Source organism: Pelistega indica (assembly GCF_000506865.1).
Classification (GTDB): domain Bacteria; phylum Pseudomonadota; class Gammaproteobacteria; order Burkholderiales; family Burkholderiaceae_B; genus Taylorella; species Taylorella indica.
In genome coordinates, this window is the sequence record NZ_AYSV01000066.1 from 1 (window position 1) to 57,671 (window position 57,671).

At 38.1% G+C, this 57,671-nt stretch carries 50 protein-coding genes and 6 pseudogenes (1 of these 56 running past the window's edge); 23 read left to right on the forward strand and 33 right to left on the reverse strand.

The features are described from left to right. From hglS to V757_RS19135, 6 genes and pseudogenes are all read left to right on the forward strand, one after another. The coding region (gene hglS, locus V757_RS19115; RefSeq protein ID WP_023950130.1) for a 2-oxoadipate dioxygenase/decarboxylase HglS at positions 1-1,166 on the forward strand (1,166 nt) is incomplete at its 5' end. 547 nt (positions 1,167-1,713) lie between these two features. Further along, positions 1,714-2,094, forward strand: a complete 381-nt coding sequence (trxA, locus tag V757_RS19120) for a thioredoxin (RefSeq protein ID WP_023950131.1) — start codon at positions 1,714-1,716, stop codon at positions 2,092-2,094. 519 nt (positions 2,095-2,613) lie between these two features. Continuing rightward, entirely contained in the window at positions 2,614-2,796 is a 183-nt protein-coding gene (locus V757_RS19125; RefSeq protein ID WP_023950132.1) for a YgaP family membrane protein, read from the forward strand. Between the two features lie 25 nt (positions 2,797-2,821). Further along, a pseudogene (locus V757_RS29150) lies at positions 2,822-3,061 on the forward strand (rhodanese-like domain-containing protein); the annotation flags it as partial. A gap of 169 nt (positions 3,062-3,230) precedes the next feature. After that, entirely contained in the window at positions 3,231-3,359 is a 129-nt protein-coding gene (locus V757_RS29155) for a YgaP-like transmembrane domain (RefSeq protein ID WP_245586965.1), read from the forward strand. A gap of 110 nt (positions 3,360-3,469) precedes the next feature. After that, complete coding sequence (locus V757_RS19135) at positions 3,470-3,712, forward strand: ArsR family transcriptional regulator (RefSeq protein ID WP_218184484.1); 243 nt, start codon at positions 3,470-3,472, stop codon at positions 3,710-3,712. A gap of 113 nt (positions 3,713-3,825) precedes the next feature. Here the strand turns inward: V757_RS19135 and V757_RS19140 are convergent, their stop codons facing one another. From V757_RS19140 to V757_RS19175, 8 genes and pseudogenes are all read right to left on the reverse strand, one after another. Continuing rightward, on the reverse strand, positions 3,826-4,404 hold the full coding sequence (locus tag V757_RS19140; RefSeq protein ID WP_023950135.1) for an IMPACT family protein: 579 nt from the start codon (positions 4,402-4,404) through the stop codon (positions 3,826-3,828). A 59-nt stretch (positions 4,405-4,463) separates the two neighbouring features. Continuing rightward, complete coding sequence (locus V757_RS19145; protein WP_023950137.1) at positions 4,464-6,065, reverse strand: ABC-F family ATPase; 1,602 nt, start codon at positions 6,063-6,065, stop codon at positions 4,464-4,466. A gap of 127 nt (positions 6,066-6,192) precedes the next feature. Beyond that, positions 6,193-6,825, reverse strand: a complete 633-nt coding sequence (locus tag V757_RS19150) for a GTP-binding protein (RefSeq protein WP_023950139.1) — start codon at positions 6,823-6,825, stop codon at positions 6,193-6,195. 5 nt (positions 6,826-6,830) lie between these two features. Continuing rightward, on the reverse strand, positions 6,831-7,379 hold the full coding sequence (gene phaR, locus V757_RS19155) for a polyhydroxyalkanoate synthesis repressor PhaR (protein WP_023950140.1): 549 nt from the start codon (positions 7,377-7,379) through the stop codon (positions 6,831-6,833). A gap of 17 nt (positions 7,380-7,396) precedes the next feature. Continuing rightward, a complete protein-coding gene (phbB, locus tag V757_RS19160; RefSeq protein ID WP_023950141.1) occupies positions 7,397-8,134 on the reverse strand; it encodes an acetoacetyl-CoA reductase in 738 nt (245 codons plus the stop codon). Between the two features lie 63 nt (positions 8,135-8,197). Then, positions 8,198-9,839: pseudogene (locus V757_RS19165) on the reverse strand (PHA/PHB synthase family protein). Between the two features lie 61 nt (positions 9,840-9,900). Beyond that, on the reverse strand, positions 9,901-10,638 hold the full coding sequence (pgeF, locus tag V757_RS19170) for a peptidoglycan editing factor PgeF (protein ID WP_245586963.1): 738 nt from the start codon (positions 10,636-10,638) through the stop codon (positions 9,901-9,903). Beyond that, positions 10,632-11,618 (reverse strand): RluA family pseudouridine synthase, encoded by a 987-nt coding sequence (locus V757_RS19175; protein WP_023950143.1) that lies wholly within the window; start codon positions 11,616-11,618, stop codon positions 10,632-10,634. Before V757_RS19175 ends, pgeF begins: the two co-directional genes overlap by 7 nt. A gap of 146 nt (positions 11,619-11,764) precedes the next feature. Here V757_RS19175 and bamD point away from each other — a divergent pair, with 146 nt between their 5' ends. Continuing rightward, positions 11,765-12,025, forward strand: coding sequence for an outer membrane protein assembly factor BamD (gene bamD / locus V757_RS29895; protein ID WP_390621556.1), 261 nt, complete (start codon positions 11,765-11,767; stop codon positions 12,023-12,025). Beyond that, on the forward strand, positions 12,003-12,584 hold the full coding sequence (locus V757_RS19180; RefSeq protein WP_390621557.1) for an outer membrane protein assembly factor BamD: 582 nt from the start codon (positions 12,003-12,005) through the stop codon (positions 12,582-12,584). The genes bamD and V757_RS19180 overlap by 23 nt, the downstream gene beginning before the upstream one ends. Positions 12,585-12,716: 132 nt before the next feature. On the opposite strand, the gene yoaA is transcribed toward V757_RS19180, so the two are convergent. Next, positions 12,717-14,666 carry a DNA repair helicase YoaA gene (yoaA, locus tag V757_RS19185; protein ID WP_023950144.1) on the reverse strand — a complete coding sequence of 650 codons (1,950 nt, stop codon included), beginning with the start codon at positions 14,664-14,666 and terminating at the stop codon, positions 12,717-12,719. Between the two features lie 232 nt (positions 14,667-14,898). On the opposite strand from yoaA, the gene V757_RS19190 reads away from it, so the two are divergent. Further along, positions 14,899-17,271, forward strand: coding sequence for a Tex family protein (locus tag V757_RS19190; RefSeq protein WP_023950146.1), 2,373 nt, complete (start codon positions 14,899-14,901; stop codon positions 17,269-17,271). 120 nt (positions 17,272-17,391) lie between these two features. Here V757_RS19190 and tnaA read toward each other — a convergent pair whose 3' ends face one another. The 8 genes and pseudogenes from tnaA to purN all read right to left on the reverse strand — a co-directional run bounded on the left by tnaA (position 17,392) and on the right by purN (position 26,274). Next, positions 17,392-18,810 (reverse strand): tryptophanase, encoded by a 1,419-nt coding sequence (tnaA, locus tag V757_RS19195; RefSeq protein WP_023950148.1) that lies wholly within the window; start codon positions 18,808-18,810, stop codon positions 17,392-17,394. 53 nt (positions 18,811-18,863) lie between these two features. Next, positions 18,864-18,926: a tryptophanase leader peptide gene (gene tnaC, locus V757_RS29900; protein WP_081710650.1), complete on the reverse strand. Its 63-nt coding sequence runs from the start codon at positions 18,924-18,926 to the stop codon at positions 18,864-18,866. Positions 18,927-19,187: 261 nt separating this feature from the next. After that, on the reverse strand, positions 19,188-19,433 hold the full coding sequence (locus V757_RS19200; RefSeq protein ID WP_143000552.1) for a hypothetical protein: 246 nt from the start codon (positions 19,431-19,433) through the stop codon (positions 19,188-19,190). A 102-nt stretch (positions 19,434-19,535) separates the two neighbouring features. Continuing rightward, positions 19,536-21,800 carry a UvrD-helicase domain-containing protein gene (locus V757_RS19205; RefSeq protein WP_031274304.1) on the reverse strand — a complete coding sequence of 755 codons (2,265 nt, stop codon included), beginning with the start codon at positions 21,798-21,800 and terminating at the stop codon, positions 19,536-19,538. After that, entirely contained in the window at positions 21,800-23,002 is a 1,203-nt protein-coding gene (locus tag V757_RS19210) for a DesA family fatty acid desaturase (RefSeq protein ID WP_023950151.1), read from the reverse strand. The genes V757_RS19205 and V757_RS19210 overlap by 1 nt, the downstream gene beginning before the upstream one ends. Positions 23,003-23,336: 334 nt before the next feature. Then, positions 23,337-24,092: an SDR family oxidoreductase gene (locus V757_RS19215; RefSeq protein ID WP_023950152.1), complete on the reverse strand. Its 756-nt coding sequence runs from the start codon at positions 24,090-24,092 to the stop codon at positions 23,337-23,339. A 42-nt stretch (positions 24,093-24,134) separates the two neighbouring features. Next, positions 24,135-25,371 (reverse strand): annotated as a pseudogene (locus tag V757_RS29905) (RsmB/NOP family class I SAM-dependent RNA methyltransferase). 234 nt (positions 25,372-25,605) lie between these two features. Beyond that, positions 25,606-26,274: a phosphoribosylglycinamide formyltransferase gene (purN, locus tag V757_RS19225; RefSeq protein ID WP_023950153.1), complete on the reverse strand. Its 669-nt coding sequence runs from the start codon at positions 26,272-26,274 to the stop codon at positions 25,606-25,608. Positions 26,275-26,319: 45 nt separating this feature from the next. Between purN and V757_RS19230 the strand changes: the two genes are divergently transcribed. The 9 genes and pseudogenes from V757_RS19230 to V757_RS29910 all read left to right on the forward strand — a co-directional run. Next, positions 26,320-27,276 (forward strand): bifunctional riboflavin kinase/FAD synthetase, encoded by a 957-nt coding sequence (locus V757_RS19230; RefSeq protein ID WP_023950155.1) that lies wholly within the window; start codon positions 26,320-26,322, stop codon positions 27,274-27,276. Next, on the forward strand, positions 27,266-30,133 hold the full coding sequence (gene ileS, locus V757_RS19235; RefSeq protein WP_023950156.1) for an isoleucine--tRNA ligase: 2,868 nt from the start codon (positions 27,266-27,268) through the stop codon (positions 30,131-30,133). Before V757_RS19230 ends, ileS begins: the two co-directional genes overlap by 11 nt. Continuing rightward, complete coding sequence (gene lspA / locus V757_RS19240; RefSeq protein WP_023950157.1) at positions 30,126-30,629, forward strand: signal peptidase II; 504 nt, start codon at positions 30,126-30,128, stop codon at positions 30,627-30,629. The genes ileS and lspA overlap by 8 nt, the downstream gene beginning before the upstream one ends. Then, positions 30,626-31,822 (forward strand): bifunctional phosphopantothenoylcysteine decarboxylase/phosphopantothenate--cysteine ligase CoaBC, encoded by a 1,197-nt coding sequence (gene coaBC, locus V757_RS19245; protein ID WP_023950158.1) that lies wholly within the window; start codon positions 30,626-30,628, stop codon positions 31,820-31,822. Before lspA ends, coaBC begins: the two co-directional genes overlap by 4 nt. A 14-nt stretch (positions 31,823-31,836) precedes the next feature. Next, on the forward strand, positions 31,837-32,520 hold the full coding sequence (locus V757_RS19250) for a DedA family protein (protein ID WP_023950159.1): 684 nt from the start codon (positions 31,837-31,839) through the stop codon (positions 32,518-32,520). Further along, positions 32,510-32,956, forward strand: a complete 447-nt coding sequence (gene dut, locus V757_RS19255; RefSeq protein WP_023950160.1) for a dUTP diphosphatase — start codon at positions 32,510-32,512, stop codon at positions 32,954-32,956. The genes V757_RS19250 and dut overlap by 11 nt, the downstream gene beginning before the upstream one ends. 24 nt (positions 32,957-32,980) lie before the next feature. After that, positions 32,981-33,964, forward strand: coding sequence for a Bug family tripartite tricarboxylate transporter substrate binding protein (locus V757_RS19260; RefSeq protein WP_023950161.1), 984 nt, complete (start codon positions 32,981-32,983; stop codon positions 33,962-33,964). Positions 33,965-34,147: 183 nt separating this feature from the next. Further along, positions 34,148-35,539: pseudogene (locus V757_RS19265) on the forward strand (potassium transporter Kup); the annotation flags it as partial. Between the two features lie 195 nt (positions 35,540-35,734). After that, positions 35,735-36,196, forward strand: a pseudogene (locus V757_RS29910) (KUP/HAK/KT family potassium transporter); the annotation flags it as partial. 225 nt (positions 36,197-36,421) lie between these two features. On the opposite strand, the gene V757_RS19270 reads toward V757_RS29910, so the two are convergent. The 3 genes and pseudogenes from V757_RS19270 to clpS form a co-directional block, all read right to left on the reverse strand. After that, entirely contained in the window at positions 36,422-37,576 is a 1,155-nt protein-coding gene (locus V757_RS19270; protein WP_023950163.1) for an ABC transporter substrate-binding protein, read from the reverse strand. A 259-nt stretch (positions 37,577-37,835) separates the two neighbouring features. Further along, a pseudogene (clpA, locus tag V757_RS19275) lies at positions 37,836-40,140 on the reverse strand (ATP-dependent Clp protease ATP-binding subunit ClpA). A gap of 28 nt (positions 40,141-40,168) precedes the next feature. Beyond that, on the reverse strand, positions 40,169-40,462 hold the full coding sequence (gene clpS, locus V757_RS19280) for an ATP-dependent Clp protease adapter ClpS (RefSeq protein ID WP_023950164.1): 294 nt from the start codon (positions 40,460-40,462) through the stop codon (positions 40,169-40,171). Positions 40,463-40,632: 170 nt separating this feature from the next. Here clpS and V757_RS19285 point away from each other — a divergent pair, with 170 nt between their 5' ends. The 3 genes from V757_RS19285 to V757_RS19290 all read left to right on the forward strand — a co-directional run bounded on the left by V757_RS19285 (position 40,633) and on the right by V757_RS19290 (position 41,941). Continuing rightward, the gene (locus V757_RS19285; RefSeq protein WP_023950165.1) at positions 40,633-40,872 is read left to right on the forward strand and encodes a cold-shock protein; all 240 of its coding nucleotides are present in this window, start codon (positions 40,633-40,635) and stop codon (positions 40,870-40,872) included. 127 nt (positions 40,873-40,999) lie between these two features. Further along, positions 41,000-41,497: a DUF192 domain-containing protein gene (locus V757_RS28880; RefSeq protein WP_023950166.1), complete on the forward strand. Its 498-nt coding sequence runs from the start codon at positions 41,000-41,002 to the stop codon at positions 41,495-41,497. A gap of 60 nt (positions 41,498-41,557) precedes the next feature. After that, entirely contained in the window at positions 41,558-41,941 is a 384-nt protein-coding gene (locus V757_RS19290; protein WP_143000553.1) for a hypothetical protein, read from the forward strand. Positions 41,942-41,972: 31 nt separating this feature from the next. Here the strand turns inward: V757_RS19290 and V757_RS19295 are convergent, their stop codons facing one another. The 3 genes from V757_RS19295 to V757_RS19305 all read right to left on the reverse strand — a co-directional run bounded on the left by V757_RS19295 (position 41,973) and on the right by V757_RS19305 (position 45,519). Beyond that, positions 41,973-42,902, reverse strand: coding sequence for a LysR substrate-binding domain-containing protein (locus V757_RS19295; protein ID WP_023950168.1), 930 nt, complete (start codon positions 42,900-42,902; stop codon positions 41,973-41,975). Positions 42,903-43,028: 126 nt separating this feature from the next. Further along, positions 43,029-45,065, reverse strand: coding sequence for an ATP-dependent DNA helicase RecG (gene recG, locus V757_RS19300; RefSeq protein ID WP_023950169.1), 2,037 nt, complete (start codon positions 45,063-45,065; stop codon positions 43,029-43,031). A 64-nt stretch (positions 45,066-45,129) separates the two neighbouring features. Beyond that, on the reverse strand, positions 45,130-45,519 hold the full coding sequence (locus tag V757_RS19305; RefSeq protein WP_023950170.1) for a Rid family detoxifying hydrolase: 390 nt from the start codon (positions 45,517-45,519) through the stop codon (positions 45,130-45,132). Positions 45,520-45,740: 221 nt separating this feature from the next. On the opposite strand from V757_RS19305, the gene V757_RS19310 reads away from it, so the two are divergent. Then, positions 45,741-46,487 carry a sulfite exporter TauE/SafE family protein gene (locus V757_RS19310; protein WP_023950171.1) on the forward strand — a complete coding sequence of 249 codons (747 nt, stop codon included), beginning with the start codon at positions 45,741-45,743 and terminating at the stop codon, positions 46,485-46,487. A gap of 1 nt (position 46,488) precedes the next feature. Here the strand turns inward: V757_RS19310 and ntrC are convergent, their stop codons facing one another. The 6 genes from ntrC to rph form a co-directional block, all read right to left on the reverse strand. Further along, entirely contained in the window at positions 46,489-48,060 is a 1,572-nt protein-coding gene (ntrC, locus tag V757_RS19315) for a nitrogen regulation protein NR(I) (protein ID WP_023950172.1), read from the reverse strand. Further along, a complete protein-coding gene (gene glnL, locus V757_RS19320; RefSeq protein WP_023950173.1) occupies positions 48,053-49,135 on the reverse strand; it encodes a nitrogen regulation protein NR(II) in 1,083 nt (360 codons plus the stop codon). The genes ntrC and glnL overlap by 8 nt, the downstream gene beginning before the upstream one ends. Before the next feature lie 46 nt (positions 49,136-49,181). Further along, positions 49,182-50,597 carry a type I glutamate--ammonia ligase gene (gene glnA / locus V757_RS19325; protein WP_023950174.1) on the reverse strand — a complete coding sequence of 472 codons (1,416 nt, stop codon included), beginning with the start codon at positions 50,595-50,597 and terminating at the stop codon, positions 49,182-49,184. A 320-nt stretch (positions 50,598-50,917) separates the two neighbouring features. Beyond that, a complete protein-coding gene (gene hemW / locus V757_RS19330; protein WP_023950175.1) occupies positions 50,918-52,093 on the reverse strand; it encodes a radical SAM family heme chaperone HemW in 1,176 nt (391 codons plus the stop codon). Positions 52,094-52,199: 106 nt separating this feature from the next. After that, positions 52,200-52,799 (reverse strand): RdgB/HAM1 family non-canonical purine NTP pyrophosphatase, encoded by a 600-nt coding sequence (rdgB, locus tag V757_RS19335; protein WP_023950176.1) that lies wholly within the window; start codon positions 52,797-52,799, stop codon positions 52,200-52,202. A 17-nt stretch (positions 52,800-52,816) separates the two neighbouring features. Then, positions 52,817-53,554, reverse strand: coding sequence for a ribonuclease PH (gene rph, locus V757_RS19340; protein ID WP_023950177.1), 738 nt, complete (start codon positions 53,552-53,554; stop codon positions 52,817-52,819). Positions 53,555-53,638: 84 nt separating this feature from the next. Between rph and V757_RS19345 the strand changes: the two genes are divergently transcribed. After that, positions 53,639-54,586 (forward strand): YicC/YloC family endoribonuclease, encoded by a 948-nt coding sequence (locus V757_RS19345; RefSeq protein WP_023950178.1) that lies wholly within the window; start codon positions 53,639-53,641, stop codon positions 54,584-54,586. Positions 54,587-54,695: 109 nt separating this feature from the next. Here V757_RS19345 and V757_RS19350 read toward each other — a convergent pair whose 3' ends face one another. The 4 genes in view from V757_RS19350 to V757_RS19365 are tightly spaced (at most 19 nt apart) and all read right to left on the reverse strand, a layout consistent with a single transcriptional unit that may run on beyond the window. Next, positions 54,696-56,225, reverse strand: coding sequence for an aldehyde dehydrogenase (NADP(+)) (locus V757_RS19350; protein WP_023950179.1), 1,530 nt, complete (start codon positions 56,223-56,225; stop codon positions 54,696-54,698). Further along, complete coding sequence (locus V757_RS19355) at positions 56,222-56,833, reverse strand: amidohydrolase family protein (protein WP_023950180.1); 612 nt, start codon at positions 56,831-56,833, stop codon at positions 56,222-56,224. The genes V757_RS19350 and V757_RS19355 overlap by 4 nt, the downstream gene beginning before the upstream one ends. Continuing rightward, entirely contained in the window at positions 56,787-57,140 is a 354-nt protein-coding gene (locus tag V757_RS19360) for a hypothetical protein (protein ID WP_023950181.1), read from the reverse strand. The genes V757_RS19355 and V757_RS19360 overlap by 47 nt, the downstream gene beginning before the upstream one ends. A gap of 19 nt (positions 57,141-57,159) precedes the next feature. Then, positions 57,160-57,671, reverse strand: the end of a protein-coding gene (locus V757_RS19365) for a TRAP transporter large permease subunit (RefSeq protein WP_031274324.1). Its footprint extends 763 nt past the window's final position; 512 of the gene's 1,275 nt are visible here — the last part of the coding sequence; the start codon falls outside the window, past its right edge; the stop codon is at positions 57,160-57,162.

Consider the following 57,671-nt stretch of genomic DNA (forward strand, 5'->3'; position numbering starts at 1 on the left):
TCAGAGGTAAAGCAGAAGAACTTTTTACAATTCGTCGAGTATTTGCCGTTATGGGGATGTTTCCTGTAGGCTATTATGATTTAGCCCCTGCTGGCGTTCCTGTACATTCCACAGCATTTCGTGCTATCGAAGCCGAGTCATTAAATAAAAGTCCATTCCGCATCTTTACCTCTCTATTGCGTTTAGAACTTATTGATAACGAAGAGCTTCGACAAACTGCAACTAATATTTTAGCCAACCGCAATATCTTCACAGATAAAGCTATTGAATTAACGGAAAAGTCTGAACAACAAGGGGGACTATCTGCGGAAGATGCAGAAATTTTTGTACAAGAAGTATTGGAAACATTCCGTTGGCACAAAGAAGCTGCAGTGTCAAAAGATATTTATCAAGCCTTACATGATCAGCATCGATTAATTGCCGATGTTGTTGCTTTCAAAGGACCTCACATTAACCATCTAACACCTCGCACCTTAGATATTGATGAAGTTCAAATAGGTATGAGTAAACGAGGTATTCCACCTAAAGAAATTATTGAAGGCCCTCCTCGTCGAAACTGTCCAATTCTATTACGTCAAACAAGTTTTAAAGCACTAGAGGAAGCCGTTTCTTTTATCGATGCGGATAATAAAGTGGACGGTAGCCATACAGCACGATTTGGTGAAATTGAACAACGTGGTATTGCTCTAACAGCAAAAGGTCGAGCATTATATGATGAGTTATTAAATAAAACTCGTATTGCCACAAAAGGACAGCGTATTGAGGATAATCCTGATGCATACATGACTGTATTAAGTAAAACGTTCGAACCTTTTCCTGATACGTATCTTGAATTGCAAGCACAAGACCTTGCCTATTTCTACTATTACCCAGTAGAAGGAGCAAAACCTAACAAGACAGTCTCTATAGCAGATTTACCGCAACTCTTAAATGATGGGCTTATTCGTATTGAACCGATTGTCTATGAGGATTTTCTACCTGTTTCAGCTGCTGGTATTTTCCAATCAAACTTAGGAGGTACAGCACAAAAGCATTATGATGAATCATCTAATCGCACGGCGTTTGAAGAAGCATTAGGCGCCAAAGTTCAAGATGAACTAGCATTATATGCGGCTACTCAAAAAGCATCGATTGATGCATGCTTGGCTGCACTTAATAAAGTCTAGGAATTTAGTAGCTATTAATTGAGTCATTTTGTTCATTGAATCATTAAATAGACGATTTTTGATAGTTAGTCCCCTCTCATGTTTACGCATCAGAGGGGATTTCTATTTTTTTATCATTAACTCTTTGAATTGATAAATATATAGCTAAGTTATTTAACTACTCATTAAGTCATCAATAAAAAACACATATTAAACATATTATTAATATATATTTAATATGTTTATATAAATCTGTATAAAGCTTAGCCTTACTATAGATATAGACTCTTTTATGCAATAAATATCAGGGTATGACTTATTCTTACGGAGATAGTGTTGATTAAAACCTGATTAACTCACCTCTTACATAAAGGAGCTTATATAAAAACCAAAATACCTCTTACAAAAACCATATACTAATCAACTAATTCTCTATGCTCACATTGATAATCTTTTTCCTTTATTCTCTTAAGAGATAACAGATGATTTCAGCTTAACTTGAAAATATCGAAAACTACCCAATAATACATAGGTAATTCGCTAACCACTCAGAAAAAGGATTTATATTATGTCTGTTCAAGAGCTAAATGAAGGCAATTTTGCCTCTGTATTAACGGATACTAACACTGTTATCATCGATTTTTGGGCACCGTGGTGTGGCCCATGTCGTCAATTTGCTCCAACATTTGAAGCGGCAGCAGAAAAACATCCTGATATTGTTTTTGCCAAAGTAAATACCGAGGAACAACAAGGTTTAGCAGCGAGCTTTAATATTCGCTCTATTCCTACACTGATGATTTTCAGAGAAAAAGTCATGTTATTTAACCAAGCAGGCGCATTACCTCCTGCTGCCCTTGAAGATATTATCACTCAAGTCAAGGCACTTGATATGGCAAAAGTTCATGCGGAAATTGCAGCTCAGCAAAAGAACGAATCTAAGCCTGCTTAAATACATAGCTTATCTTTAACCCCCCTTAGCTTTGGGTATATACATTGGATATGCACAAAGCTATTTTGTTTTATGATTTTTTGTTATTCTTTCCTAACTCTTTAATTCTCTCTATTTATTCTACATTCTGCTCTCTTAGCGCTCTAGCCCCACTCTTTTACCTCTTCTTCTATATCGTTTGACCATCTGCTCTAGCTTTATTTGTTACAGCGATGAACATGTCTCTTTTTCTGTGTCATTTTGACTATTCTGACCTCTACCATCAGCTCGCTCATTTATCCTACCGTTGTAAAACACTATCCACTATTTCCTATATATCAGTTCTATCAATATGTATTCTCTCACTACTTAAACTCTAATGATTGTTTACTAATAGCTCCCTATTCTCATTCACTTCTTAACTTCTTTTTTATCATTATTAATTATTCAATAAATACATATCCTTCTCTTTACATATCAATTATTTTTAATATATAATAAATTTAATATTTTATTTTTTGAATATTTTAGGAGAATGATATGCCAGTAAATGTAGGAACAATTGACCGTGCAATTCGCATTATTTTAGGTTTAGTTTTAATTGGTTTAACCTTAAACGGAAATATTGGTGCTTGGGGCTGGATTGGTGTTATTCCGTTGGCTACTGGTATTTTTTCTCGTTGTGCTCTTTATTCACTCTTAGGTATCAATACAAATAAGTAGTTTTTTCCAGATATAGAGGTTATTAATGAGTATTAGCATTCTTAGTCCAAATGATGTTGCACAAAAACTAAAAGAAGGTGCCTTGTTGATCGATATTCGTCAGCTTAATGAATATCGTCGTGAACATATCCAAAATTCTGTTCAATGCACGCCTGAACAGCTTTCTACCAATGGTTTACCACAAGAGGCAGAACAAGCTTCCACTATTATTTTTCATTGTCGCTCAGGAATGAGAACTGGTGGTGCTGCCGCATTGCTTAGTCAATGTGCAAATGGCAAAGAATGCTATATCCTTCAAGATGGTATTGATGGTTGGAAAAAAGCAGGTTTAAGCACCTATAAAGATCAAAAACAACCATTAGAACTAATGCGACAAGTACAAATTGCTGCAGGCTTAATGATATTAGTGGGTGTATTAGCTGGTTGGTTTATTCATCTCGCATTTTTCATCATCAGTTGGTTTTGTTGGTGCAGGCTTACTCTTTGCTGGTATCACAGGTTTTTGTGGATTAGCTCGTTTATTACAAGGTATGCCATGGAATCGTAACTATTTGCAAAACTAATTCTCAGTCTATCAACAATTTGCTGATGTATATGTTATAACTATACGTTTTGAAGAATGGATACCCTCTGTCGTCATCCATATGATAACAACACAAAAGGACAATGTTCTATGCTTAATACGCAAGAAATGCGTGCTCAATGCGATGAAGCTAGTCAATTTTTAAAGCTTCTCGCCAATCCAAATAGATTAGCTATTCTTTGTAGCTTGCATGAACAGCGTCATAATGTAACTGAGCTATCTCATCTGCTAGATATGCCACAAGCCGCTCTTTCTAATCAATTAATGTTGATTAAAAGAAGTCTGGTTTTGTCGCCTGTGAAATTAAGCATAGAGAGCGTATTTATTATCTAACCGATGAGCGTATTGTTGAAACAATTGCTCTATTACATCGTTTTTTCTGTCATACAGAAATAGAAGCTTAAGTAACTCACTACTTAAGCTTCTGCTTTTCCGTCACTATCTCTTCAAACAGACCAGCTTCCTTTACCTCTTGTTAAATTAATATAGAGCTGTTCTAGCGTACTTAGTTCCGTATCTGGAATACTAAGCGTCCAAGTAACACCATGATCATTGAAGTCTTCGGTTAATAACGCTACACCTGGTTGCATTAGCCTAGACTTAAGCATGGCCATTTCAGAAAACTCGGCACTACATATAACTTTAGTCATGGGAATAATCTTATTTTTTTCGGCTAATTGCAAACACTTAGCTGCACATCCACCATAAGCTCGAACTAGTCCCCCAGTACCTAACTTGATACCACCAAAGTAACGAATAACCAGCACTGCCACATTCACTAAGTCCTGTCCTTCAATCGCCTGCAGAATAGGACGCCCTGCCGTACCTCCTGGCTCCCCGTCATCATTAAAGCGATAATTATCCTTCAGCTTAAATGCCCAACAATTATGCGTAGCATCTGCTTGGTTATGCTGTTGGAAAAAGTTCATTGCTTGTTCTACGGTTTCTACAGACGCAGCATGACAAATAAATAGACTTTTTTTAATCGTTTCTTCAAAAGAAACCTCAGCCGTTAACGTATACATATCAGTTACTTAGGCGATTACAAAGTAAGTTAGCTTACCTTTAACGTATTATATAGCCATTAGCCTTCAATACCTCGTGATGCCAGGTACTCTTCATAGCCACCCATATAATCAATCAGTTCACCATTAGGCAAGATCTCGATAACTCTAGTCGCTAAGCCAGAGACAAACTCACGGTCATGAGAGACAAAAATAAGTGTTCCTTTGAATTTTTCTAATGCTAGCTGTAACGACTCAATAGATTCCATATCTAAGTGATTAGTTGGCTCATCCATTAATAAGACGTTATGTCTACCTAACATTAAGCGTCCAAAAAACATTCGGTTTTTCTCTCCACCAGATAATACTTTTACATCTTTAACGATATCATCCGCTGAGAACAATAAGCGCCCTAATACAGAACGAATTTGCTGATCCTCATCACCCGCTTGACGGTATTGTGCCATCCAATCAAACACATTCATAGAATTGGCAAACGCTTCTGAAACATCTTGCGCCATATAGCCCAAATCGGCATTTTCAGACCATTTCATTTCGCCACTATCAGGTTGCAGATCTTGTGCAAATAAACGTAATAAGGTCGTTTTACCCACACCATTAGCACCAATAATTGCTATTTTTTGACCCGCTTCTACCATTGCAGAAAAGTCGGTAATCACTGGTTTATCATAAGCTTTTGATACATGTTCTGCTGTAACAGCTAAACGATGCATCACTTTATTTTGTTCGAATCGAATAAAAGGATTTTGACGAGATGATGGTTTTACTTCAACTTGTTCTGATTTAATACGATCAATCTGTTTCAAACGTGACGTAGCTTGACGAGATTTTGATTTATTTGCCGCAAATCGTCTAACGAAATCTTGTAACTCAGCTACTCTTTCTTTTGCCTTAGCATTATCTGCCACAAGACGCTCTCTAGCCTGAGCTGATGCCAACATATAATCATCATAATTGCCAGGATAAATACGAATTTCACCATAGTCCAAATCCGCCATATGAGTACAAACTTGATTTAAAAAGTGACGATCATGGCTAATAATAATCATCGTACTTTGATAGCTATTAATCACACCTTCTAACCAACGAATCGTATTAATATCCAAGTTATTGGTTGGCTCATCTAACAGCAATACATCTGGATTAGAAAATAATGCTTGTGCCAAAAGCACACGTAACTTCCATCCAGGCGCTATTTCTTTCATCTGTACATTATGTTGCTCAACAGGAATTTCTAAGCCTAGTAACAACTCTCCTGCCCTAGCCTCTGCTGTATACCCATCGTACTCAGCAAACTTTGCTTCTAATTCTGCTGCTTTCATATAGTCATCATCTGTCGCCTCTGGATTAGCATAGATAGCATCTCTTGCTGTCATAGCATCCCACATCTCTTTATGCCCCATCAAGACCACATCTAAGACTCGGCAATCCTCATAAGCAAATTGATCTTGGCGTAATTTACCTAAACGTACACCAGGATCTAAAGAGACATTACCTGAAGTAGGCTCTAAATCACCACCAATAATCTTCATGAAAGTTGATTTACCAGAACCATTAGCACCGATAAGTCCATAGCGGTTGCCTCCACCAAACTTAACACTAACGTTTTCAAACAAAGGTTTAGGACCAAATTGGATAGTCAGATTTGCCGTAGAAATCACTGTAAATTTTCCTGAAAAATGATGAAATTAACTAAACCCCATATTGTAGAATACTTTTATGTATAGGGTATTGCTTTATGAATGGATAAAAATAAATCTATGCAATATTAAAGTAATTTTTAATAAGTTATAGAAATAAACGATGTTTTTTGAGTTGATGCTCTCTCAGTAGCCAATCTTGTCGCGCTTGAAGATAATCTTCTTCAAAATGAGCCAGCCGTATAATAGTTGCAGGCTTTAAAAGTGGACTCAATGATGTAAACTGCCGATAAAGCTGATCTAGCTGCTGATAAAATGAATCACATTGTTCTCTATCAATTTTATTCTCATCAACTACAATAGCATCTGTATTTTTTAATAGCTTATACAAACTCGTATCTATAGTTGACGTAGCAATCATCACTATATCAGATGGCTCCAACACTAATAATGTAGCCTCATAGACAAAACGTTCTTTTAAAAAAAACTCCTGTCCTAATGTATAAATAATATTCGCTGGATCGATATTTTCATGACAGTCTAAAAATAGATGCTGAAAAGGTTTAATTCTGCGTTGTAACGCTTGCATAAAAAGATTCCTTAATGTTTCTGATGTCTCATTATGCAATTGGCAACATAAACAAACACCTTGAGCTAAAGGAATGCTGTGACGCAATGGAGCAAATACACTGGATGCAAAAATTTGGGTTAAATTATCTTTAATCGACAATCTAACCCGTTCTGCTTTTCCTAAGAGTAAACTGACAGGAATTCTAGACACTGATATTACTTATTTTCCTTTTCTGTTTTATCTATATTAAACGCATTGAAAAGAGTATTCGTCTGGTTTTGCATTTGCTCTTGCATTTGCAAAAATAAATTTTTAGACTGTTCCACGTAAGCATTCATGGCATTGTTTAATCCTGGCACTTGGAAATTACTCATTAACTGAGACCATGTTTCAGGATTAAATGGCTGATTATATAAAGATCTAGATTGTTCCGTAAGGGAATTCTGAATATCTGCAAATGCTTGCATATTTTTTTCCAAATACATCCCCATAACACCTTGCATGGCATGCCCATAAAAACGAATAATTTGCTTAAGCATATTCGCATTGAACATGGGCACACCACCACTTTCTAGCTCTAGAATAATCTGCAATAAAATACTGCGCGTTAAGTCCTCACCAGTTTTAGCATCAACTACTTGAAATTGCATATTATCAAGCACTAATTGCTTTACATCACTGAGGGTAATATAGGCACTTGATTCTGTGTCATATAACCGGCGATTAGGATACTTTTTAATAATACGCATAGCTAGATTAGTCATTAACTACTTTCCTATCATTAACTCATGTGTAGACCACCGTTTACAGAGAAATCAGCACCAGTAGCAAAACCCGCATCTTCAGAAGCTAACCAAGAAACAATAGAAGCAATTTCTTCTGGTGTTCCTAAACGACGAACAGGAATGGTTGAAACAATTTGCTCAAGAACTTCTGGACGAATAGCACGAACCATTTCAGTCCCAATATATCCAGGAGAAACGGTATTTACTGTTACCCCACGACTCGCCATCTCTTGAGCTAATGCCATTGTAAAACCATGGATACCTGCCTTAGCTGTAGAGTAGTTAGATTGACCAAATTGACCTTTTTGACCATTCACAGAGCTGATATTAATGATGCGTCCCCAACGTTTTTCATACATTGAATCAATCACTTGTTTAGTCACATTGAATAAGCTATTAAGATTGGTATCCATTACTGCTGTCCAATCTTCTAAACTCATTTTACGAAATACACCGTCACGTGTAATGCCCGCATTATTAACAAGAACATCCACCGCTCCATGTTCTTCTTTAACTTTATTAAAAGCAGCTACTGTGGAATCCCAATCTGAAACATTACCCACAGAAGCATAGAATGTATATCCCAATTGCGCCTGTTCATCTAGCCATTTTTGATAATTACGACTTGGACCTGCGCCAGCAATGACTTTAAACCCATCTTTTGCTAGACGCTGACAAATAGCTGTCCCAATACCACCCATACCACCTGTTACATAGGCAATCTTGCGGCTCATTTTATTCTCCTTTACTTTTTGTATAATTGCTATTATCGAAATAGTTTAACATTAAATTAATTTCTAAACTGCTTTAACCTTAACATACTCACCGGGCGCATCTGCTCGTGGTTTATATATTGTTCTATCACCTAGTGTTTTCTTAGCTTTGATACGATTACCTGCTCGCTCAGCAATCCACTCATACCAATCAGTCCACCAACTTCCTGGCATTTGATCAGCATCCTCAAACCATTGCTCACTACTTAAATAACCATCATCATAAATGTAATTATTAATCCAATAATTACGTTTATTTTTAGCAGGTGGATTGATAACTCCGGCTACATGACCTGAAGCACCCAGGCAAAATCTAATATCTCCCGTAAGGATATCTTTGCTAGCATAAGCTGACTTCCAAGGGACAATATGGTCATCTTTTGACGCATATAAGTAGGTGTCCATATCTAATAAAGAAAAATCAAGCCCTGTATCTCCAATCTGTGTTTTGTTAGGTACCATAAAATTATTTTCTAAATAGGCATTACGCAGATAGTAGGTATAAAAGGGCCCAGGCAAGTTAGTGCTATCCCCATTCCAGTAAAGAATGTCAAATGGAAGTGGTGTTTCACCTTTGAAGTAATTACTCACCACATAGTTCCACACTAGTTCATTTGGTCTTAAAAATGAGAAAGTTATCGCTAATTCCTTAGCAGGCATTAATCCTTCTTGTCCGATTGTTTGTTCACGAATAGCCACACTCGCTTCATCAACAAATACGTGCATGATGCCTGTATCGGAGAAATCCAAGAAAGTCGTCAACAGCGTCATACTATTAGCATAATCTTGCCCCCTTGCCTTAGCGATAGCCAATGCCGATGCTAACATTGTCCCCCCTACGCAAAAACCAAGCGTATTAATTTTTTCTTTTTTGGTGATTTCACTTACAGCTTGCAATGCACGCATCACACCTTGCTCGATATAATCTCCCCATGTGAAACGATGAACACCGTCAGGATCATTTGGTAAAGGATTTCGCCAAGACATTAAAAATACAGTATGCCCTTGCTCAACCGCATTACGCACAAAAGAGTTTTCTGGTTGTAAATCTAAGATGTAGAATTTGTTAATACAAGGAGGCACCATTAACAAAGGAATTTCGTACACAGTCTCTGTTTGAGGGGCGTATTGAATTAGTTCAAAAAAAGCATTCTGATATACCACTTTACCTGGCGTAATAGCTAAATTTTTACCAACTTCAAATGCATCCTCATCAGTCTGTGTCATACGACCTTTTTGGATATCCATCATTAAATTTTGGATACCTTTTTGTAATGATTCACCGTGCGTTTTTTCGAAAGTCTCAATAGCATCTGCATTAAGAGCAAAAAAAATTCGACGGTGCAACGGCATCTACCCATTGATGTACCGCAAAATCTAATTTATCTTTTGTTTCTTGATCAAGTTCAATCTTGTCTAACACATCAAAAATTGCTTTGGAAGATAACAAATACAAATGTGCCAAACTTAGTAATTGGGGATTTTTTTTCCATGCTTCGCTACTAAAACGACGATCCTTGATTTCTGGTAAGTTACCAGTCAACGCCTGTGAAAAAATCTGTTGAAAATCTTTTACAAAATTGGCCTGTAAAGAAAGCCATGCCTCTGAAGATTGATACAACGGTGCTAACCATGCGTTAATATCGTTATTTTGCTGCTCTGACATACGCTCCTCCCCATTCTATAGCTATAGGTTAAACAATTTGGACTTAAATCAAAATAGGGATTTATACTCCCTTCCACACTAGCGTTACGATGCGTCCTGTGGGATTTTCTCGCCGATAAGAAAAGTAACGTTGTTTGTCAAGATAAGTACATTCATTACTCTCTTCTACCATATTAACACCAATTTGTTTCAACTTCATGTTTGCTATACCAGACAAGTTAGCAAAGTATTTATTTACAACACCCGGTTCAAAAAATGGTGCCAAATTACTATTCTGACTCACAAAAGCGTCATAAACTTCTGCTCCAACTTCAAATACTTTTTGCGAAATAGCAGGTCCAATCCATGCCTTGAAATGTGCATTTGGTTTTTTACTGCGCATAAGATCTACAGTTCTTTCTAAAATACCTGCTTGCAATCCTCGCCAACCAGCATGTGCTGCCCCCACAATTGTGCCCTCTTCATCCGCAAGAACGACAGGTAAACAGTCTGCCGTCATAATAGCCAATACTTTTTTATCACATGTTGTTACAGCTGCATCTGCCTTGGCTGGATAGTCGAAAGGCCTATCAGCATCTAATACCTCTGTACCATGTACCTGATTTAACCAGATAGGTGAATTAGGTAAAGCTGCATTTAATAAAGCCCGATTAGCTTGTGCGTGTTCTGGATTATCACCACAATGAAGACCCAAGTTGAAACTATCAAAAGGTGGTTCACTTACTCCAGCCATATACCGAGTGGTTGTACCATAAAAAACATTATTCCATTTATGACCTGTTACTAACTTATCTAACACATTGACTCCCATCGAATAGAATCTATTAACGTTTGCATATCATCTGGAATAGATGCTTCAAACTCAACCATTTCTTCTGTTTTTGGATCAATAAAACTCAATCTAAATGCGTGTAGCATTTGTCGTGTAGCTGCAATCTGACTTCCATATAAACTATCTCCCAGCAAAGGGTGTCCTAAGCTAGCCATATGCACCCGAATTTGATGTGTACGACCTGTTTCCAATTTACATTCAATTAGACTCACACTTTTTTCTACCTTAGTAGTTTCATATACCCCTGTCTGCAAGCATGTATAGTGTGTGACAGCTGGTTTAGGTGCAATTGGTTTATCTACAGACATACGAACGGGGACTCTAGTATCTCGACCGATTGGTTTATCCACAGTGCCTTGCTCTTTCATTATGCCTTGTGCCAACGCTCTATATCGACGCCCCATTGTGCGTGCCTGCAACTGCCTCACTAAATGTGTCTGTGCTACTTCTGTTCTTGCTACTACTAATAAACCAGAAGTATCTTTATCTAGTCGGTGAACTATCCCTGCCCTAGGAATAACTGCCAACTCTGGGTAACGGTACAAAAGACCATTTAATAACGTACCATGCCAATTCCCTGCACCAGGATGCGTAACTAAACCAACTGGTTTGTTAACCACAATCCATTCACTACTTTCTGCTATCACGTCAAAATCTATCGGTTCAGGAGAAAATGCTTTGCTTTGCTCACTTTCTTGTTCAAGAACGGCGATGACATCACCAGGACCTACAATTTGTTTAACTTTGGTTTTTTTATCATTGACCGTAACAAACCCATCTTCAATCCATGTTTGTAAACGACCTCTTGAATGCTCTGGCATGAGTTGCGCCAAAATTTTATCTAGCCTATCACCCTTAACTTCACGATCTAGTCTAAAAATGTGAGGCTCTTGTGCTGACGTATCCAATAATTCATCTAAAGGATTTTCTATTTCATTATTTGGCATGTTGATGACTTCAATAAAAAACTATGTAATATTGTAGTAGTTATTGATTTCCAATTTGTCTAAACGGTATAAAACTACACGAATATTCATAGTAATGGTATGATTAGCGTTATTCGTTTAATATTTAATTATTCATCTGCACTGATATGAAACAAATCTATAAAGGTAGCTTAATTTTCCTTTGTGCAACCATTTTGACTGGTTGTGGCATTCTACAAAAAGAAGTTGATGAAACTAAAGGCTGGTCTGCCGCACAAATATATGACGCTGCTCGAGAAAGTGTTCGTGAATCCGAATGGAAATCAGCTAGACGTTACTTATCTGTTATTGAAAATCGTCATCCTCATACATCCTATGCTCAACAATCACTTATTGATCAAGCGTATGATAAATTGGAAAGACCATGAGCCAGAACAAGCGACAGCTGCCATTAATCGTTTCTTAGCTCTATATCCAAACCACCCGGGCACGGACTATATGCTTTACCTCAAAGGGATGGTAACGTTTACTCCACCCAGTGCGTTCTTAACAAGTTATACGGGTCAAGACCCTAGTGAACGTGATCCCAAAGGTTTGCGTCAATCTTATCATGCCTTCAAAGAGTTAGTAGAGCGCTATCCTGACAGTCGTTATTCTATTGATGCACGTCAGCGCTTAGTTTGGTTAGTTAGTACTATTGCCGATAATGAAACTAACGTAGCAGAGTACTACTATAAACGACATGGCTATGTTGCCGCTATCAATCGTGCTCAAGCTGTTTTACGTGAATTCTCCGGTGTTCAAGCCTCTGAACGTGCTTTGTATATTATGATGAAATCATATGAAGAATTAAATATGCCAGAACAGGCTAGCGATGCCAAACGCGTATTAGACCAAAACTTCCCTGATAGTAAATATTATAAATATGGTCTTGAAGGTCCTTCTTCTTGGACGGATTGGTTCTCACCACACAATTGGTTTAACTAAGTAATTCCATACCTATCTACACAAATAAAGACCTCAGTCAAAACACTGAGGTCTTTTTAATTAATACGTAAGCACTATACCTAAAATTATCTGATAAAAAGATCAGTGGTTATTGGCTCCCCCTTAGATCTCTTAGTCCCAAAACTCTAAAGCAATCTCAGCCCTGCTCGTCCGGTAGAAATCAGGTAGACTTCCCCATAATAATCGACTATAGCGTTGATTAATCAATCTCTCATCACCGATAATCAAAACCCCACTATCATATTCAGTACGAATGAGTCTACCCACCCCTTGCTTAAGTGCAATAGTCGCCAAAGGAATTTGAATATCCATAAAAGGATTACCTCCTTTTTTACGACAATCATCAATACGAGCAGCCAGTACAGGATCGTCAGGAGGGGCAAAAGGTAATTTATCAATCGCTAATAAGGTAAGCAAATCGCCTGGAAAGTCTACACCCTCCCAAAAGCTTGCACTACCTATTAGCACACCTTTGGAGGTCGCCCTAAACTTATCTACTAAAATACGATGGGCTGACTCACCTTGTCGAAAAATAGTTCGATTTATTTTTGCTTTTTCAAACGCCTGCTGTAATAAATCTCCAAGGCTATCCACTGCTTTTAAGGTAGTGCACAGAATTAAAACACCACCGGGTGTCTTTTGAATGAATGGGATAAGCAAATTGACAAACGACTGCTCATAAGTAGAATGCCTAACTTCTGGTAAACTTGTCGGCACATACATAATACCATTACTTGCATAATGAAACGGAGACTCCCAAGAGTAACACTCCGCATCATAAAGCCCTAGCTGTGCTTGGAAATGGGTAAATTTTTTCGCTACTGACAAGGTTGCAGACGTAAAAATCCAACTCTGATCCGGTCGTTTAAAATTAGCAAATCCCTTGACAGATAATGGTGCACGACTAAATCTCAGTTGATGTGGACCAAACTCTACCCAACGCACATAAACATTTTTATCATCTGAACTAAATTTTTCAGGATTTGCCCATTGTTGTAGCACCGAACAATAAGCGCTTAACCTGTTGTAGACTTCTTGAATATCTATATGATGCTCAACGACTTTAGCCAATGCAGATAATATATTATTTAAGCTATCTAATAACGTATCTAAGCCTGTTAGAAAATTGTCTTTATCAGGAATAGATTCATAGACTACTTTTTTGTTAGGTAAATCATCAATCGGCTTAGCAAGCAATCGCAATTCTAACAAATTATATTTAACAGCCTTACATAGCTTATCCCAGTCTGTCACGCTTTTCACATAGCTTGCCGTCACTGTTTCAATATCTTTAGTGGCCTTATCGATATCGGCCAAAGAAATAGTACTACCCAAAAACTGTGTAGCAACATCTGGTAATTGATGAGCCTCATCAAAAATAATCGTATCTGCTAAAGGAAGCAAATCAATATCGGCTTCTTGCCTTAAAGCGATATCTGCAAAAAAGAGTGCATGATTAACAATAATAATATCGGCTTCTTTGGCTTTTGCACGTGCCTTGGCAATAAAACACTCATCAATATAGGGACAGTCTTTATTCAAACAACTTTCTTTAGTTGATGTTACCCTAGACCATATACTGGCACTATCAGGCACCCCATCACAATCAGATTTATCCCCTGTTTGTGTGCGTTGGAAAAATAGTTTGATTTCATTAAGCTGCTTAACTTCCTGTTGATTTTTTAGCAAACTATACTCATCATCTACAAGGCGATGATAATTGAAATGACATATATAATTTGCACGTCCCTTGAGTAATGCCACTTGAACAGGTAAACCAGTAGCCTTTTTTATCATTGGCGCATCTTTACGATAAAGTTGATCTTGTAAAGCCCTTGTTCCCGTTGACACAATAACCTTGCGCAATGATGCAAATGCTGGGACTAAATATGCCCATGTTTTACCTGTACCGGTTCCTGCCTCGGCAATCAAGGTGCCATGTTCTTTAATTGTCTTTTCTATGGCTAAAGAGAGTTCAATTTGTGATTGACGAATACTATAACCTGGTTGAATTTTTGCTAATTTTTTTTCGAAAAAATCCTTAATATTCAAACTCAACATAGCTCGCCGTCAAAAATATAGCCCAATAATATGGTTCATATAGTATCAGAATTAGCCCTTTAAAAATGACCATGAGAGCTTTTTATCCTAATTTTATACAGTATTCTATACAGTATTTTCTATCTTTACAAAATTTTAATCACTAATTGTGCACCAATGGCTTTTTCACTGACATTTAAGGAAAGCAATGTGATACATTCTTAAGCTTTGACATAAACTTGAATAGGATGTTATGAGCACTGTAAACGAAACGATTGATGAGAAGCGTATTATTGAACAGTTAGCCCAAGAGCTAAATGTTCGTCCCCAACAAGTTTCTGCTACTGTAGATTTATTAAATGATGGCGCAACTATTCCCTTTATTGCACGTTACCGTAAAGAAGTCACTGGAGGTCTAGACGATACTATTTTAAGAAATTTAGAAGTTCGTCTAATCTATCTACGTGAATTAGAAGCACGCCGCCTAGCGATTATTCATTCTATTACTGAACAAGGCAAAATGACGGATGAGCTGCAAGCCCAAATTGATGCAGCAGACTCTAAACAACGCTTAGAAGACTTATATGCTCCTTTTAAACCTAAACGTCGTACACGTGCACAAATTGCCAAAGAAGCAGGTTTGGAGCCATTAGCCGATGCTATTCTAAGCGATAAATCAGCCGATCCCGCTACACTTGCTGAAAGCTACCTAAATCCTGAGCATAAAATTGATGACATCAAGGCAGCGCTCGACGGAGCAAGAGATATTCTGGCAGAGCGTTTCTCTGAAAATGCCGATTTACTCGCTTATATGCGTGACTATCTTAATAAATATGCTTACCTCTACGCCAAAGTTATTGAGGGTAAAGAGCAAGAAGGAGATAATTTTAGAGACTGGTTTGATTTTTCTGAAACCATTCGCACGCTCCCCTCTCACCGTATTTTAGCCTTATTGCGTGGGCGTACCCAAGGTATCCTTGACCTACGTATCGGTCTTGACCCTGAACAAGAGGCATTAACACCACATCCTTGTGTAGTCAATATCAGTGAGTTCCTAACACTAGATGCTGACTATTCTTTAGATGCTAGCACTAGAAATAAATGGTTAGCGGAGCTTTCTCGTTGGACATGGCGTGTAAAATTATTACCAGCTTTTGAAACCGAGTTAATTACTCAATTACGTGAAAAAGCTGAAGAAGAAGCTATTAGTGTTTTTGCTGCCAACCTAAAAGACCTATTATTAGCTGCACCTGCAGGTCCTAAAGCTGTTCTGGGTCTTGACCCGGGTATCCGTACTGGTGTTAAAGTAGCCGCTATTGATACTACTGGTAAATTATTAGAAACAACAACTATTTATCCGTTCGAACCTCGCCGTGATGTCACTGGCTCTACACATACACTATTAGCACTGATTGCGAAATATCATATTGATTTAATCGCTATTGGTAATGGCACAGCCTCACGAGAAACTGAAAAATTAGTCGCTGATTTATTAAAAACCATTCCCGAGTCTCAGGTTAAAAAAATTGTCGTATCTGAAGCAGGTGCTTCAGTCTATTCAGCCTCTGAGCTCGCCGCCAAAGAGTTCCCTGAGTTAGATGTAAGCTTACGTGGCGCTGTTTCTATTGCCCGCCGCTTACAAGACCCTCTGGCTGAACTAGTTAAAATTGAGCCCAAAGCTATTGGTGTCGGACAATATCAACATGATGTTAATCAACGGGAATTAGCTCGTTCATTAGATGCTGTTATTGAGGATTGTGTAAATGCTGTCGGTGTTGATGTTAATACAGCCTCTGCCCCTTTACTAAGCCGTGTATCAGGTCTTAATGCTTCTTTAGCGAAAAATATTGTTGAATACCGTGACCAAAATGGACGTTTTGAAAATCGTAAAAAACTAATGGATGTTTCACGTTTTGGTGCCAAAGCATTTGAACAAGCGGCAGGATTCTTACGCATTAATGACGGTGATAATCCTTTAGATGCCTCTGCTGTACACCCTGAGGCGTATCCTGTTGTCGAGCGTATTCTAGACAAACTTAAACAGGACGTAAAACAGATTATTGGACAAAAAGATGCCTTAAAAGGTCTATCACCAACTGATTTTACCGATGAAAAATTTGGGGTTCCTACGGTTCGCGATATTTTTAATGAAATTGAAAAACCGGGACGAGATCCTCGCCCTGAATTTAAAACAGCAACGTTTAAAGAGGGTATTGAAACCATCAATGATTTAGTTGTCGGTATGATTCTAGAAGGCGTAGTCACCAATGTAGCTAATTTTGGCGCCTTTGTAGACATTGGTGTTCATCAAGATGGTTTAGTACATATTTCTGCCTTATCTGATACTTTTGTTAAAGACCCTCGTGATGTTGTTCGTGTTGGTCAAACTGTGAAAGTGAAGGTACAGGAAGTTGATGCACCTAGAAAACGTATCGGACTAACTATGCGTTTAAATGACGATTCTGTCCCAGTTAAACGTGGTGAGCGTGATAGCAATAGTGTGGCATCTCGTCCTCCTCGTAAAGACACCCCAAGAGAACAGGGCTCTCAAGGTTTAGGTGCAATGGCAGCCGCGTTTGCTAAACTAAACGCTAATATACCATCACTATTTATCCATCTAACATAATGTTAGTTTGACTATAAAGCAATAGAACTACTTCAGTAAACAGCCCCTATACGCTGATATTCAATGTATAGGGGCTGCTCAGTATCGTCACCGTCTATCTTAACTGACTGCCTGAAAAACCTACCCTACTTCTTTTAAACGTGCGGTGAAGTGACGCAACACTTTAGGCTCATACGTAAACTCTAAACCTTTAATATTGTGCGTATTAGCTTTTACCTTAGAAAATGCCTCAATAATAAAATCCATATGAGTTTGAGTATAAGTAGCCCTTGGAATGGTTAAACGAAGTAATTCTGCCGGACAAGGTAACTGCTCTCCTGTTTTTGGATCACGCCCCAATAAAAATGAACCAATTTCTACCGCACGAATACCAGCCACTTTATAAAGCTCACAAGATAAAGCCTGCGCGGGGAATTGATTAGCAGGAATATGTGGTAATAATTTACCCGCATCAATAAAAGCAGCATGACCACCTGGCTGTTGGCAATAAATTCCCTCCGCTTCTAATCCTTCAACTAAATAGCGAATTTGTCCGATACGATACGCTAACCAATCCTCTCGCATACCGTCATGTAAGCCAACGGCTAAGCGTTCCATTGCACCGCCTTCTAAACCGCCGTAAGTTGGAAACCCCTCTTGAACAACGCATAAAGTTCGGCAATCCGTATATACATCAAAAAAATCATCATTCTTGAAACACAATAGTCCACCCATTGGTACCATAGCATCCTTTTTAGCAGACATCGCTAAAATATCAGCATACTTATAACTCTCTTTAGTGATGTCAGCAATAGACCAGTCTTTATAGGCTTGTTCTCGCTGTTGAATAAAATAGGCATTTTCCGCAAACCGTGCCGAATCCATCACCACAGGGATATCATATTTACGGGCAATAGCATAAACTGCTTGCATATTGGCTAATGATACGGGCTGACCACCAGCTGAATTGCAAGTGATTGTCATCACAATATAAGGAACATTTGCCGCACCTGCACTTTGAATCCCCTGCTCTAATTTTTCTACATCAAAATTGCCTTTAAAATCTTCATAAACACTGGTATTAAAAGCATTGTTCACAGGAGTATTACTGACAGTACAGCCATTTAATTGAGTATGCCCTTGTGTGGTATCAAAGAAATAATTTGAGAACGCCACCATTTTCGAGCGATCCAAACCTTTTTCTTTTTCACGTTTAGCAATCAGTACAGGAATATAGATTTGCTCGGCACCACGGCCTTGGTGAGTAGGTATGGTAAAGTCATAATCAAAGATTTCTTTTACGGCACGACTTAAGGCATGATAACTACGACTACCACTATAAGCCTCATCACCTCTAAGCATTGCAGCTTGCATTTCTTGGGTAATAGCACCCGTACCACTATCAGTTAGTAAATCAATAAAAACATCTTCACTATCTAATAAAAAGGGTTTCATCCCAGCATTAAGAATAGCTTGTTCTCGATGTGCACGCGTGGTACGCTTTACAGGCTCAATCACGCGAATACGGAAAGGCTCTGGTAAATGTTTAAAATTATCCATAGTGAATCCTTAAAATAAGTTGGTATAAATTTTTGTTGTATATCCAACTATTTTTAAGGGAAAAAGAACGTTATTTTGGGGTCAATATTGAACCACCTTTTTGATGAAAAATACATAATTAACGTTTTTCTTTAGTTCACTACAATTTAGTATGAAATATTATTAATCACTAATCCCACGAAAGATTAGGAACATTGTATAGTTTTATGTTTAATTTGAATATCGGGATTCCCCCAATAAAAAACCAACACTATTCTGTGTTGGTTTCGGTTGATCGTCTCACTTGTTTTCAGCATCTGAGCTATCATCATAAATACTATCAATTAATTTGACTTAGACGCTAACGACAGATAGCTTTTCAACATCAAGTAAATCGCTTAATCGTCTTCATGTTTATGCTTGCGTTTATATTTTGTATTTGAATAACCTACCCCTGCATCAACAGTACCATATACCTCAACTTTTGGTGAATGATATGCACCATTCTTCGGTCCATTCCCCCTAGAATGACCATATGCCTTATTCCCCCTTTCATAACCACGATCGTGAGGGTGTACTACACAAGCACTTAAGACACTTGTAGATAATGTAGCCAATAATACTTTTTGCCATATTTTCATCATACAATCCTTTACGAGCATTTTCTTGAGACTATACCCTAATTTTATAGCCCACTCCAGTAAACTAATTATTTATTTATAACAATTAGTTTCATGAATTTAAAACTATATTACTTCTAATTTGGCAACCCCTAAAGCAAGAGTTTTAACACCAACTCCTTTAAACATAATTAAGGCCTGAGCCTCAATCCCTTGCCCAATAAGATTAATAATAACTCCATCACCAAACTTAGCATGACGAACATTACTACCAACTTTGAATAACTGATCCTTTACCTGAACACCACTACCCATACTAGAAAGATTGCTAGTGCCTTTTTGAAAAGGGTTTTTCCGTGTAGTTGTTGGCGCTGATTGCCAAGCATCAGTATCAACCCTATTAGCTTGACTATACGAATAAGACCGTGTTTTAGGGCATAGCCATTTCATATGTTCATCAGGAATTTGCTCTAAAAATTGTGATCTCGTTGTATAAGCTGAGCGACCATACAGCATCCTCTCATGTGCTCCTGATAGATAAAGACGCTCTTTGGCTCTAGTAATCGCTACATACATCAAGCGTCGTTCCTCTTCCAAACCACCGTGAGTTTTTAAGCTATTCTCATGCGGAAATAAACCTTCCTCTAAGCCAGCCACAAATACGACTTTAAATTCCAGTCCCTTGGCTGCATGAACTGTCATCAATTGTACGGCATCCTCTCCATATTTAGCCTGATTATCTCCTGCTTCCAGACTAGCATAACTAAGGAACATGTCCAAAGCAGATAATTGTTCCGGAAAAGCTTGATCATCATTAGCGGCAATAGTGACTTTTTCTAAAGCAGAGCTCGATTCAAAACTTTCCTCAATACAAAATGTTTGAGCCGCATTCACCAATTCCTGAAGATTTTCTAAACGCTCTTCCCCCTCACGCTCATTCTGATAAAAAGTTTCTATACCTGTATCATGAATTACTTGCTGGATTAAATCTGGTAGAGTTAGCACCTTCGCAGTTTCTTTTAAAGTCATGATCATACCAACAAATTGTGCTAATTTGGTCGCAGAAGCACCATTTAAAGCGCCAATCGCCAATGCCAAACTACATCCTATTTTTTGTGCGGCATCTGTTAAGTTTTCTAGTGTTCTGGCACCAATACCCCGAGCAGGGAAATTAACCACTCTTAAGAATGAATTATCATCATCTAGATTATTAATTAAACGAAGATAAGCTAATACATGCTTAACCTCTTGTCGTTCAAAAAAACGTAAGCCTCCATATACTCGATAAGGTATACCAGCTGAAAAAAATGCATGTTCAATCGCACGTGACTGCGCATTACTTCGATATAAAACAGCAATTTCTTTTCTATCAACGCCTTCATTAATTAAAGACTTTGCTTCTTCTAAAATCCACTGTGCCTCTTCTCTATCTGTAGATAATTCATTGACTCGTAAAGGTTCTCCATGTCCTCTATCTGTCCATAAATTTTTCCCTAACCGATCTTTATTCTCCGCAATCAACGCATTAGCCGAATGTAGAATATGGTTATACGAACGGTAGTTTTGTTCTAATCGAATAATATTTCCTTGTGCATATTGACGAGCAAACTCTTCCATATTGCCAACATTGGCACCTCGGAAAGAATAGATAGATTGATCATCATCACCAACAGCAAAAATACAATTTTGCTCACCCGCTAAAATACGCAACCATTTATATTGAAGATTATTGGTATCCTGAAACTCATCAATCAAGATATGCTTAAATCGACGTTGATAATGCTCTCTTATCGCAGGATGATCTCGCAATAACTCATAGCAACGCAGTAATAATTCAGGAAAATCTACAACACCTTCTTTATCACATTGCTGCTGATACAAATGATATAGCTCAATTGACTGAGCCTCCATAGGATCTACTGGCGCTAAATCACTTGGGCGCGCTCCTTTTTCTTTAGCATTATTGATAAAGGATTGGATTTCTTTGGGAGGATATTTTTCTGTATCAATATTAAACAGTTTCAACACGCGTTTAATAGATGACAATTGATCCTGCATATCCATAATCTGAAAGCTCTGTGGTAATCTTGCATCATGATAATGTGATCTAAGCATACGATTACACAAACCATGGAAGGTACCCACCCACATTGCTCGTGTATTAATGGGCAATTGCAGACTCAAACGACTCAACATTTCTTTGGCGGCTTTGTTAGTGAAGGTCACCGCTAAAATCCCTCCAGGACTAGCTATACCTTGTTCAATTAACCAAGCCATACGAGTGGTTAATACCTTTGTCTTACCACTTCCAGCACCAGCTAAAACTAAAACGTACCGCTCATCAGTGGTGACGGCGGTACGTTGTTCAGGATTTAATTCTTCTAAATTGATCATGTAGCGTAACGACGCAATCTTAATGCGAACTCTTCTAGACTTTGCACACCACTTTGTTGAGCAGATTGCAACCATGCGCGTAACTCATTAACCAACTGCTCAGTACTCGCTGTTGAACTATTCCAAACCTTAAATAGTTCATCACGCTTCTGTGCTAATTGGGCAACCAGTTGATTTTGACGCAAACCTGCACTTAACTGTTCTTTTTCAGTCTCGTTAAGCCCTTGCTCTGATTGAGTGATATGTTGAGAAACAAAATTTAACTGAGCTACTTCATCTTGCGCGTTGGGGTCTTGTTTAAGCCTAGCAATCTCTTGTAAAGCTGCTGTTTTTAACATCGTCGCATAACGCGTCATAATTTCATAGCGATGTGTAATGATACCATGTAAGGTTTTTTCATTAACTTCATCTTGGATATTTTTCGCCAATTTTAATTTGGGAGCAACTTTCTTAACCTCTGCTAATTTAAAAAACTGGAGAATAGAAATATACATCCAACCAATATCAAACTCATACCATTTACTTGAAAATTTTGCGGAAGTACCATAAGCATGATGGTTATTATGTAGCTCTTCACCACCAATCAAAATACCGATAGGCACTAAGTTGGTGCTAGTATCAGGACTAGCAAAATTACGATACCCCATCCAATGTCCTAGACCATTGATAACACCTGCTGCCCAGAATGGAATCCATGCCATTTGCACAGCCCATACACATAAGCCCATTGCACCAAATAATACAACATCAAGACTCAACATCAATAAAATACCTAATGTTGAATGTTTAAGATAGATATGATTTTCAACCCAGTCATTTGGCGTTCCATGGCTATAACGTTTAATAGTTTCTTCGTTCAAAGCCTCTTCACGATACAGTTCGGCACCACACCATAACACTCTATTAATGCCATAAATGACAGGAGAATGAGGATCTCCCTCTTTTTCACACTTAGCATGGTGTTTACGATGAATAGCTACCCACTCTCGGGTCACCATACCTGTAGTTAGCCATAACCAAAAACGGAAAAAATGTGCAACTATCGGGTGTAAATCTAGACCCCGATGAGCCTGACTACGATGTAAATAAATAGTTACTGCTGCAATGGTAATATGCGTTAGCACTAGCGTAATTAATACCACTTGCCAAACACTCAGTTGCAACACACCACCCGCTAAAAAATCTAGAATTGATTGCATATTTTTCTTTTAAAAATAAACGTTTATGGAATTTAAACAAAAATTTAAACAATGTATTAATCATAACATATTTATGTCATCTTCTTATGATAACTATATTTAATTTTTTTGATATAACGCAATGAAATGAGTATTCATTTTTTTCCAGCAAAATAACAACATTTCCAGACTAAATAACAACTCTTCTACACAAAGAAGCAATGAAAAATCCCCATCGTGATGACAAGCACTAATGGGGATTAAAAATGAATAAGGTTGTTAAACATTAACAGTACATAAGCTGATAAATAGTTTGACTATAAACCTATCTACACCCTTATATGGATGTTAACTATTAACTTTTTCTACTAACAGATAAAGCACTAAAACTTTGCGCAACTGGCATAATCTCAATGGCATTAATATTGACATGTGGCGGTTGCTGATTTAACCATAGCACGATATCTGCAATATTCTCAGGGGTAACATAATCCACATTAGCATAAGTTTTTTGAACTCGCTCCGTATCACCTTTGAAACGCACATTAGAGAACTCTGTACCGCCACATAGACCTGGCTCTACATTACTTACGCGTATAGCCGTACCAGCCAAGTCTGCACGTAAATTTAAACTAAATTGTCTCACAAATGCTTTGGTGGCCCCATAAATATTTCCGCCTGGATAAGGGTAAGTACCTGCTGTAGAGCCAAGGTTAATAATATGACCATGGTTACGCTCAACCATTTGAGGCAATAATAATTTAGTAACTAAGGCTAAACCTTTGGCATTTGTATCAATCATCGTTTCCCAATCATCTAAGCTGGCTTTCTCTGCCGGGTCTAACCCTAAGGCTAAACCAGCATTATTTACCAACACATCAACCGATTTCCACTCAACTGGCAAACTAGCAATGGCTTTTTCACATCCAGCACGATCAGTCACATCAAAGACTAATGGTAAAAAATTATCCCCTAACTCTTGATGTAAAGCAGCTAATTTTTCAGCACGACGTGCTGCACCAATCACTCGATAACCTGCGTTAACAAAAGCACGGCAAATAGCCGCCCCAAAGCCTGCTGTCGCTCCTGTCACAAATGCTATTTGGCTCATTGTATCTCCTTAATTATTCACTATTACTCAGTAAAAAATGTATTACTTTTTCTCTAATACGGCCGCAAAAAAACCATCTGTACCATGTACATCAGGACGTAATTTAAGCATTCCATCTACAGATGTTAAGCCTGATGGCATTCTATCTCCTAATACTTGCTCAATTGATACCAACGAAAAGTCTGGATGTGTGGCTAAAAATGCCTGCACTTGTTGTTCATTCTCTTGTGGCAATAAACTACATGTTGAGTAAATTAAACGTCCTCCAGACGTAATACAACGAGCAGCACTCGTTAAAATCTTCGCCTGCAATTGTGTAAGCTCTACCAAATCTTCTGGTGTTTGACGCCATTTCAAATCAGGATTTCGACGTAATGTACCTGTCCCTGAACATGGAGCATCCACTAACACTCGATTTGCTTTTCCCATTAATCGCTTAACACGCACATCATTTTCATTGTCAATTTGAATACACGTCACATTTGATAGGCCAGAGCGTGCGATACGAGGCTTAGCTTTTGCCAATCTAGCACCCGATACATCAAAGGCATATAAACGCCCTTGTGAACGCATCATAGCACCTATCAATAATGTTTTACCCCCCGCCACCTGCACAAAAATCAATCACCATGTCACTGCGTCTTGGACTGACTAACATACACAGCAATTGGCTTCCCTCATCCTGTACTTCTAGCTCACCTTTTTCAAATGCTTCCCAACGATTAATCGCTGGTTTTCCATCAAAGCGAATACCATAAGGAGAAAAAGGCGTAGGGCTAATAGTGAATTTACTTAACGTTTCATCCGCTTTAAGCTTAGTCAATACATCATCGCGCCCTACTTTTAAAGGATTAACTCGTAAATCCAAAGGAGCTTTAGTATTCAATGCTGTTAATAAGCTTTCCGCTTGATCTTGCTTATTTAATTCTGCGTATAGCCAATCAGGCTGACTAAAACGCACCATTGGAGGAATACTAGATACATTAATTTGTAAAACACGATTTAGCCAATCTTGCTGAGCAGCCTCTAACACAGCGATAACGGGTTCCTTACCTACTGTATTGACTAGGCCTAAAATAGCTAAACGCTGATTCGCAGGTCCTACCCCACTTTCTGCATAATGACGATAGCGACGTAGGTGGCGCATCACATCAAACACAGCTTCGGCAACTTCCCCACGATCACGCCCGCCCAATTGACGATTTTCTTTAAACCAAGCAGACAATACAGAATCAGCAGGAAAACGAAATTTAAGCACTTTATCCAAAACATCTGCTATCTGAATAATACGTTGTTGCAGTATAGGTAATTTTGCCACTGGAACACTCGTTTTTTGGTGACGTTTGGAAGTATTGGTTGAGCGGGAATTATTAGAATAAGTACGCCTAGTCATTATCAATTAATCAAAGAAAATTTAAGATTGTTTATTATAGTGGAATATAGTATTTATCGCTTGCTCTAGATCAAATACCTGTTGAGACAAGTACAGCAAACAAATTCGTTAAACTTGGATCTATGAAGCACTAATATCCTCATGGACAAAAAGTGTTTTAACTGGCTCTTGGTACACCACTTTCTTCTCATCATTCACTTGAAGTAAATCTCTCGCTAAATAATCCACCACAGCAGGAAATACTTGATGCTCCATACCCAATACACGTGCAGCTAAAGCATCAGCATCATCGTTAGCAAGTACTGGCACAATAGCCTGTGCAATAATTGGTCCCTCATCCAATACAGGTGTTACAAAATGCACCGTGCAACCATGAATTTTGACACCGTCAGCAATCGCTCTATCATGCGTATCAAGTCCTGTAAAACTTGGTAGTAAAGAAGGATGAATATTGACTAATTTACCAGGAAAAGCATCCACAAAAATAGGTGTCAAAATACGCATAAACCCAGCGAGCAATACATAGTCAGGTTGATAACTTTGTACTAACTCTTTTAAGTGCTTATCATATTCTTCTCTTACTGGATAATCTTTATGTAATAATTCGGCTGTTGGAACACCTTGTTCAGCAGCCCAAACCGTTCCTGCACTATTAGCTTTATGCGAAATCACGGCAGCAATCTCAATATCGGCACGTTTTTTTGCCATCTGGACAATAGCTTGCATATTAGATCCCCTTCCTGAGATTAAAATAACGAATCGTTTAGGGGCTTGTTTTTGTGCTGACATGATAATCTCCTACAAATTAATTATAGAAATTGTAAACTGTTAAGCGTGAAAAATTCTATTAAACTTTATCGTAATCAAAAAGCCATCTCACCGACAGCCTTAACCATAGGTAACTTTGACGGTGTGCATATTGGTCATCAGCATTTACTGTCTCATGTTGTTACAGAGGCGAGTAAACGTCAGCTCGTGCCTAGCGTACTTACTTTTACACCACATCCCAGAGAATATTTTGGCCTAAAAGAACAACGCCCTGAGCTAATCCCTACTCGCATTTCGACATTACGTGACAAAAGCTATGCACTATTCTGCCAAGGTATTGAGGCTATTTATTTAAAAAATTTTGATGCAGAAATGGCACAAATGTCTCCTCAGCAATTTATAGAGGAGATTCTGATTAAACAATTACAAGTTAAATACCTTTTTGTGGGCGAAGACTTTAAATTTGGGCATCGTCGCTCAGGCAATATTCAACTACTCACAGAGGCTGGCCTGCATTATGGTTTTGAAGTAGAAACCATGAAGGATATTCTAGATAATAACCATATTCGCTACTCTAGTACAGAGTTACGTCAAGCATTGGTATTTGGCAAAATTGAAAAAGCCAATGCCATTCTTGGACGTCCATACACTATTAGTGGTCATGTAATTCATGGCAAAAAAATTGGACGAACTATTGGAGTTCCTACCTTAAATATTCCTGTTATGCCACGCTGTGCCTTGCGTTCAGGCGTGTATATTGTGCAAGTTGAAGGATTATCTGAACAACCCTTACCTGCAATTGCTAGCTTAGGTGTTCGTCCTACGTTAGAAACCAATGGCGAAGTGTTACTTGAAGTACATATTCTGCATCATTCTTGCTCAGCTTACGGTAAAATCGTAACTATTGCCTTTCTTCAATATATTAGAGACGAAGAAAAATTCCCTGATTTATTGACAATGAAGGCGACTATTCAAAAAGATATCGATATCACACAACATTATTTTGACCATCATGGATTATAAAAATACCTTAAATTTACCTGAAACGAACTTCCCGATGCGTGGTAACTTATCACAACGCGAACCAAAATGGGTTGCAGAATGGGAAGAAAATAAAGTTTATGAAGCCATTCGCGAAGCGAGTAAAGGGCGTCCTAAATTTATTCTACATGACGGCCCTCCTTACGCGAATGGTGATATCCATATTGGTCATGCGGTCAATAAAGTATTAAAAGACATTATTATTAAAAGTAAAAGCATGGCAGGTTTTGACGCACCTTATGTTCCTGGCTGGGACTGTCATGGTATGCCTATCGAAATCCAAATTGAAAAACAATTTGGTAAGCATTTACCTGTTGCGGAAGTACAAGCCAAAGCCCGTGCGTATGCACATGAACAAATTGAACGCCAACGTAAGGACTTTAAACGTTTAGGTGTTCTTGGTGAGTGGGCTAACCCTTATTTAACGATGAATTATGCCAATGAAGCAAACGAAATTCGTGCACTTGCTGGCATTTTAGAAAAAGGTTATGTATTTAGAGGGTTAAAGCCTGTTAACTGGTGCTTTGACTGTCAATCTGCTCTTGCTGAAGCGGAAGTTGAATATCAAGACCGTAAAGACCCTACCATTGATGTCGCTTTCCGTTTTGCAGAAAAAGAAAAACTAGCGAAGGCTTTTCGTATAGACAGCATTGCCGACGGAGCCGTGGTGATTTGGACAACAACACCATGGACAATTCCCGCCAACCAAGCATTAAATGTTCACCCTGAATTAGACTATGTGTTAGTGGAATTAAACGAAGCATTACCTACCGGTAAATTATTACTCCTTGCCAAAGATCGCTATGAAGCTTGCTTAGCTCAGTGGAAATTAGAAGGCTCTGTGATTGCCACAACTAAAGGCTCTACTTTAAATAATATCGCTTTTGAACATCCTTTAAGTCGTGCTGATGAAGGCTTCAATCGCTTATCACCTATTTATCTAGCTGACTATGTCACCATTGATACAGGTACTGGTATTGTTCACTCGGCTCCTGCTTATGGTGTAGAAGACTTTATCTCTTGTAAAGCTCATGGTATTACAGATGAACAAATTCTTAACCCTGTGATGGGTAATGGTCAATATATCAGTTCTTTACCGCTATTTGGTGGTTTAAATATTTGGGATGCTAATCCCAAAATCGTGGAAACATTGCGCCATATTGGCACTCTGATCCAAACAAAAATACTAAACCATAGTTATATGCATTGCTGGCGTCATAAAACACCTGTTATTTACCGTGCTACAAGCCAATGGTTTGCAGGTATGGATGTTACACCAAATGATGGCTCAGGTACATTACGTGAAAAAGCATTAAAAGCCGTAGAAGATACTAACTTCTTCCCTGCTTGGGGTCGTGCCCGTTTACACGCCATGATTGCCAATCGCCCTGACTGGACGTTATCGCGTCAACGTCAATGGGGTGTACCTATGGCGTTTTTTGTCCACAAAGAAACAGGTGAATTACATCCTCGTACAGTAGAGCTATTAGAACAAATTGCTCAACGTGTCGAAAAAGAAGGGATTGAAGCATGGCAAAAAATTGAGCCTCAAGACTTATTACCCGCCGATGAAGCAAGTCAATATGAAAAAAATCGTGATACCTTAGATGTCTGGTTTGATTCTGGCACAACACACTTTACCGTATTAGGTGGACAACAACATGACTGCCAAGGCTCTCATGCTGATACGCTTGCTTGGCCTGCTGATTTATATCTAGAAGGTTCTGACCAACATCGTGGTTGGTTTCATTCTTCATTATTAACATCATCCATGTTATACGGTCGTGCACCCTACAATGCCTTATTAACCCATGGCTTTGTTGTAGATGGTGATGGCCGTAAGATGAGTAAGTCATTAGGTAATGTCATCGCACCACAAAAAATTTCCGACACATTAGGTGCTGAAATTATCCGTCTATGGGCTGCCTCTACTGACTATTCGGGTGAACTATCTATCTCCGACCAAATTTTAAAACGTGTCGTCGAAAGTTATCGCCGTATCCGTAATACTCTGTACTTCTTATTAGGTAATTTAAACGATTTTGATGCCTCTAAAGATTTGGTACCTCAAGATAAGCTTCTTGAAGTAGATCAATATGCCTTAGTCATTACTAAGAATATGCAAGCACAAATTCTAGCCAATTATGAAAAATATGAGTTTCATCCTGCTGTTGCTAGACTACAAATTTTCTGCTCAGAAGATTTAGGCGCATTCTATCTTGATATGCTCAAAGATCGTTTGTACACAACTGGCAAAAATAGTTTAGCTCGTCGTTCAGCTCAAACAGCGCTGTACTATATCACGATGACTATGGTCAAACTTATGGCGCCTATTCTATCCTTTACGGCTGAAGAGGCATGGGGTGAAATGCGTCAAACTTTCCTTAAAAACACATCTTTAGCTAATAAAATTACTGTATTTACTGAGCTATATGAAGAAGTGCCTACATTTACTCAACAAAATGAGCTAATGCAAAAATGGCAACGTTTATTAGAAATTCGTACCTTATTAAATAAAGAATTGGAGAATAAGCGTAGCGAAGGTATTATTGGTGCTTCTTTACAAGCTGAAGTTGCTCTTCAAGCCAATGCCAACGATGTTGCTCTACTAAATAGCTTAGGTCAAGATTTGCGTTTTGTCTTTATGGTTTCTAGCATTCGTGTCTCTCAAGGTAGTGGCGATGAGCCAACTTTTAGTATTCATGCATCTAGCCATACTAAGTGTGAGCGTTGCTGGCATTACACCGATGACGTAGGATCAGACAAAGATCATCCAAGTATTTGCGGTCGCTGTAGTAGTAATTTATTTGGTGATGGAGAGTCAAGACAATATGCCTAATCCAGCAAAACCATACCGTTTTTGGATTATTCTTGCCAGTCTTTTTATCGTTCTAGATCAACTATCGAAATTATATTTTGAACATAATTTTGAGTTTCTAGAACGCAAAAATATTTTACCCTTTTTTGACTTTATTCTTGTCTATAATAAGGGAGCTGCCTTCAGTATGGCGGCAGATGCTGGTGGTTGGCAACGTTGGTTCTTTATTGTGTTAGCTATTGGGGCAAGTGGCTTTATTTTGTATTTATTAAAAAAACACAAAACGGATACCTTTTTTTGCTTTGCACTAAGCCTTATTTTAGCGGGAGCACTAGGCAATGTTATTGACCGTATTGCTTATGGTCATGTTATTGATTTTCTGCTCTTTTATTGGGAAAACTGGCAATATTACTTCCCTGCTTTTAATCTTGCAGATTGCTTTATTACAGTAGGTGCAACCCTAATTATTATTGAGGAATTATTTTTTTCTAAAAAGAAAAGTAAGGAATTAGCATGAGACTTCAAGGGAAACGCATTGTCTTAGGGTTAACAGGAGGTATCGCTTGCTATAAAAGCGCAGAGCTTTGCCGACGATTGATGGATCAAGGCGCTACTGTAACAGTAGTGATGACTGAAGCCGCCACTCACTTTATTACACCCACCACAATGCAAGCCCTCAGTGGACAAGCTGTGTTTACCCAAACACAAGATGCCCGTATGGCAAATAGCATGGCCCATATCAACCTTAGCCGCCAAGCTGATTTAATTATCATTGCCCCCTGTAGCGCAGACTTTATGGCAAAACTTGGAAATGGTTTTGCCGATGACTTACTATCAACCTTATGCCTTGCTCGTGGCAATTGCCCTTTAGCTATTGCCCCCGCTATGAATAAAGAAATGTGGTCAAACCCGGCTACACAACGCAATCTTGACCGTATAACACAAGATGGTATTGCTGTTTGGGGACCTGGTCATGGTAGTCAAGCTTGCGGAGAGTTTGGTGATGGTCGTATGCTTGAGGTACCGCAATTAATTGCTGAAACACTTGCTTTTTTTAGTACCAAATATTTACTCAATAAAAAGATCTTAATAACGGCAGGACCCACTGAAGAGCCTATAGACCCCGTTCGTGTCATTACAAACAAATCATCTGGCAAAATGGGCTATGCAATTGCCGAAGCCGCCTTTAATGCCGGTGCAAGCGTATATATGGTCTCTGGCCCCACTCAATTAGCAACACCTTATGGTGTCACAACAGAATTTGTGAATACAGCAAGAGAGATGTACCAAGCTGTCATGAAACAAGTCTATGATTCAGACATTTTCATTAGTGTTGCTGCCGTGGCTGATTGGTATGTCAGTAATTATTCAGATCAAAAACAAAAGAAACAACATCAAGATGGGCTTAAACTAGAGTTTGCTCCTAATCCAGACATACTCGCTGAAGTTGCTGCACTTGATAATGGTCCTTGGTGCGTGGGATTTGCCGCAGAGACAGAAAATCTATCCGACTATGCTCAGGCAAAACGCAAACGCAAAAATGTCCCTTTATTAGTTGGTAATCTTGCACAAAATGTCATGAATGCTGATGAAACTACCATGATTTTATTTGATGAGCATGGTGAAGAACCTTTGCCAACCACCAGTAAAACACTTGCTGCACAATATCTTATTCAAGCCATTGCAAAACGCTTGCCTTCCATTAAATAAATTGGCTCAAGACAATGCAAGAATACATCGATTTACTAAATCAATTCATTGCCAATAATCAAGAATGGGCGGGTCCAATTACTGGTTTATTATGCTTTGGTGAGTCTTTAATTATTATCGGCTTAATGATTCCAGCAACAGCCATCTTGATTTTTACTGGTGCCTTAATTGGGGTAGGTACTTTAGATTCCTGGCCAATACTAATTTGGGGATTTATTGGTTCCATTATTGGCGATACCGTTTCCTATTATATAGGTCGCTCCTTAGGATGGGAAATTACCCGAAAACCTGTGTTCTTAAAGCATAGAGGTTTTTTTATTCACTCTCGCTTATTCTTTAAAAAATATGGAACTTTATCAGTTTTCTTCGGACGTTTCATGGGGCCAGTACGATCAACGATGCCCACTGTCGCAGGGATTATGAATCTAGAACCTTTTAGATTTCAGTTGGCTAATTTTTTATCAGCACTTGTCTGGTTACCTGTGATGCTAGCTCCTGGATTTTTTTCAGCTAAAGGTACACAGGCTATTGCTGAAAAATCACACTCTAGTTTTAGTGAAATATTTACTATTTTCTCAGTCATTTCAGGTATTGGTTTAGTGATTTATTTATTTTGGCCACACAAGACACCTGAAAAGAAAAACAAACGACACCGTCATAACACGGCTATTAAGCAAAAGGATTCGCATGAAAGTTGATTTAAAAATTCTTGATGAACGTATCAAAGAGCAATTACCTGCTTATGCTACTACTGGCTCCGCTGGTCTAGATTTACGTGCTTGCTTAGAAGATGCCATTGTGATTGAGCCAGGTCAAACTGTCTTAGTACCAACCGGTTTGGCGATTCATCTTGCTGACCCTGGTTATGCCGCTATCATTTTGCCTCGTTCTGGTCTTGGTCACAAGCATGGTATTGTGCTAGGTAATTTAGTCGGTCTGATTGACTCAGATTATCAAGGTCAATTAATGGTTTCTATTTGGAATCGTGGTCAAACACCATTTACATTAGAGCCTTTAGAGCGTATGGCACAATTAGTGATTGTTCCAGTGCAACAAGTTGAATTCAATCTTGTTGAAGACTTTGATGCAAGTACTCGTGGTGAAGGTGGTTTCGGTAGTACTGGTCGTGGTTAGTTTAACTAAATAAGGATGAAAGCAATGAAAAAAATAGTCAGCCTACTAGCGTTATGCCTAAGCTGTGTCACAACAACAAATAGTTTGGCACAAAACAATTATCCTCATGATAACATTCATTTTGTTGTTCCTTATGCAGCAGGTGGTCCTTTGGATACCGTTGCTCGTTTACTAGGAGAAAAAGTACAAGCTGATTTAGGCCAACCGGTTATTGTTGAAAATAAAGCCGGTGCAGGTGGTAATGTGGGTATGTCTTATATGTTAAAACAAAAAGCGGATGGCTATACCCTTGCCATGGGCGCTGTTGCTACTATGGCTATTAATCCTTGGTTATATAGCAACATTCCATTTGATGCAAGCAAAGATTTTGCACCTGTTATTCTTCTATCTGATGTTCCTAATGTATTGATTATTAATAAAGAATTTGCAGATAAAGAAAAAATCAATTCAGCTAAAGACCTATTTGACTATATTAAAGCAAATCCTGGCAAGCTAACCTATGCTTCTGGTGGGGCTGGTAGTGCTGGTCATATTGCTGGTGAATTATTAAAAAACAAATTGCATCTGGAGATTGTACACGCCCCATTTCAAGGCGCAAACCCCGCTAAACTATCACTATTAGCCAATCAAACACAGATAATGTTTGACAATCTAGCATCGGCTCAAAGCCTAATTGCTGACGGAAAAGTGAAAGCACTTGCCGTCACCACAGCTAAACGTTCTAATTTTTTACCCGAAGTAGCAACAATGCAAGAGTTAGGTGTGGATGGTTTTGATATAGGTACTTGGTTTGGTGTAGTAGCCCCTGCTGGTACACCTAAAGATGTTATTGAAACCCTAAATAAAGCATATGCTAAAGCGATGATCGATGAATCTGTGAAAAAACAATTAAACACTATGGGCTCTGATCTAACTCCAAGTTCTGCAGCAGACTTTAAGGCCTTTGCAGAGAAAGAATATGCAAAATATAAAACAATTATTGAAGTTTCTAATATTAAAATTCAATAAGTTACAAAAAAAAAATCTTCTGTTAATTAACAGCTTTGGGGGATTAAACGACGTTAAATCCCCCAAATTTCTTTTAACCTCAACAAAAAATTCCGTTGTTGATTTTCTTTCAACAAAAAATTCGTATTCATTTAAAACAAGTTTCTTTATAATAAGCACCGTTTTCCACTCTGCATTCTTTTTATGAAGAAATCAGCAACAATTAGCTCATCATTTGGCTTAACATTAGGCGCCATTGGTGTTGTATATGGTGACATCGGTACCAGTGTTTTATATGCGGTAAAAGAAGTCTTTATTACGGGTCACGTCGCTTTTAATACTCAAAATATTTACGGTATTCTTTCTTTATTTACATGGACAATCACCTTTATTGTCAGCTTAAAATATATTGTCCTAGTTTTAAGGGCAGATAACAATGGCGAAGGTGGCTTGATTGCCATGTTGGCCTTAGCACTAAATGGTGTTAAAAATCGCCCCAACTTACATTCCATCATTCTGCTTGTTGGTATTTTTGGTACTTGTTTATTTTATGGGGATGGCGTTATTACTCCTGCCATTTCAGTTCTTTCTGCCGTTGAAGGATTAACCGTTTTCTCTCCCGAACTACACGAAGTAGTTATTCCTCTGACCTTAACAATTTTATTTAGCTTATTCTTTGTACAAAAATTCGGCACCAAAGGTATTGGGAAGTTTTTTGGTCCTATTATGTTGGTTTGGTTTATTTTAATTGCCGCACTTGGTATTTATCACATACTGTCGCACGTTGAAATTCTGTATGCCCTAAATCCTATTTATGCGATTTCTTTTATTCACCATAATCCTTCATTGTCCTTTATTTTACTTGGTGCTATTGTCCTTTGTGTAACTGGTGCTGAAGCTCTATATGCGGATATGGGGCATTTTGGTAAACAACCCATTCGTTTAGCATGGTTTACCATTGTAATGCCTGCTTTGATTCTTAATTATTTTGGACAGGGAGCCTTCTTACTCAATCATCCCGAAGCAAGTATCAATCCATTTTTCTTAATGATTCCGCATAGCTTACGTATCCCTATGATTGTAATGGCAACACTCGCTACAGTCATTGCATCACAAGCTTTAATCTCTGGCTCATTCAGTATTACCAAGCAAGTGATACAGCTGGGGCTACTTCCTAGAATGCGCGTCTTTTATACCAATATAAAAGAAACAGGACAAATTTATATTCCTATGATTAACTGGGGATTATTTTTGACCATTTGTTTTGCTGTCATTATGTTTAAGACTTCGAATGCCTTGGCAGCAGCTTATGGTATTGCCGTATGTACCGATATGCTAATTACTACCACACTAACCTATTTTGTCGTTAGATATGTATGGAATTATTCTATTTATATTTGCTTTGGTGTGACAGGACTGTTTTTTATAGTGGATTTATTGTTCTGGTCATCAAATTTACTCAAACTATTCCATGGCGGGTGGTTCCCTATCCTATTGGGGACAAGTATGTTTATTATGATGGTAACATGGCGTGATGGACAACAATTAGTTCATCGTGCTCATGTAACGACCAAGGTTGATTTAAAACAATTCCTTGATCAACTTTTTAATAGTTTTACCGCTAAACGCTTACAAAAAGTACTAAACGATACAGAAACTAAAATTCAACTGTTAGGGACGCCTCCTGAAAGTGCTATGCACGAAAACTTTTTAGAATTACAATCTCAGCATCTTGCCTTACAAGAAAAACTGGATTGTCATACCGACTATCATACACTTTTTAACAATATTCAACTAATCGATGGAGTAGCGGTCTTTCTGGTGGCTGAAGAAGATATCGTCCCCATTGCCTTAAAACAAAATCTAAAACATAATAAATGCCTACATAGAACTAATCTTTTTGTTACTGTTCAAATGCATGAAATTCCTTGGATTGGTCAACATAAACGGGCTAATGTCACCTATTTAGGACATAATTGCTGGAAAGTAGTACTAAATTTTGGATTTAAAAATGATATTGATATTCCAGAAGCACTACAAAATATTCAATCCTTTAATTTTGAGTTAAAGCCGTCTGAACTTAGTTATTACTTATCAAATGAAACAGTGATTGCTTCTGAGCATGTGGAAGGTATAGCATTATGGCGTGAAAAATTATTTGCTCATATGCATAGAAACGCTGGTGCAGCTGCAGAGTTCTTAAAATTGCCTAGCAATAACGTCGTTGAAATGCGTGCTAAAGTAGAGATCTAATGCCCCATTATAAAAAAAGGGAGTTATCACTTCGTGGTAACCCCCTTTAAAATAATCAACTCTCTTTTTTTGATTTTGACGTGCAGGCTTTCAATTTACTATTCATTCTGTTCATCACTAATAATCAAGTATGAAAGCCTGCACGCCGAAAACGTTCATTATTCACACATAAAAAAGGGAGTTATCACTTCCGTGGTAACTCCCTCATTTTATATTTTCAAACTACTATTTCTTCGCGTATTGGAACTTGCCGTCTTTAATTTCACCTAACACCGTTGCTCTATCATCAAATCCTTGATGGTCTTTCGCTGTAATATTGAATACGCCATTCGGTGCGGTAAGCTCTTTGGTTTGTTCAATTTCATCACGTAAAGCACGACGGAACTCAACTGTTCCTGGTTTGATACCTTTTTGTATAACTCGTGATGCTGCTTGGTCAGCAATCATCCAAGCACCATAGGCATCACCAGCAAATTGAGTCGCTGTATTTGCACCAAACTTAGCTTCATATTTTTGAGTAAAGTCTAAGGCCACTTTTTTAACAGGATTATCATCTGGCAATGTATGAGCTACTACGCCCGGACCTGTTGGGAATAATGTCCCTTCAACTGACTTACCCCCTACTTGTAAAAACTCTAATGTACCAATTCCATGAGTTTGATAGATTGGACCTTTGTAACCACGCTCTTTTAGTGTACGTGCAGGTAATACAGCTGGAGTTCCTGCACCAGCGATTAGAATAGCATCTGGTTTGGCAGCGATTAATTTCATTACCTGACCAACTACTGTCGTGTCTGTTCTTTGATAAGATTCACGTGCAATCACATTGATTTTACTATCAGCGACTTTATTAAATTCATTCCACCAATTTTCACCATATGAGTCTGCATAACCAATAAAAGCTATATTTTTATAGCCTTTCTTAAGCATATCCTCAACAAGTACTTTTGCCATTAAGGTATCGTTTTGTGGCATTTTGAACGCCCATTTACGACCAGGGTCATCAACAGGAACTACAATCGCAGCAGAGGCTGCTAGTGCAATCATTGGTGTTTCGGTTTCTTTTAACACATCTAAAAATGCTAATGCTGCTGCTGTCAAATTTGGACCCACGACCAAATCAACTTTATCCTCTAGCGTCAATTTACGTACATTTTTTACTGCACGACTAACATCAGAAGCATCATCAAGCACAATATAATTTAATTTTTCGCCACCTAAAGTCTTAGGCCATAACGAAATTGCATTTTGAGATTGAATACCAATCGCGGCAGCTGGGCCAGTCGTCGATAAATCAATACCGACATTAATATCTGCCAGTGCTAGTGTTGGGCAAACAAATGCACCAATAACACAAGAACTTAATAAATGCTTTTTCATAACTATTCCTTAGGAACTTAGGGATTAAAATTAAATGATTAAATACTTTAGTCATTGTATATGTTTACTACAATTTTCTCAATTCATAACACCCGTCAGTGTGAGTACATAGCTACGGATAACGATAATCTCATTCCATTAAATACCATATAATAAACACACTAATTACATACTATCAACACAAAAATACCATAAAAATACCCTATTCTTTTTGATAGGGTATTTCTTCTAAGAACTGATTAACATAAATAACGCTTTATTATTCTTTCTCAGATAATAAGGCTTCATTACCTGTTGAATTTACGGCAGGTGCATGAGGCTGAAAATCTAGTTTTAAAGAGTGGTCATCATTAATATCTACTTGCACTGAGCCACCATCAACCAATTTACCAAATAATAATTCTTCCGCTAAGGCTTTACGAATCATGTCTTGGATTAAACGTTGCATAGGTCTTGCCCCCATCACTGGATCAAAGCCTTTCTCTGCTAGATATTCTCTTAATTTATCCGAGAAAGTCGCTTCAACTTTCTTAACAGCTAATTGATTTTCTAGCTCTAATAAGAATTTATCCACAACACGCAGAATAATGTCTTGGGTTAATGGTGCAAATGGAATAATCGCATCTAAACGATTGCGGAATTCAGGGGTAAATAGACGTTTAATTTCCACCATTTCGTCCCCTGCTTGGCGACTATTATTAAATCCAATGGATTTACTATTAAGTAATTGTGCACCAGCATTGGTAGTCATAATAATCACGACATTTCGGAAATCCGCTTTACGACCATTATTATCAGTTAAAGAGCCATTATCCATTACCTGCAATAAAATATTGAAAATATCAGGATGAGCTTTTTCAATTTCATCCAACAATAAAACAGCATGTGGGTTTTTGGTAATTTGCTCTGTTAATAAGCCACCTTGGTCAAAGCCTACATAACCGGGAGGCGCGCCAATTAAACGAGATACAGCATGACGCTCCATATATTCTGACATATCAAAACGGATAAGCTCTACACCCAAAATCTGCGCTAACTGTTTTGCTACTTCTGTTTTACCCACACCAGTAGGACCGGAAAATAAGAATGAACCAATTGGTTTATCCAATTTACCTAAACCAGAACGTGACATTTTAATCACTGCTGTCAGTGCTTCAATAGCTTGATTTTGACCAAAAACCAAGGTTTTGAGATCGCGTTCTAGCGTTTGATAATTTATTAATATCATCTGAGGATACCGTTTGTGCAGGAATTTTAGCCATCTTACTAATAATGGCATCAATCTCAGCCTTACCAATAATTTTCTTTTGTTTCGATTTAGGTAATAAGCGTTGTGCTGCACCTGCCTCATCAATAACATCAATAGCCTTGTCAGGCAAATGTCTGTCATTCAAATAACGAGCAGATAACTCAGCCGCCGCTTCAAGTGCCGCATTCGCATATTTCACTTGATGATGTTCTTCAAAACGAGACTTTAGACCTTTTAAAATAGCAATTGTGTCATTGATAGAGGGTTCTTCAATATCAATCTTTTGGAAACGTCTTGATAAGGCATGATCTTTCTCAAAAATACCACGGTATTCTTTAAAGGTAGTTGCCCCCATACAACGTAAACGACCAGACGATAATGCAGGCTTCAATAAGTTTGAGGCATCCATGGAACTGCCCGAAGTTGAACCAGCCCCAATAATGGTATGAATTTCATCAACAAATAAAATGGCATTAGGCTTTTGTTCAATTTCTTTGAGTAAATTTTTTAACCGTTGCTCAAAATCACCTCGATATTTAGTACCTGCTAATAACACACCAATATCTAATCCATATACAACAGCATCCTTAAGAATCTCTGGTACAGCATTATCTATAATTCTTAATGCAAGTCCTTCGGCAATCGCTGTCTTACCGACGCCAGCCTCACCCACTAATAGGGGATTATTTTTGCGACGACGACATAACACTTGAATAACACGTTCAAGCTCTGCATCACGACCTATCAAGGGATCAATCTTGCCGTTTGCAGCTAATTCATTGTAATTAATCGTATAAAGTTCAAGTGCTGATTTTTTGTCCTTATCATCAGCTTGTTGCTTGTTATCGCCTTGTGCACTCACTGGCTCAGATTCACTTGGTCCATGGGCAATAAATTGGGTCACTTTTAAGCGCGTAATCCCTTGCTCTTCTAAAAAGAAGACAGCATGAGTATCTTTTTCTGAAAACATAGACGCAATAATATGTGCCCCGGTCACCCCCTCTCCTCGTTGTACCTTATCTCCTAGACTTAATACCGCACGTTGAATAATGCGTTGAAAACCTAACGTAGGCTGCACATCAAAATCCTTGGCGATAGCTTCCTCAGATAATTTAGGCGTATTCTCATCAATAAAGGCATCTAATTTTCGATATAGCGTAGGCAAATCAGCTCCACACCCCTCTAGCACAGCTTTAGCTGAAGGATTATCTAATAATGCTAACAATAAATGCTCTACTGTCAAAAATTCATGATGCGCCAATCTAGCCATCACAGAGGCTTTTTGCAAAGAAACCTCTAAATCCTGAGAAATCATACTATCTCCAAAACGAAGAACTCACTCACTAAGCTTGTTCCATCACACATAACAATGGATATTGATGCTCTCGTGAATAAGAATTAACCTGTGCCACCTTAGTGGCAGCAATATCTTTGGTATAAGTACCACAAATACCTTTACCTTTAAAATGCACTTCCAGCATAATCTGGGTCGCCTCATCTTCAGACTTATGAAAGAAAATTTTTAGTATATTTACTACAAAATCCATGGGCGTAAAGTCATCATTTAGCAAAACCACCACATACGGTGTAGGTGGTTTGACTTGTATAGACTGCTCAGTTGCAACACCAGTACTCATAATATAAGGTTAAAAAATTAAAATACAATCATCATCAAGGTTACCATTTTAACGATTTCTATCGTTTACTTACAGAGTATTAGTAGTTTCATGGATTGACGCCATGCAAAATCAGCTTTATATTCTGTGACATAACAACACTGTAACTAAAATTGAAGTGAGGAGACGTTATGTCTGAAAATGTAACAACAGAAACAACAAACAAACAATTAGGCACTGTTAAATGGTTTAATGATGCCAAAGGGTTTGGTTTCATTACTCCGGATGGTAGCTCAGAAGACCTTTTTGCACACTTTTCTGCCATTCAAATGTCTGGTTTCAAAACCCTAAAAGAAGGGCAACGCGTCAGTTTTGAACTAGCAGATGGCCCTAAGGGTAAACTAGCTCTTAATATTACCGAAGCTAAGTAATGTAATGTTGACTCCTATAAGCTATTTATAGGAATTTAAAAGAGCGTTAAGTTTTGACATAACAACTTCCTAACGCTCTTTTTAACCGCTACAATGACAATATCTTAACTTATTTCTGGTGGGTATTGTGTTCAAATCCTTTCTTAACTTGCTACGTTATGTTTCTCTTAGCAAACTTGCCCTTATTAGTTTAACTCCTGTCGCTTTTGCAGCAAATCTTACACTACATTCCCTAGATGACGTTATTAAACAACATAAGCTAACTTACCAAAGCACGCTAGAAATTAATTCTCATAGAATCAGCACTGAAGTTGTAGATAATAATCAAACCAGAGCACGTGGTCTCATGTTTAGAGCTTCTCTTCCCGCCGATGCTGGTATGCTTTTTGTATTTGATGATGAGAAAACACGCTGTTTTTGGATGAAAAATACATTTATTCCTCTATCCATTGCTTATATAAATGCCGAAGGCAAAATTATTGACATTAGAAACATGGAGCCACAGGATCAAACATCTATCTGTTCTGCTGAGCCTGCTAAGTTTGCCTTAGAAGTCAATCAAGGTTGGTTTGAAAAACACAAAGTCTCTATTGGTGATACTATTTGGGTAGTCAATACTAACTAATTGAGTACAATTAAAGATAACATAAGCCACTAACTCTTTTTTTTAAAGTTAAAGGTCACAATGATGAAAATACGCTATACTTTACTTGCACTATGTAGTACTTCCCTTATAAGTGCTTGCTCAACAACAGATCTTTTTGATAGTACGCCTCGCTATCCGCATCTAGTCACTACAATGGATAAAGAGCAAGCAAATATTCCTGTTAAATTTATTGCCTCTTGTCTACAAGAAAAATTAAAAGCAAAATATCCTGCTGCGAGCCTAACATATATCATGCAAAATTATTATGATGGAATGATTCCTGGTCCAGAGGCAGATAAACCTAGAGCTGTTTACGATATTTTTGGCTCTACAGATGATATTAATGGCAAAATTACACTTCAACAAGAGACACCGATTGACCCTGCACTAACAGAGTTATTCCGCTCTTGCTTAAGAAACTAAGAATGCCCAAATTGAGATGATGCATTGGTATTTAGTCAACCATTGTTACACCAAATAAGCCAGACTCTTTAATAGCCTTTACCAGTGCATCAATAGCGGGTTGACGTGTAAAGCTACGTCTCCATGCCAAAACAACATCCCTACTAGGCACAGGGTCAGCTAACGGTATATAACGTACCAAACTATTCTCCTCTGTACTTATTTCAGGCACTGCACTTTTAGGCAATAAAGTGATTCCCAACCCTGCCGCTACCATATGGCGAATCGTTTCTAGTGAGGAGCCTTCAAAGGAGCGTTGAATTCCTTCTTCCGTTGAAGAATAACGTGACATCTCTGGACACACCTCTAAAACCTGATCTCTGAAACAATGTCCACTTCCAAGTAGCAACATTGTTTCTTGTTTAAGTTCTTCAGTCGTAATACTTAAAGCATTTGCCCATCGATGATTCACAGGAACGGCCGCAATAAATTCCTCTTTATATAAAGGTTCTATTTCAAGCCCAGAGTCTGGCAATGGTAACGCCATAATAGCGCAATCAATTTCTCCTAACCGTAATAACTCCAACAGCCTAACTGTGAAATTTTCTTGTAGAATCAATGGCATCTGTGGTGTCAGTTCTAATTGACGACGTACTAACTTTGGTAACAGATACGGACCAATAGTATAAATCACCCCTACTTTTAAGGGACCTTCTAAAGGATCATGACCTTGTCTTGCAATCTCTTTTAAATAACTACTGGCTTCAAGAATTTTTTGAGCTTGAGTGACAATACGCTGACCAATACCAGTCACTGACACTTCACTACCACCTCGCTCAAAGATAGCAACCCCTAACTCATCTTCTAATTTTTTGATTGCTACAGATAATGTGGGCTGGCTAACAAAACAGGCTTCAGCAGCTCGACCAAAATGTTTCTCACGTGCTACAGCAATCACATATTTCAACTCAATTAATGTCATATGCTACCTCCACCTACCCCTATTAATAAAAATTACCTATCAATTCTAACGTAAAAAATTAAAAAATCTATAAAAAACACTATTTTTTACAATTAAATATTATTGATTAATAGTTTTTGTTTATAATTAAGATCGTAAATAATCCGTTTTGCCTTTTAACCAACGTTCTACATGTTGGTGGGCTAGTTCTGGATAGTGTTGAAGAAACAGCATAGCGCCTTCTCTGGCTTTTTCAACTAAGTTAGCATCACTATGTACATCAGCAAAACGCAATAACTGTTCACCTGATTGTCGCAAGCCTAAAAACTCTCCGGGACCACGCTGTTCCAAATCTCGACGGGCAATTTCAAAACCATCATTTGTTTCATGAAGTGCTTTTAAACGATATTTGGCTGTATTAGATAAAGGATTTTGATATAACAAAATACAAACAGAGGCAATATCACCACGACCTACCCTACCTCTTAATTGATGTAGCTGTGCTAAACCAAAACGCTCCGCATGCTCAATAACCATAATACTAGCATTAGGCACGTCTACACCCACCTCAATCACTGTAGTTGCTACCAAGATGGCCAATTCACGATTAGCAAACGCTTGCATCACCTGCGCTTTTTCTTTAGCAGCCATACGTCCATGCAATAAACCAATTTTTAAATCAGGCAAATATTCTTGAATATATTGATAGGTATCAACAGCGGTTTGTAATTGCAATGTTTCACTTTCCTCAACCAATGGACATACCCAATACACTTGCTTACCACTCTGGCACTCTACCCTCAAATGATTCAACAACTCATCACGTCGTTCATTTAACATTAACTTAGTTAAAATTGTCTGCCGCCCCGGTGGTAATTCATCAATAATAGAAACATCAACATCCGCCAAATAACTCATGGCTAAGGTTCGTGGAATGGGTGTAGCACTCATATTTAACTGATGAGGCACGATATCTAATTGACTATCTTCCCCTTTCTTACTGAGACTTAAACGCTGCCCCACGCCAAAACGATGCTGTTCATCAATAATCATCAAGGCTAGGTTTGCAAACTCAACCCCCTTCTGAATTAATGCTTGAGTCCCAATAATCAGTTGAGCCTCACCAGACTGTATTTTTTCTAATGCCTCACGTTTTTCTTTTACTTTTAAACTACCCGATAGCCATACCACCTCAATTGACGTATGCTCAAACCATTTTTTCATTTTATAAAAATGCTGCTCTGCCAAAATCTCCGTTGGTGCCATAATCGCTACTTGTTGATGATTTTGTAAAACTAATGCTGCTGTTAAAGCGGCAACAATGGTTTTACCACTCCCTACATCACCTTGTAATAAGCGATGCATGGGGTATGGCTTAAGTAAATCTTGTTTTATTTCCTGAATGACACGTTGCTGTGCGGCCGTTAGAGGTAATCCAAATGTTTTAAGTACCTTATCAAATAACAACGTATCATCAAACGTTAATTTAGGTGCATTTAACTGAGTCCTGGCTTGTCTAGCCAAATACAAAGCTATTTGTTGTGCTAATAATTCATCAAATTTAATCCGCTGCCACGCTGGATGTGTTTTATCCAATAAGGCATATGTATTTTCATGTTGGCTAGGATTATGCAGTATAAAAATCGATTCTTTAAGTGAAGGAAGGTGAAATTTTTCCTTAATTTCCTCTGGAACCGTATCCTTAAAATCTACACGTGATAAAGCTGCCAAAATCGCCTTTCGTAGCACTGGTTGAGTTAAACCTTCAGTACTTGGATAAACCGGTGTAAGTGTTTGCGGTAGGCTTTGACCCGCTTTAGATATTTTGGGGTGAATAATTTCATACCCCCACATACTACTACCTCGTACCTCTCCCCTGATTCTTATTAAGCCAGCTTTTTCTAATTGTGCTTTTTGGCTGCCATAAAAATGAATCCAGCGTAAACTTATTTTCCCAGTCGCATCTTTAAACGTTGCCGTTAATTGTTTACGATGACCATATGATACCGCTACATTTTCAACAACGCCTTCTAGTTGAGCTACTTGTCCCGGATAAATATCGGCAATGTGATGAATTTGGGTTTCATCTTCATAACGTAGTGGCAAATGAAAGACAAAATCACTATCTGACACCAAACCAAGTGCCTGCATTTTCTCTTCTGATGCTGTTCGTTTGACTGCCATATAATCAAAATTTACACTGGACTACAGGAATAATTCTATTGGTTTAAAAGAATTACTATTTAAACTAAATAACAACAATTGCCTCAACTTCAAACAACCCACCTTTAGGTAATCCACTCACTTCAACAGTTGAGCGTGCTGGAAATGGCTCTGGAATCAACTCTGACATAACTGAATTCACAATGCCAAAATTCCCTAAATCAGTCACAAATAACGTTAACTTAACAATATTTTCTAAAGATCCACCTGCCGCGTTGATAACCTCAGTTAAGTTACTAAACGCTTGACGCACTTGCTCTTCTACATTATCGGAAACTAACGCTCCTGTCGCTGGGTCTAAACCAAGCTGACCAGAAAGATAAAGGGTTTTTCCACCTTCAGCAACCACCGCTTGTGAGTATGGTCCAATTGCCGCTGGCGCTTTATCAGTATGTACAATCGTTTTGGCTGTCATATCATCGTCCTTTAAAAAAAATTATTGACTTCACTATTCTAGCAAAATTATGCATACTCACTATGTCACTAAAATAAAATACGCTATGTTTTTACAAAATAGTGGTGCTTATTATGGTAAGCCTGTATTTATAGACTAGTAAAATCCTGATAAGATTAACCCCCTTTATTCTTTATTTATATTAATTAGTCGATTTTATTGACTAGTAAAATTGTTTTTTTATGGACAGTATTTTTTTTATTATTGCTTTTGGTGCACTTGTAGCGGGGTTCTCTCAAGGTTTATCTGGTTTTGGATTTGGTCTAGTGGCGATGTCTTTTTGGGCTTGGGTATTAGAACCTCAACTAGCTGCTGCCTTAACGGTTGTAGGAGGACTCACCGGGCAAATAGTCGCCGCATTTACTGTTCGAAGAGGGTTTGATTTAAAACTCATCCTACCCTTTATTATTGGTGGTTTAGTAGGCATCCCTATTGGCGTCTATCTATTACCTATGTTGGATATCTATAAATTTAAAACAATCCTTGGGGTTTTCTTGATTCTATGGTGTCCTTTTATGTTATTTGCCAATCGTCTGCCTAAGCTAACCAATACACATCGATTCTTTGACGCACTAGCTGGTATGGGCGGAGGTGTCATGGGAGGACTTGGTGGTTTCACTGGCACATTGCCAACACTTTGGTGTACTATCCGAGGTTTTGATAGAGACACTCAACGTTCCATCATTCAAAACTTCAACTTTGCCATGCTCATTGTTGTGTTAATTAGCTATATTAGTAATAGCTTAATTACCCGCAATATGCTGCCATACATTTATATTGTTTCCCCTATCGTTGTATTCACTTCTTATTTTGGGACAAAAATGTACCATGGCATTAGTCAGCAACGTTTCAAACAAATTATTTTAACGCTACTGACTTTTTCGGGAATTTCTATGTTGGTGACATCCTTACCACATTTTTTTCAATAAGCTACGCTTCTAGATCCAACTCTTTTAATTTCCGCGTAACTGTATTACGGCCGATACCTAAGCGATTGGCCGTATCAATTTTTCGACCTCGATAATAGTGTAAGGCAGTCTCAATCACGGCTTTTTCAAAGATTTTATTTAAATTATCCATGATAGATTGTTCATCTGAATTCAGCCTTTTTTGTACCTCTAATCGTAATAACTCTTCCCAATCACTAGGAAAATGTTGTATTCCCCCTTGCTCTGCAATTGTAATATCTGCTTTGCCGACATTGTTATAAGGGCTTACTGAGTGTGATCCTTGCTCATATGATAATGGCTGCGTCTGATGCGTTAATTGACTACCCTTAGTGGTAGATCCCATCTCTACTTTGGCACTAAGACTTGCTAACAACTCTGGAGGTAAATCATCCATAGTTATTAGACTTGCTGGAGACATCACTGTCAGCCAATGGCAGAAATTTTCTAATTGACGCACATTGCCGGGAAAATCAAATTGACATAAAGCCTCTAAGACCTCATTACTTAGTTGCTTAACAGGTACAGCTAAGCTTGCTGCCGATAAGCGAAGAAAATGCCTTGCCAATTGAGGAATATCATCCTTTCTCTCGCGTAGTGGTGGGATACGTAGACGAATAACATTCAACCGATGAAATAAGTCCTCCCTAAAAACCCCTTGCTCGACACGATCCTCTAATGGTTGATGAGTAGCCGCAATAATACGCACATCTACATGTACTGGCTGAGTGCCACCAATTCGATAAAAAGAACCTTCTGCGAGAACGCGTAGTAAACGTGTTTGTAAATCCAGTGGCATATCACCAATTTCATCCAGAAATAATGTGCCACCGTCGGCTTCCTCAAATCGACCTTTACGTAGTTGATTCGCCCCTGTAAACGCTCCTTTTTCATGCCCAAACAATTCTGCTTCGAGTAAATCCTTTGGAATAGCGGCGGCATTAATTGCTACAAACGGTTTGTTTTTACGATTACCATGCTCATGCACAGCCCGTGCAATTAATTCTTTACCTGAACCAGATTCACCCGTAATCAACACAGTCACTTTGGAAGGAGCAAGCCGTCCTATGGCCCTGAAAATCTCTTGCATAGACTTAGAATGCGATTGGGTCATCATTTTTCCCACATCAGCTGAAGACGGCGCTGGAATATCTGCACTCTCTGCCATAGATTTTTTATTCAAGTTGAGCATTTGGCTATGCTCACAAGCTCTTTGAATCAAACTAACGGCATCATTAATATCAAATGGCTTTGGTAAATAATCAAATGCACCACCTTGGAAGGCCTCAACCGTGCTATCTAAGTCAGTAAATGCTGTCATCACAATGACAACAATATCCGGATAATCATGCTTGATTTTTTTCAATAGTTCTAGCCCTGACATATCAGGCATACGGATATCAGTTACTAGCACATGAGGTTGACTAGTCTTTAGGGCTGTAAGTAAGCTATCAACAGTATCAAACGTGGTAGCTTGTAAATGAACTCTTTGTAATGCTTTATCTAATACCCAACGGATTCCTTGATCATCATCGATAATCCATATCTTACTCATGTGAATCCTCCATAGGTAACAACACTCTAAACTCCGTCCTACCAGGTACTGTATCGAACTCAATTAATCCACCATGCTGGCGTACTAATTCTTGTGCTAAGCTTAAGCCCAGACCAGTCCCATTTGCTCTACCTGTCACCAAAGGATGGAAAACCCTATCTACTATATTCGCAGGTACCCCAGGACCATTATCTATCACGGATAAACACAATACCATGCGATAAATCTTATCTAGTAACAAATATCGATGTAATATTCGAGTACGCAAAATAATCTTTGGTTGTTCAATCGCTTCCTTTGCTCCTAAAATCGCTTGAGCGGCATTACCACATATATTCAAATACACTTGAACTAATTTCGCTTTGTCTGCTTTTATATCTGGAATCGAAGCATCATAGTCGCGTACAAAAGTAATTTTTCCCTGATATTCAGCATTAAGTAAGGTAAATACCCGTTCACAAATTTCGTGTATATTAAACACTGATAATTGCAAGCCAGACTGTGCTGGTTTAATTAATCTATCCACAAGTTGCTGTAACCTATCTACCTCAGCAATAATCACTTTGGTATATTCCTGATGATCAGTATTTTCTAGCTCCAACTCTAACAGTTGGGCAGCCCCTCTAATACCACCCAATGGGTTTTTAACTTCATGGGCAAGATTTCTAAACGTTTCCTGATAGATTTCAAGTTCTCTAGCCAAGCGAATACTACGCTCTGACAAGGCTTGCTGTTCAATAGGATGTAGCTCAAGAATGATATTGTCATGACTTAAATGCATAACAGCATTCACTGTTTCTGTGGATTCAAATTTAGCAATCCCTCCAGAAAAAGCAACGGAGACAGAACGACGCTTAACAATGGTGTCAAAAGCTTTTTGAAAACTCTCTTTATCCTCAAATAAAGAAGCTACTGTAGCACCGATAAAAGAGCGCCGAGAACGTTCAAAAAGATTTTGAGTGGCTGAATTTACCCACTCAATTTGACCTGCCTCATTGGCAACAATAATGCAGGTCAGGAGTAAATCAAATGTTTGCCATTGTTGTGCTACAGGAGTTAACGTTGTACTAGACATTGTTGAACCTCCTGTAACACACTTTAATGACTACCGACTTTAAAACTTATAGTGAATAATACAAATCAAACTCAGCTGGATGAGTTGTCATACGTAGACGATTCACTTCTTGCATTTTAAGTTCTAAATAAGCATCTAACATATCATTACTAAATACACCACCACGAGTTAAGAACTCACGATCAGCATCTAGGGCTTCTAGCGCTTGTTCTAATGAAGAGGCTACTGTAGGTACTTTTTTGTCTTCTTCTGGTGGTAAATCATATAAGTTCTTGTCCGCTGGATCACCAGGATGGATTTTATTTTGAATACCATCAAGACCAGCCATTAATAAAGCAGAGAAGGCTAAATATGGGTTAGCTAATGGATCTGGGAAACGAGCTTCAATACGGCGACCTTTTGGATTACTTGTATACGGAATACGAATAGAAGCAGAACGGTTACGTGCAGAGTAAGCCAATTTTACTGGTGCTTCGAAGTGTGGCACTAAACGTTTATAAGAGTTAGTACCTGGGTTAGTAATAGCATTCAAGGCACGAGCGTGTTTGATAATACCACCAATGTAGTAAAGCGCAGTTTCTGATAAACCAGCATAACCATTACCTGCAAATAGGTTTTGACCATCTTTCCAAATAGATTGATGCACGTGCATACCAGAACCGTTATCACCTACGATTGGTTTTGGCATAAATGTAGCTGTTTTACCATACATATGAGCAACATTATGAATAGTGTATTTCAAGATTTGGTTCCAGTCAGCACGTTGAACTAGCGTACTAAATCGAGTACCAATCTCTAATTGACCTGCATTAGCTACTTCATGGTGATGAATTTCCACAGGAACACCTTGTTGCTCAAGTACTAAGCACATTTCTGAACGCATATCACCAAAAGAGTCTACTGGTGATACAGGCACATAACCACCTTTCACGCGAGGACGGTGACCATGGTTTTTACCGTCATAATCAAGCGCACTTGCTGAAGCTGCTTCATCAGAATGAATTTTAACGAAGCGATTATACATATCATCGCCCCAAGAAATACCATCAAATACAAAGAACTCAGGCTCAGGACCAAAGAAAGCGGTATCACCAATACCTGATGACTTTAAATAAGCTTCTGCACGACGAGCCAAAGAACGAGGGTCACGATCATAACCTTTTAAATCAGAAGGCTCAACTACATCACACGTTAAAATTAGCGTAGGCTCTTCACGGAAAGGATCCATACGTGCTGTTGAAGCATCTGGAATCAATAACATATCAGATGCCTCGATTCCTTTCCAACCAGCAAGAGATGAACCGTCAAAAGGTTGACCTGACTCAAACTTATCTTCATCCACTTGATGAGCAGGTACAGTCATATGATGTTCTTTACCGAGAGTATCTGTAAAACGAAAGTCTACAAATTTAACTTCGTTTTCACTCATTTTATTTAAAACGTCTTGAGCAGTTATTGCCATGTTGATTTCTCCTAAAATCTAAACTTTGTTGAACGATTTCACTAACGTTCAAACTTATCACTTTAGCTAAAGCAATTTCCGTGCCAACTTTTTTACCGTCAGCGCACTGTTTATTTTTTCATTATTGCATTATTTTGGTGCGTTATCAATTTAATAATGTATTATTTTGGTGCATTATGGTTCATTTTGGAACGAATTATTTTTTATAGGCACTACTTTTTATTGTAGTGCACCTTTTAAGATTACAAAGAGGGCTAAATTAAGACAAAAAAACATACTAAGAGCATTACAACTAACTAGTTAATAATGATTATCTTAATTCAATCCATCAAGAACATCTCTTGTAAATCATTCAAATAACGCCAGCCTAGTGCACTGGCTTTTAATCTTGTGGGATCACTATCCAGCAATCCCTTAGATACGGCTTCATTTATCTTTGCTGTCATCAGACTCAACGGAACACCACAGCGATCAGAAAAATAATGGGTTGGAACCCCTTGCTTTAATCGCAGTACATTAAGCATAAACTCAAAAGGAATATCTTCCACTGTTAATAATCGACTCTCGGCAAGCTGTTCACTTGTTTTTACTTTTTGCATCCAACTATCTGGATTCTTAACACGTGCTGTTCGTAGAATTTGATTATGCGATGAAATTTTGCCATGTGCCCCAGGCCCTACACCAATATAATCCCCAAATTCCCAGTAATTTAGATTATGTTGACAGTAGGCATTCTTTTTGGCATAAGCAGAAACCTCATATTGCTCGAAACCATGTTGTTGCGTTAAATCAATCAGCATATCTTGCATATCCCCTGCTAAATCATCATCGGGAATACCTTCAGGAGGATATTTGGCAAATACTGTATTAGGCTCTAGGGTAAGGTTATATAAAGATAAGTGCTCTGCTCCAAACGATAGCGCTGTTTGTACATCTTGATGGCAATCTTTCAATGTTTGAAATGGTAAGGCATACATTAAATCTAAATTAATACGCTGAAATGATTGCTGTGCAATTTCAATCGCTTTTTTCGCCTGATAACTATCATGTATACGCCCTAATCGTTTAAGCATCTCATCATTAAAACTCTGAACACCTAACGATAATCTAGTCACGCCTGATGCTGCAAAAGCTTTAAACCGTTCTACCTCGACTGTTCCTGGATTAGCTTCCATCGTAATTTCTGTATAGGGCGCTAAATTGAACAAATTTCTTAATACGGTTAATAAATCATCAAGCGCTTTAGCAGATAACAAGCTTGGCGTTCCACCACCAATAAAAATAGAATGAATTTGACGCCCCCAGACACTTGGTAATACATAAATCAAATCTTGTTCAAGTGCTTGTAAATATTCTTTTTCTGGTATCTCACCTGAAATAGCGTGTGAATTAAAATCACAATAAGGACACTTTTTAACACACCAAGGAACATGAATATAAATAGACAAAGGCGGCAATGGTTGAGCAAAACTAACTCCTTTGTTTAACGTTGTCATTAGAGACGTTAGTGATGAATGATTAGTGCTATTCTTCGATTTATCTCTAGCTACCTCAATCGGTATCGTCACTCTTTGATTCGATGATTCTGAACTACTTGGCTTATCACGCATTTTTTAACTCAGCTAATAATTTTCTCAATGCTTGCCCACGGTGACTAATACTATTTTTCTCACTTGGTGTTAGCTCTGCAGCAGTCTTACCTAACTCTGGTAGGTAAAAATAAGGATCGTAACCAAATCCATTGTCACCTTTTGCTTGTAAAGCAATACAACCATGCCAAAAAGCTTGAGCAACGATTGGACATGGATCCTGTTCATTGCGAACATATACCAAACAAGCGACATAAAAAGCGGAGCGATCACTTACGTTTTCTAAGGCTTTCAATAGATAAGCATTATTTAAAGCATCGGATTTTTCTGTCGCCCCTAAACTTAATGCATAACGAGCAGATAAAACACCGGGAGCACCATTCAAACTAGGTACCACTAAACCGGAATCATCAGCAATCGCAGGTAACCCCGTATGTTTACTCGCAAAGCGAGCCTTAACTAACGCATTTTCTAAAAAGGTAAAATATGGCTCCTCACATTCACCTACACCTAACGCCCCCTGATTAATTAACTCAATCCCTAGAGGAACAAATAGTTGTTGAAATTCTGCTAATTTTCCTTTGTTATTTGATGCCAAGACAATTTTAGACATGCCACTTTAACCTTAAACTATTTAGTATTACTTTTTAATGTTTGTTCTTGAATAGTCACCAAAGTAGTAATACCCTGTTCAGCCAAATCTAACAACTCATTTAATTCTTTACGGGAAAATGTTTCTCCCTCTGCTGTTCCTTGAACTTCCACAAAACTCCCAGCCCCAGTCATTACAATATTCATATCAGCATCACAGCCTGAGTCTTCAGAATAATCCAAATCTAGCACAGGCTTACCATTTACCATGCCTACAGAAATAGCCGCCACCTTATCTTTCAAAGGATTCTCAGTGATATCACCTTTTGCCAACAAATGCTCAATCGCATCAGCCATCGCGATCCATGCCCCCGTAATACTGGCACAACGAGTCCCACCATCGGCTTGAATAACATCACAATCCAAATGAATAGTACGCTCACCTAATTTTGTCATATCTACTACGGCACGAAGACTACGTCCTATTAAACGCTGAATTTCTTGTGTGCGTCCTGTTTGCTTTCCCTTAGCCGCTTCGCGGTCAGAGCGAGAGTGCGTAGCCCGTGGCAACATACCATATTCAGCAGTAACCCACCCCTGCTCTTTTCCCTTTAAAAAAGGAGGCACTTTATCTAGCACACTGGCATTACAAAGAACATGAGTATTACCCATTTGGATTAACACTGATCCTTCAGCATAAGGGGTGTAAGAACGGGTGATTTTAATTTGACGAAGCTCATTATGCTGCCTACCATTTGGGCGAGTCTGTGTATTCATATTCATTCTCTAAAATCCAATGTAAAATATAGAGTAAATTGTAATCCATATTGCCAACCGGCAAAACCAAGTAGAGAATTTTCCATGATTTATAGCATGACCGCTTTTGCAAGCCAACATAGCGAACACGCCTTAGGACAATTAATTGTTGAGCTCAAAAGCGTTAATAACCGTTTCCTTGACTTACACCTACGTATTCCAGAAGAACTCCGAGCTTCCGAAAGTGCACTACGCGAACTACTCAGTAACCGATTAAACAGAGGAAAAATTGAACTTCGGATTACCCTACAAAAGCATAAAAATTTAGATGATATGCAATTGGATAATGAGGTAGTAGCACTTTGTTTACAACAACTCAATCAAGCGCGACAAATTATTCCTGATACTGGCGCTCCTTCTCTTAGTGAATTAATTACCCTTAGCCAAAACAAACAACTTAGTCAAGATGATGATACATTTGAACAATGGCATCAGCTATTGATAAAGACAACTGATGACGCTTTAGATAACTTTATCCTTAACCGAGCAAGAGAAGGAAAACGCTTAGCTGAAACAATGCTTGGTTACACACAACAAATTCAACAAATATTAGGAAAAATTAGAGAAAAATTGCCACAAATTCATACTGATTATCGCGAAAAATTAACTCGAAAATTACGCGAAAATCTTGAGGCAGTAGCTCCTAACGGCTTCGAACATATCAAAGGCGAAGAGCTAAGTGCTCGCATTGCGGCCGAATCCTCTCTATTTAGTTTACGCATTGATGTAGCTGAGGAACTTGATCGACTAGAATCACATCAAACTGAGCTAGCTACATTACTCCAGCAAGAATCAGACATCACCCAAGACAGCATACCTAAAACTAAAAACAAACAAAGTCTTGGCAAACGCTTAGATTTTCTTTTCCAAGAAATGAATCGTGAAATTAATACCCTAGGCTCTAAATCCACTGCGCTTGAAATCACACAAGCTGTCATTGAATTAAAATTGTTAGTTGAGCAATTAAGAGAACAAGCACAGAATATAGAGTAAAACAAAAATCACCCTATAAAATTTGATAGGGTGATTTTCATTAAACCTAAGTACTTGAATTTAAGTACTTATCCTTTAAACAGATACTTTTATTTCTAGTACTTTTTGATTACTTTAAAACATCAGGTAATACAGCTTTAGGTACATTCTGATAGCACACCGCTCTTAAAAAACGATCAATCGCTGCTGTCCCTACAGAAGTACTTCTACCATCACTAGTTGACGGGTAAGGACCACCGTGAACCATAGCATCAGCCACTTCAACACCTGTACCAAATCCATTAAATAAAATACGACCAACTTTACGTTCTAATTGTTGAACCAGTGCCTGTAACACAGCAACATCATCATTATCATCGCAATGTACTGATGCTGTTAATTGCCCCTCAAGAGATTCTGTTAACTGTTGCATTTGCTCAAAACTCTTACAACGAACAACTACAGCACTTGAGCCAAAAACCTCATCATGTAAAGCTTTATCACCTATATATTGGTCACCCTCAACTAAAAAGAGTTTACCCACACATTGATTAGGTTTATCTGTTCCCTGTGCCGTTGCTAATAACTGCACCTGTTGAGATTGTTGGATACGATCAACCCCTTGATTAAATGCCTTAGCAATGCCTGGTGTTAACATCGTTTGGCTAGTTTGTTTTCCTAATGTTTGTTTTGCACTTGTGATAAAGTCATCAAACCCTTCATTATCGACCGCAAAAATGAGTCCTGGGCTCGTACAAAACTGCCCCGCCCCCATCATCATTGATTGAATTAATGCAGCCCCAATCTCTTTACCTCGATTCTTAAGTGCTTCAGACATAATATAGACTGGATTGATACTACTCATTTCAGCATAGACAGGAATCGGCTCAGCCCTAGCTGCTGCTGTATTCATAAGAGCAGTGCCCCCTGCTCTTGATCCAGTAAAACCAATCGCTTTAATTACTGGATGAGCTGCTAATTTTTGACCAATTTTAGAACCACTACCATATAAAAGAGCAAATACTCCTTTAGGCATTTGACAACGCTCAACCGCTGCCACTACAGCCCGCCCAACAATTTCAGAAGTCCCAGGATGTGCTTGATGTGCTTTGACCACGACGGGACAACCAGCTGCTAAAGCACTTGCTGTATCCCCACCTGCTACAGAAAAAGCTAACGGAAAGTTACTTGCACCAAAAACAGCAACTGGACCCAAGCCAATTTTACGGGAATACAATTCAGGGCGAGGTAGCGGCATACGGTCAGGTAAGGCAACATCATGACGAATATCCTGATATTTCCCGTCACGCAATACTTTTGCAAAAAGTCTCAATTGCCCACAAGTCCTACCTTTTTCACCTTCTAATCTTGCTTGAGGAAGACCTGTTTCTAGCATCGCTCTTTGCACTAAATCATCACCAACTTTTTCAATTTCTTCGGCTATTGCCTCTAAAAACTCCGCTCTCTTTTCATTAGAAACTAAACGATATTCTATAAAAGCAGCCCATGCCAAATTCATTGCTCTATCAAAGTCAGTATCACTAATACCTTTATACTCTGGTAAAAGTTCTTCATTAGTATTGGGATTAATAGCTTTTATGCCACCATCTGTACCAATAACAAACTCACCACCGATAATGTTAATTCCTTTTAAATTCATTTGCTAATTCCTTTTAAATCAAAACATTCAATTGCATTTTTCCAAAAAACATCTTGTTTATTTTCTGGAGCTATTGTATTGATAGCTGCATGAATCATTTCTAGCCAACAACCATAGCTTACTTGGACTCCTGACACTGGTGCATTGCTGGCATACAATGCTCGCTTACCCCCAAAAATATTTAGTGTGTGATTGAGTAATTGTTGATTGGAATCAATATCATAACTTTGCCCAGGGCATCCTAATTCTGATAGTTTTATCCAAGTTTTTCCTCGAGTTGCCAATAATTCCAATCCTTTTTTCCAATCATTAATACCATCTATACTTCTATCCCATGGTAAACCACAATGATTCACTACTACTTTTAAATTCGGAAAATCTTGTAATATCTTAGCTGCATCTTTTAAATGCCACGAAGGAACTCTTAAATCCCAAATTAACCCTAATTCCTCTAAAGCATTTAACCCATTCGCTAATTTACTATCATAAAGACTCTGTTCATTCTCTAATGAATGAACAGAGAATCTAGAGCTTGCTGTTCTTGGTTTAAATCTTACCCCTTTAACACTTGTATATATTTTTATACTGTTCCAATTCTTGATATACATTTAAATTTAATAAATTTACCCAAATCATTTGCCCTTTAATTAATTTTCCTTCTAACGCTAAATTATCAATCCATTCCACCTCCAAATATGACTGATTTCTTGCACATTCTGCTTCACAATGAATTGTTCCTACGAGAAGGTAATCTTGAGGAATAAGGGATATTAACTGTTCAGGCATAAAATCCTGACAAATATCATCGTAATTTCCTAGAAAAAAATCATTCCTTTTTTCATTTTCTAACCATGGATAATATATTTTTTTACCTAAAACCCAAAAATGGTGATGACTATCTATTATTTTTGGCATTTTTATATCTGATTAATTTCTATAGAAATTTCATAGGAATTGTTATCATTTCTGGTATAAGAATAAACAAACCTAACAATCCAAAGTAAAGGAGAACGTAGGGGAAAACTCCTTTAACTCCTTCAAAAAAATCCATTTTTCCTGCTCCAACAATAACATTTAATACATTGCCTACTGGTGGTGTTATTAACCCAATAGCACAATTCATTACAAACATAAGTCCAAAATATACGGGATCTATATTAGCCATTTTTACAATAGGCATCAAAATGGGTATTAGCACTAGAATAGTTGGTACTAAATCCATAACCATACCAATCAACATTACTAATAACATAATAACCAACATCAACAATTTTGGATTATCACTGAGAGGCGAAAGAAACTCAGCCACCATCATTGGTAACTGAGCAATACTAATAATCCACGCAACAACTGTTGTTGCTGCAACTAAAAACATAATTATTGCCGTACTTCTAGCCGAATTACTCAAAACAATAAATAACCCTTTAAGATTTAACTCTTTATAGA

Coding starts and splice junctions, on each gene's coding strand:
- trxA (WP_023950131.1), top strand. CDS start 1,714: ATGTCTGTTCAAGAGCTAAATGAAGGCAATTTTGCCTCTGTATTAACG.
- V757_RS19125 (WP_023950132.1), top strand. CDS start 2,614: ATGCCAGTAAATGTAGGAACAATTGACCGTGCAATTCGCATTATTTTA.
- V757_RS19135 (WP_218184484.1), top strand. CDS start 3,470: ATGCTTAATACGCAAGAAATGCGTGCTCAATGCGATGAAGCTAGTCAA.
- V757_RS19140 (WP_023950135.1), bottom strand. CDS start 4,404: ATGTATACGTTAACGGCTGAGGTTTCTTTTGAAGAAACGATTAAAAAA.
- phaR (WP_023950140.1), bottom strand. CDS start 7,379: ATGACTAATCTAGCTATGCGTATTATTAAAAAGTATCCTAATCGCCGG.
- phbB (WP_023950141.1), bottom strand. CDS start 8,134: ATGAGCCGCAAGATTGCCTATGTAACAGGTGGTATGGGTGGTATTGGG.
- V757_RS19175 (WP_023950143.1), bottom strand. CDS start 11,618: ATGCCAAATAATGAAATAGAAAATCCTTTAGATGAATTATTGGATACG.
- bamD (WP_390621556.1), top strand. CDS start 11,765: ATGAAACAAATCTATAAAGGTAGCTTAATTTTCCTTTGTGCAACCATT.
- V757_RS19180 (WP_390621557.1), top strand. CDS start 12,003: ATGATAAATTGGAAAGACCATGAGCCAGAACAAGCGACAGCTGCCATT.
- yoaA (WP_023950144.1), bottom strand. CDS start 14,666: ATGTTGAGTTTGAATATTAAGGATTTTTTCGAAAAAAAATTAGCAAAA.
- V757_RS19190 (WP_023950146.1), top strand. CDS start 14,899: ATGAGCACTGTAAACGAAACGATTGATGAGAAGCGTATTATTGAACAG.
- tnaA (WP_023950148.1), bottom strand. CDS start 18,810: ATGGATAATTTTAAACATTTACCAGAGCCTTTCCGTATTCGCGTGATT.
- V757_RS19200 (WP_143000552.1), bottom strand. CDS start 19,433: ATGATGAAAATATGGCAAAAAGTATTATTGGCTACATTATCTACAAGT.
- V757_RS19210 (WP_023950151.1), bottom strand. CDS start 23,002: ATGCAATCAATTCTAGATTTTTTAGCGGGTGGTGTGTTGCAACTGAGT.
- V757_RS19215 (WP_023950152.1), bottom strand. CDS start 24,092: ATGAGCCAAATAGCATTTGTGACAGGAGCGACAGCAGGCTTTGGGGCG.
- purN (WP_023950153.1), bottom strand. CDS start 26,274: ATGTCAGCACAAAAACAAGCCCCTAAACGATTCGTTATTTTAATCTCA.
- ileS (WP_023950156.1), top strand. CDS start 27,266: ATGGATTATAAAAATACCTTAAATTTACCTGAAACGAACTTCCCGATG.
- lspA (WP_023950157.1), top strand. CDS start 30,126: ATGCCTAATCCAGCAAAACCATACCGTTTTTGGATTATTCTTGCCAGT.
- coaBC (WP_023950158.1), top strand. CDS start 30,626: ATGAGACTTCAAGGGAAACGCATTGTCTTAGGGTTAACAGGAGGTATC.
- V757_RS19250 (WP_023950159.1), top strand. CDS start 31,837: ATGCAAGAATACATCGATTTACTAAATCAATTCATTGCCAATAATCAA.
- dut (WP_023950160.1), top strand. CDS start 32,510: ATGAAAGTTGATTTAAAAATTCTTGATGAACGTATCAAAGAGCAATTA.
- V757_RS19260 (WP_023950161.1), top strand. CDS start 32,981: ATGAAAAAAATAGTCAGCCTACTAGCGTTATGCCTAAGCTGTGTCACA.
- V757_RS19270 (WP_023950163.1), bottom strand. CDS start 37,576: ATGAAAAAGCATTTATTAAGTTCTTGTGTTATTGGTGCATTTGTTTGC.
- clpS (WP_023950164.1), bottom strand. CDS start 40,462: ATGAGTACTGGTGTTGCAACTGAGCAGTCTATACAAGTCAAACCACCT.
- V757_RS19285 (WP_023950165.1), top strand. CDS start 40,633: ATGTCTGAAAATGTAACAACAGAAACAACAAACAAACAATTAGGCACT.
- V757_RS19290 (WP_143000553.1), top strand. CDS start 41,558: ATGATGAAAATACGCTATACTTTACTTGCACTATGTAGTACTTCCCTT.
- V757_RS19295 (WP_023950168.1), bottom strand. CDS start 42,902: ATGACATTAATTGAGTTGAAATATGTGATTGCTGTAGCACGTGAGAAA.
- recG (WP_023950169.1), bottom strand. CDS start 45,065: ATGGCAGTCAAACGAACAGCATCAGAAGAGAAAATGCAGGCACTTGGT.
- V757_RS19305 (WP_023950170.1), bottom strand. CDS start 45,519: ATGACAGCCAAAACGATTGTACATACTGATAAAGCGCCAGCGGCAATT.
- V757_RS19310 (WP_023950171.1), top strand. CDS start 45,741: ATGGACAGTATTTTTTTTATTATTGCTTTTGGTGCACTTGTAGCGGGG.
- ntrC (WP_023950172.1), bottom strand. CDS start 48,060: ATGAGTAAGATATGGATTATCGATGATGATCAAGGAATCCGTTGGGTA.
- glnL (WP_023950173.1), bottom strand. CDS start 49,135: ATGTCTAGTACAACGTTAACTCCTGTAGCACAACAATGGCAAACATTT.
- glnA (WP_023950174.1), bottom strand. CDS start 50,597: ATGGCAATAACTGCTCAAGACGTTTTAAATAAAATGAGTGAAAACGAA.
- hemW (WP_023950175.1), bottom strand. CDS start 52,093: ATGACAACGTTAAACAAAGGAGTTAGTTTTGCTCAACCATTGCCGCCT.
- rdgB (WP_023950176.1), bottom strand. CDS start 52,799: ATGTCTAAAATTGTCTTGGCATCAAATAACAAAGGAAAATTAGCAGAA.
- rph (WP_023950177.1), bottom strand. CDS start 53,554: ATGAATACACAGACTCGCCCAAATGGTAGGCAGCATAATGAGCTTCGT.
- V757_RS19345 (WP_023950178.1), top strand. CDS start 53,639: ATGATTTATAGCATGACCGCTTTTGCAAGCCAACATAGCGAACACGCC.
- V757_RS19350 (WP_023950179.1), bottom strand. CDS start 56,225: ATGAATTTAAAAGGAATTAACATTATCGGTGGTGAGTTTGTTATTGGT.
- V757_RS19355 (WP_023950180.1), bottom strand. CDS start 56,833: ATGTATATCAAGAATTGGAACAGTATAAAAATATATACAAGTGTTAAA.
- V757_RS19360 (WP_023950181.1), bottom strand. CDS start 57,140: ATGCCAAAAATAATAGATAGTCATCACCATTTTTGGGTTTTAGGTAAA.